Source organism: Deltaproteobacteria bacterium, assembly GCA_016208165.1.
GTDB lineage: Bacteria > Desulfobacterota > Desulfarculia > JACQYL01 > JACQYL01 > JACQYL01.
In genome coordinates this window covers 14,207-71,877 of the sequence record JACQYL010000071.1, presented here as the reverse complement: position 1 = coordinate 71,877, position 57,671 = coordinate 14,207, and the positions used below count along the sequence as shown (strand labels likewise).

The 57,671-nt window shown below is 56.1% G+C and carries 43 protein-coding genes (1 of these 43 cut by a window edge); 29 read left to right on the top strand and 14 right to left on the bottom strand.

Annotated elements, in window-relative coordinates:
* From HY788_15030 to HY788_15005, 6 genes are all read right to left on the bottom strand, one after another.
* Positions 1-1,947, bottom strand: the 5' portion of a protein-coding gene (locus tag HY788_15030) for an enoyl-CoA hydratase/isomerase family protein (GenBank protein ID MBI4775461.1). 174 nt of this gene lie to the left of the window's left edge; the window shows 1,947 of its 2,121 coding nt (coding positions 1-1,947); its start codon is at positions 1,945-1,947; the stop codon falls past the left edge of the window.
* A 34-nt stretch (positions 1,948-1,981) separates the two neighbouring features.
* A complete protein-coding gene (locus HY788_15025) occupies positions 1,982-3,268 on the bottom strand; it encodes an acetyl-CoA C-acyltransferase (protein MBI4775460.1) in 1,287 nt (428 codons plus the stop codon).
* Between the two features lie 211 nt (positions 3,269-3,479).
* Entirely contained in the window at positions 3,480-4,547 is a 1,068-nt protein-coding gene (locus HY788_15020) for a phosphotransferase family protein (GenBank protein MBI4775459.1), read from the bottom strand.
* Positions 4,489-5,265 carry a TetR/AcrR family transcriptional regulator gene (locus tag HY788_15015; GenBank protein ID MBI4775458.1) on the bottom strand — a complete coding sequence of 259 codons (777 nt, stop codon included), beginning with the start codon at positions 5,263-5,265 and terminating at the stop codon, positions 4,489-4,491. The genes HY788_15020 and HY788_15015 overlap by 59 nt, the downstream gene beginning before the upstream one ends.
* Before the next feature lie 109 nt (positions 5,266-5,374).
* Positions 5,375-6,580, bottom strand: a complete 1,206-nt coding sequence (locus tag HY788_15010; GenBank protein MBI4775457.1) for an acyl-CoA dehydrogenase family protein — start codon at positions 6,578-6,580, stop codon at positions 5,375-5,377.
* A gap of 27 nt (positions 6,581-6,607) precedes the next feature.
* Positions 6,608-7,315 (bottom strand): histidine phosphatase family protein, encoded by a 708-nt coding sequence (locus HY788_15005; GenBank protein MBI4775456.1) that lies wholly within the window; start codon positions 7,313-7,315, stop codon positions 6,608-6,610.
* A gap of 379 nt (positions 7,316-7,694) precedes the next feature.
* On the opposite strand from HY788_15005, the gene HY788_15000 reads away from it, so the two are divergent.
* The 3 genes from HY788_15000 (at position 7,695) to HY788_14990 (ending at position 10,595) form a co-directional block, all read left to right on the top strand.
* Positions 7,695-8,471 (top strand): electron transfer flavoprotein subunit beta/FixA family protein, encoded by a 777-nt coding sequence (locus HY788_15000; protein MBI4775455.1) that lies wholly within the window; start codon positions 7,695-7,697, stop codon positions 8,469-8,471.
* A 13-nt stretch (positions 8,472-8,484) separates the two neighbouring features.
* A complete protein-coding gene (locus tag HY788_14995) occupies positions 8,485-9,489 on the top strand; it encodes an electron transfer flavoprotein subunit alpha/FixB family protein (protein MBI4775454.1) in 1,005 nt (334 codons plus the stop codon).
* Positions 9,490-9,617: 128 nt separating this feature from the next.
* Entirely contained in the window at positions 9,618-10,595 is a 978-nt protein-coding gene (locus HY788_14990) for an MBL fold metallo-hydrolase (GenBank protein MBI4775453.1), read from the top strand.
* 621 nt (positions 10,596-11,216) lie between these two features.
* Here HY788_14990 and HY788_14985 read toward each other — a convergent pair.
* Positions 11,217-11,528, bottom strand: a complete 312-nt coding sequence (locus HY788_14985) for a hypothetical protein (protein ID MBI4775452.1) — start codon at positions 11,526-11,528, stop codon at positions 11,217-11,219.
* A gap of 32 nt (positions 11,529-11,560) precedes the next feature.
* Positions 11,561-13,120 (bottom strand): sigma 54-interacting transcriptional regulator, encoded by a 1,560-nt coding sequence (locus tag HY788_14980; protein ID MBI4775451.1) that lies wholly within the window; start codon positions 13,118-13,120, stop codon positions 11,561-11,563.
* A gap of 482 nt (positions 13,121-13,602) precedes the next feature.
* On the opposite strand from HY788_14980, the gene HY788_14975 reads away from it, so the two are divergent.
* From HY788_14975 to HY788_14935, 9 genes are all read left to right on the top strand, one after another.
* Entirely contained in the window at positions 13,603-14,745 is a 1,143-nt protein-coding gene (locus HY788_14975) for a glutamate synthase (GenBank protein MBI4775450.1), read from the top strand.
* Positions 14,712-16,343 (top strand): 4Fe-4S binding protein, encoded by a 1,632-nt coding sequence (locus tag HY788_14970; GenBank protein ID MBI4775449.1) that lies wholly within the window; start codon positions 14,712-14,714, stop codon positions 16,341-16,343. Before HY788_14975 ends, HY788_14970 begins: the two co-directional genes overlap by 34 nt.
* A gap of 21 nt (positions 16,344-16,364) precedes the next feature.
* Positions 16,365-18,686, top strand: coding sequence for an FAD-dependent oxidoreductase (locus HY788_14965; GenBank protein ID MBI4775448.1), 2,322 nt, complete (start codon positions 16,365-16,367; stop codon positions 18,684-18,686).
* Between the two features lie 27 nt (positions 18,687-18,713).
* The gene (locus HY788_14960; protein MBI4775447.1) at positions 18,714-20,342 is read left to right on the top strand and encodes an NAD+ synthase; all 1,629 of its coding nucleotides are present in this window, start codon (positions 18,714-18,716) and stop codon (positions 20,340-20,342) included.
* Positions 20,343-20,554: 212 nt separating this feature from the next.
* On the top strand, positions 20,555-21,982 hold the full coding sequence (gene glnA, locus HY788_14955; protein ID MBI4775446.1) for a type I glutamate--ammonia ligase: 1,428 nt from the start codon (positions 20,555-20,557) through the stop codon (positions 21,980-21,982).
* Positions 21,983-22,222: 240 nt separating this feature from the next.
* Complete coding sequence (locus tag HY788_14950; protein ID MBI4775445.1) at positions 22,223-26,032, top strand: glutamate-ammonia-ligase adenylyltransferase; 3,810 nt, start codon at positions 22,223-22,225, stop codon at positions 26,030-26,032.
* A 331-nt stretch (positions 26,033-26,363) separates the two neighbouring features.
* Positions 26,364-27,326, top strand: a complete 963-nt coding sequence (locus HY788_14945; GenBank protein MBI4775444.1) for a thiamine pyrophosphate-dependent dehydrogenase E1 component subunit alpha — start codon at positions 26,364-26,366, stop codon at positions 27,324-27,326.
* Positions 27,327-27,393: 67 nt separating this feature from the next.
* Positions 27,394-28,371: an alpha-ketoacid dehydrogenase subunit beta gene (locus HY788_14940; protein MBI4775443.1), complete on the top strand. Its 978-nt coding sequence runs from the start codon at positions 27,394-27,396 to the stop codon at positions 28,369-28,371.
* 298 nt (positions 28,372-28,669) lie between these two features.
* Positions 28,670-29,650, top strand: a complete 981-nt coding sequence (locus HY788_14935; GenBank protein ID MBI4775442.1) for an NAD(+)/NADH kinase — start codon at positions 28,670-28,672, stop codon at positions 29,648-29,650.
* A 48-nt stretch (positions 29,651-29,698) separates the two neighbouring features.
* On the opposite strand, the gene HY788_14930 is transcribed toward HY788_14935, so the two are convergent.
* Positions 29,699-30,553 (bottom strand): VTT domain-containing protein, encoded by an 855-nt coding sequence (locus tag HY788_14930; GenBank protein MBI4775441.1) that lies wholly within the window; start codon positions 30,551-30,553, stop codon positions 29,699-29,701.
* Between the two features lie 541 nt (positions 30,554-31,094).
* On the opposite strand from HY788_14930, the gene HY788_14925 reads away from it, so the two are divergent.
* The 8 genes from HY788_14925 to HY788_14890 all read left to right on the top strand — a co-directional run bounded on the left by HY788_14925 (position 31,095) and on the right by HY788_14890 (position 44,026).
* Positions 31,095-32,315 (top strand): hypothetical protein, encoded by a 1,221-nt coding sequence (locus tag HY788_14925; GenBank protein MBI4775440.1) that lies wholly within the window; start codon positions 31,095-31,097, stop codon positions 32,313-32,315.
* Positions 32,316-32,410: 95 nt separating this feature from the next.
* The gene (locus tag HY788_14920; GenBank protein ID MBI4775439.1) at positions 32,411-34,291 is read left to right on the top strand and encodes an alpha/beta hydrolase; all 1,881 of its coding nucleotides are present in this window, start codon (positions 32,411-32,413) and stop codon (positions 34,289-34,291) included.
* 133 nt (positions 34,292-34,424) lie between these two features.
* Entirely contained in the window at positions 34,425-37,373 is a 2,949-nt protein-coding gene (locus HY788_14915; GenBank protein MBI4775438.1) for a PAS domain S-box protein, read from the top strand.
* Positions 37,374-37,754: 381 nt separating this feature from the next.
* Entirely contained in the window at positions 37,755-39,077 is a 1,323-nt protein-coding gene (locus HY788_14910; GenBank protein MBI4775437.1) for an HDOD domain-containing protein, read from the top strand.
* A 142-nt stretch (positions 39,078-39,219) separates the two neighbouring features.
* The gene (locus HY788_14905) at positions 39,220-39,882 is read left to right on the top strand and encodes a hypothetical protein (protein MBI4775436.1); all 663 of its coding nucleotides are present in this window, start codon (positions 39,220-39,222) and stop codon (positions 39,880-39,882) included.
* Positions 39,883-40,248: 366 nt separating this feature from the next.
* Entirely contained in the window at positions 40,249-41,502 is a 1,254-nt protein-coding gene (locus tag HY788_14900) for a beta-ketoacyl-[acyl-carrier-protein] synthase family protein (GenBank protein MBI4775435.1), read from the top strand.
* Complete coding sequence (locus HY788_14895; GenBank protein MBI4775434.1) at positions 41,495-42,715, top strand: beta-ketoacyl-[acyl-carrier-protein] synthase family protein; 1,221 nt, start codon at positions 41,495-41,497, stop codon at positions 42,713-42,715. The genes HY788_14900 and HY788_14895 overlap by 8 nt, the downstream gene beginning before the upstream one ends.
* 168 nt (positions 42,716-42,883) lie before the next feature.
* Positions 42,884-44,026 carry a cysteine desulfurase gene (locus HY788_14890; GenBank protein MBI4775433.1) on the top strand — a complete coding sequence of 381 codons (1,143 nt, stop codon included), beginning with the start codon at positions 42,884-42,886 and terminating at the stop codon, positions 44,024-44,026.
* A gap of 103 nt (positions 44,027-44,129) precedes the next feature.
* On the opposite strand, the gene gmhB is transcribed toward HY788_14890, so the two are convergent.
* Positions 44,130-44,708 carry a D-glycero-beta-D-manno-heptose 1,7-bisphosphate 7-phosphatase gene (gmhB, locus tag HY788_14885; GenBank protein MBI4775432.1) on the bottom strand — a complete coding sequence of 193 codons (579 nt, stop codon included), beginning with the start codon at positions 44,706-44,708 and terminating at the stop codon, positions 44,130-44,132.
* A gap of 144 nt (positions 44,709-44,852) precedes the next feature.
* On the opposite strand from gmhB, the gene HY788_14880 reads away from it, so the two are divergent.
* A complete protein-coding gene (locus tag HY788_14880) occupies positions 44,853-45,275 on the top strand; it encodes a 50S ribosomal protein L11 methyltransferase (GenBank protein MBI4775431.1) in 423 nt (140 codons plus the stop codon).
* Positions 45,276-45,389: 114 nt separating this feature from the next.
* A complete protein-coding gene (locus tag HY788_14875) occupies positions 45,390-45,593 on the top strand; it encodes a hypothetical protein (GenBank protein ID MBI4775430.1) in 204 nt (67 codons plus the stop codon).
* Between the two features lie 30 nt (positions 45,594-45,623).
* On the opposite strand, the gene HY788_14870 is transcribed toward HY788_14875, so the two are convergent.
* Entirely contained in the window at positions 45,624-46,613 is a 990-nt protein-coding gene (locus tag HY788_14870; protein ID MBI4775429.1) for an HD domain-containing protein, read from the bottom strand.
* A 181-nt stretch (positions 46,614-46,794) separates the two neighbouring features.
* Between HY788_14870 and HY788_14865 the strand changes: the two genes are divergently transcribed.
* Positions 46,795-47,217 (top strand): TlpA family protein disulfide reductase, encoded by a 423-nt coding sequence (locus HY788_14865; GenBank protein ID MBI4775428.1) that lies wholly within the window; start codon positions 46,795-46,797, stop codon positions 47,215-47,217.
* Here HY788_14865 and HY788_14860 read toward each other — a convergent pair.
* Together HY788_14860 and HY788_14855 are read right to left on the bottom strand one after the other, a co-directional pair.
* Positions 47,206-48,114: a LysR family transcriptional regulator gene (locus tag HY788_14860; protein MBI4775427.1), complete on the bottom strand. Its 909-nt coding sequence runs from the start codon at positions 48,112-48,114 to the stop codon at positions 47,206-47,208. The two genes, HY788_14865 and HY788_14860, sit on opposite strands and share 12 nt — an antisense overlap.
* A gap of 325 nt (positions 48,115-48,439) precedes the next feature.
* On the bottom strand, positions 48,440-48,670 hold the full coding sequence (locus tag HY788_14855; protein MBI4775426.1) for a hypothetical protein: 231 nt from the start codon (positions 48,668-48,670) through the stop codon (positions 48,440-48,442).
* A gap of 670 nt (positions 48,671-49,340) precedes the next feature.
* Between HY788_14855 and HY788_14850 the strand changes: the two genes are divergently transcribed.
* From HY788_14850 to HY788_14840, 3 genes are all read left to right on the top strand, one after another.
* Positions 49,341-49,526 (top strand): hypothetical protein, encoded by a 186-nt coding sequence (locus HY788_14850; protein ID MBI4775425.1) that lies wholly within the window; start codon positions 49,341-49,343, stop codon positions 49,524-49,526.
* A gap of 401 nt (positions 49,527-49,927) precedes the next feature.
* Positions 49,928-50,545, top strand: coding sequence for a hypothetical protein (locus HY788_14845; GenBank protein ID MBI4775424.1), 618 nt, complete (start codon positions 49,928-49,930; stop codon positions 50,543-50,545).
* Positions 50,542-51,993, top strand: coding sequence for a hypothetical protein (locus tag HY788_14840; protein ID MBI4775423.1), 1,452 nt, complete (start codon positions 50,542-50,544; stop codon positions 51,991-51,993). Before HY788_14845 ends, HY788_14840 begins: the two co-directional genes overlap by 4 nt.
* 37 nt (positions 51,994-52,030) lie before the next feature.
* Here the strand turns inward: HY788_14840 and HY788_14835 are convergent, their stop codons facing one another.
* Complete coding sequence (locus tag HY788_14835) at positions 52,031-52,801, bottom strand: TatD family hydrolase (protein ID MBI4775422.1); 771 nt, start codon at positions 52,799-52,801, stop codon at positions 52,031-52,033.
* Positions 52,802-53,406: 605 nt separating this feature from the next.
* Here HY788_14835 and HY788_14830 point away from each other — a divergent pair.
* The 3 genes from HY788_14830 to HY788_14820 form a co-directional block, all read left to right on the top strand.
* The gene (locus HY788_14830) at positions 53,407-54,138 is read left to right on the top strand and encodes a hypothetical protein (GenBank protein MBI4775421.1); all 732 of its coding nucleotides are present in this window, start codon (positions 53,407-53,409) and stop codon (positions 54,136-54,138) included.
* 21 nt (positions 54,139-54,159) lie between these two features.
* A complete protein-coding gene (gene glgB / locus HY788_14825) occupies positions 54,160-56,370 on the top strand; it encodes a 1,4-alpha-glucan branching protein GlgB (GenBank protein MBI4775420.1) in 2,211 nt (736 codons plus the stop codon).
* Positions 56,371-56,504: 134 nt separating this feature from the next.
* Positions 56,505-57,671, top strand: a 1,167-nt coding sequence (locus tag HY788_14820; protein MBI4775419.1) for a phosphoglycerate dehydrogenase, incomplete at its 3' end; no start/stop codon positions are given.

Below are 57,671 nucleotides of genomic sequence, written 5' to 3'. Positions count from 1 at the left end.
TCCCATGACGCCTCCCACATCACCGTCTCGCGGATTGCGGAGGACGTTTTCCTCGAGGCAGAGAGTGGACTCGAGGCAGAAGGCCAGCAAGAGCCGGTCGGCAATCTCTTTGGGAGTCACGGCAGTCCGGCTTCGTCCGGCCTCCGTGAAGTCGTAGACCGTCGCATCGGGGCCGATCTTCTTGCCAGCCTTGTATTCGTAGAATCCCTTCTCGTTTTTCCGCCCGTATCTTCCATCCCCCACCACCTTGCTCAAGATGGCCGAGGGGGTGAAGCGGTTCGAAAACACTTCCTCAAGTACTTTCCCCACCTTTACAGCGGTGTCCAATCCCACTTCGTCGCTGACAATAACGGGACCGACGGGAAAGCCCGTTTTGACCGCCGTCTGATCGATGTCCTCGATTTTAGCCCCTTCGTCCAGCATGAACATGGCTTCCTGGAGGTAGCGGGAAATGACCCGGGAAGTGTAGAAGCCGACCCCGTCGTTCACAATGATCGGGGTCTTCTTGCACTTCACGCATAGATCGTACGCCGTCGCCAGAGCTTGTTTGGACGTGTGCTTGGTCGCGATGATCTCGATCAAGGGCATGAGGTGAACCGGCGAGAAATAGTGCATTCCGAGGAAGTTCTCCTTGCGTACGGAAGCCTCGGCCAGGCGGGTAATGGGAATGGCCGAGGTGTTCGAGGCAAATATCGCTCTCTCGGGCATTACAGCTTCCACATCTTTGATGATCCGGTGCTTCAAACCAACGTCCTCGAAGACGGCCTCGATGCACATATCGATGGCCTTGAATCCGCTGTAATCGTCCGTCACGCTGATCAGGTCGAAACGACGCCTGTACTCGAATTCGCCCCGGGGCCGGTTCATCCATTTGCCTTGGAGCACTTTGGAAGCCGCCTTGAGTCCTAGTCCCGCGGCTTGCAGGTCGCGGTCTTTCATTCGGACCATATAGTCGGCGTCCGCCTTGACGGCTGCTATGCCGTGCCCCATAATGCCGGCTCCCAGGACTCCGATCTTCTTGACCGGCGCCGGTTTGACCCCTTTTGCGGCGCCCATGTCCTTTTTTGCCGCCGTGTCCGCAAAGAACAGATGGATCAGGGAAGAGGCCTCCTTGGATACCGCCAGCTTTCCAAACCGCTTCGCTTCCTCTTCATAGCCCGCTTCCAGGCCTTGCGTAATGCCCATGTACACGCTCTCTAGAATCTCCAGAGGCGCGGGCAGCACGCCTTTGGTCTTCTTGAGGATCGTGCCTTTGGCTTGCTCGTACAGGGCCGGCATCATCTTTGCCGGGGGCAAAGCCAGCCGTTTCCGCTGGATGGAAAACACGCCCTTCGCGATCTGCCGGGCCCGTTCCATGGCCTTTTCCTTGAGTTGATAAGGCAAGACGATTTCGTCCGCCAGCCCAAGGCTTACCGCCTCGTCGGCGGCGATGTTCTTTCCGGTTAGAATGGCGTCCATTGCTTCCTGGAGCGGCACCAACCTGGGCAACCTCTGGGTGCCTCCTCCTCCGGGCAGGAGCCCCAGTTTCACCTCGGGCAGCCCCAGGATGGTCTTGGGAGACTTGGTCACTATACGGTAGTGGCACGCCATGGCGAGTTCGAGTCCGCCTCCCAGGGCCGGGCCGTGGATGGCCGCGATGATCGGTTTTCCCAACTTCTCGATCTTCTCGAAGGCGGCCTGGGTCCGCCGTGACATCTGGTAGGCCTGTTCTTCTTCCGTAACACCACGGATCATGGTGATATCCGCGCCGGCCAGAAAATTAGTCGGTTTTCCGAAAAGAACGGCTACCTTTATTTCAGGATCCGAGGATATTTTCTCGACGCAATCCAGCAATTCCTTCTCGGCCTGACCGTTCAGCGTATTCATAGGTGCGCCCGGCACGTCGTAATTCAGCACCGCAACACCTTGCCCGTCTTTTTCCATTGTGATGATTCTCTGATCGCTCATACGGTTTCTCCTCCGTCTATTCCTATGCCCTTGTTCAACTCGCTCGTTCCAACATCATGGCCCCGCCCGTACCGTTTGCAGCGCAGGCGGTCAGCAAACCGTATGTTCCGCCCACCCGGGGCAGTTGATTCGCGCACGTCGTGATCATGCGCGCCCCCGTTGCGCCGAAAGGATGACCCAGAGAAATGGATCCACCCATCATGTTGAATCGATCCATATTCACCTCTCCGATGGGTTCACTCAGACCTACGTTTTTCTCGAGCCAATCTTTGGCCGTGAACGCCTTGAGATTGCACAATACCTGGCCCGCGAACGCCTCGTGCATCTCGACCAAATCAATATCGGACAGCTTGAGTCCCGCGTTTTTCAGGGCCCTGGGCGTACTGTAGGCCGGTCCGAACAACATGCCCACATCCAGGTCGACTCCCGAGAATCCGAAGGACTTGATGAACGCTATAGGCGTATACCCCAGGGCCTTCGCCTTTTCTTCCGCCATCAGCAAGACGACTGCCGCACCGTCCGTGAGTGGGCTGGAGTTGGCGGCCGTAATGGTTCCCACCACCTTGTCGAACGCAGGGGGAAGCATGGCCATTTTGGCGCGATCCGGATTGGGCCGTACAAGATTGTCTTTGGTCACCGGTACGAAATTGGGAGGAGCGATCACCGGAGCCACCTCAAGGGGAATCCGGCCGTCCGCTATGGCTTCTCCCGCCAGCTTGTGTGTCCGGAAAGCATAATCGTCCTGCTCTTCCCGAGTAACGCCCCATTCCTGAACCATCAATTCGGTATGCTCGCCCATGGTGAGACCCGTATAAGCCTCCTGAAGCGGTGGCGGCTGGGGAATGAAATGCATGAGCGGCACCGAACCGATGGTCATGAATTGTTCCTCTACGGTTTTCTTGGCTTGGGCGGCCATGACGGCCTTACGAACCGGTTCTCCGACCATGATCGGCATGTCGCTCAGGCTTTCGGCGCCCCCGGCGATGCCCACGTCGGCTTGACCCGTGGCGATACTCATGGCCACGGTGGCCGAAGTGAGGATGCTCGAGGCACAAGCGAGCTGCATGTGATAGCAGTGAACGTTCTTCGGAATGCCGATACCCAATGCGGCAATGCGGGCCAGGTTGCCGGTGCTCGGTTTCGGGACCGAGATTCCCATGGCGACCTCGTCAATCTCTTTAAGAGGTATCTCCGTCCGGTTCACCAGTTCGGCCATCGCATTCTTGGCTAGGTCTATCGCCGTCATCTCCACAAAGTCGGTACCCACGCGGACAAAAGGGGTGCGATACCCTGCAATAACGGCTACACGTCTTAAGGACATTATCTACTCCTCCTATAAATGGTTTAGCCTGTCTCCGATCCAGTCGCCCGACAGGCGAAGTTGCCGGAATCACCTACGTCACAGCATGGTCGACCATACCGGGCGGCCGTACGGACCGTAAGAACGTAGGGTCCGATTTGAAGGAACCCCGGACTATATGCCGCCGAACACCGCGTTCGGGAAACCGGACGCGCCCGACCGTGCTTATCTCCTAAAGCTCCGACCGCTCGACAACCCTGCGGGTGGCCCACTCCAGAGCCTTCACTCCCCCGATGAGACTCTTGAATCGCTCGTCTTGCGTCTCTCCGTGGTAGTAGCGGTAGTAGATCTGCTGGAAGATGGCGCCCAGACGGAACAGTCCGAAGCAGGAATAGAAATCGCAATTGGCGATGCTACGTCCGGAATTCTGCTCGTAGAACCGAACCACTTCTTCCCGCGTGGGCACACCTTTCATGTTCGTCGGCACCAGACGCGCTACATGCAACTCCTCCGGATCGTCGTGCCGGATCCAGTAGCAGAGCGAATTGCCGAAATCCAGGAGCGGATCCCCGATCGTAGCCATCTCCCAGTCCAGGACACCGACAATTTTCGTGGGATCTTGTTCGTCCAGTACAACATTATCCAGCCGGTAGTCATTATGGACGATTCCAGGTCGGTCCGAGTCGGGAGGCATTTTTTCCAATAACCACTCCATGATGTCTTCCTGCTCCGGAGCATCCGGAGTTCGGGCGGCCCGGTATCGCTTGACCCACCCTTCCACTTGCCTTTTTACGTACCCTTGGGGTTTACCGAAGCTTTCCAGCCCAACGCTTTTATAATCGATGGAGTGAAGCTCCACCAACACCCTGAGGAAGTTCTCGGACAGCTCCCGCGCCTGTTCGGGGGAAAACGCGAGGCCCGGTGGGAGATCCTTCCGAAGGACGATGCCGCGCAATCGTTCCATTACGTAGAAAGGCGATCCCATGACGGACGGGTCATCGGTGTAGGCAAGGGGAGTCGGGCAATATGGAAACGTCGAATGCAACGCGTTCAGAATCCGATACTCCCGCCCCATGTCGTGAGCCGTGGCCGCCTTGGTGCCGAAGGGCGGCCGTCGAAGCACCAGTTCCCTGTTTCCCACGGCGAGGAGATAGGTAAGGTTGGAGTGTCCGCTGGGAAACTGCCGCACTGTAATGGATCCATCGAGGCCGGGTATGCAATCCTTCAAGAATGCCTCGATCTTAGAGGCATCCAGTTCTTCTCCCGTTCTCATGAGTGTCGCTGTGTCGGTGAAGCTCATGCTCCTGTTCCTCTTCCATGTTCGGATCGACCTGGTCTCTTTTCAGACAGATCGCTTCTACGGCGTCAATGACAAAATCTGCGAACCGATCCACGGAGACGTCTCTGCGAGCGTACTTCCATCTCTTGAGATACCAATCCTGCACCATCGCTTTGATCATGCCGGCCGCCAGTCGGCTGTCGCGCCGGACGAACACGCCTTCTTCCTGTCCCAGACTGATGATGTCCGAGAACACTTTCTCCGTGTCCAACTCGCTTGAAATAGCCTTTTTCCTTTCCTCTTTGCTCAGGTTCCTGGCCTCCATGTACGAAAAATAAAACCACGGACGCATGACTTCGCTCAAATACACGTGTGTGCGTATGGCTGCACGCAACTTCGCTCTTGGCGTGCTTTCCTCTTCGGAAAGTTCTCTTAGAAGCCTCAGAGTGATGGCTCTGCCGGTGCTCTGCAGAATTTCAGCCAACTCTTCCTTGCTGGAAAAGTAGGCATAGAGCGAACCCGTACTCATTCCGGTTTCCCGGCTGAGGTCCCTCATGCTCATGGCCTGGAACCCTTTCAGATTGCTGATCCTGAGAGCGGCGTCCAGGATATGCGCCAGGTTCTTGACAATGGTCTTTTCTTTTTTTATCCGGATCGTTTCCCTGTTCTCGGCATACGTCTCCTGGTAGATCTCTTGCCTGGAAAGGTTCACGAGTTCCTGAAAATCCGAAAAAGTCATGTCGTACTAACGCTCCTCCTCCGCCGGAATCCGTGCATTCCCCGGCCCCGGCAGCGCTTTTCCCCGGTCTTGGAGTTCCCGACCGGGTCAAATGCATATCCCTGCGACGTCAACTTAGCCGCTTGCCCGCGTATTCGCGAAGGATCCGTCTGGCCACCGACATCTGATGGACTTCATCCGCCCCGTCCAGGATACGGGCGGCGCGCTCGTGCCGGAAAAAATAGGCCAGTATCGTGTCGTCGGTCATGCCGAGGCCGCCGTGCACCTGAAGAGCCCGATCAACGACTTGTTGCAGCACGTTGGCCACGAAGAATTTGATCAACGAGATTTCCTCGCGGGCCTCTTTAACTCCCTTGTTTTGCATCTTCCAGGCTGCATGGAGGACCAGCAGCCTGGCCGCCTTAATACCGGCCGCACTGTCGGCGATCCAGGATTGGACGATCTGTTTGTTGCTCAGGGTTTCATCCGGGCCGATAGGTCTCGTCAGAGCCCGAGAGCACATCAGGTCGAAGGCGCGATTGCAGATGGCGATCCAGCGCATACAGTGGTGAATTCTGCCCGGGCCGAGTCGTTGCTGAGCAATGACAAATCCGTGCCCTTCCTGACCCAGAAGGTTGGTTTGCGGTACTCTGCACGACTGGTAGAGTATCTCCGCGTGACTGGCCCAATCGGAACCGGCATGGCCCATGACCGGAATATTTCGTACCAGATTGAAACCCGGCGTATCGGTGGGGACGATGATCATGCTTGCACGGTAGTGAGGGGGCGCATCCGGGTTGGTGACGGCCATGACAATGGCGAAGGCGGCGCCGTCCGCCGCCGTGGTATACCATTTCTGTCCGTTGATCACGTAGTCCGCGCCGTCCTTGACCGCCGTGGTTTTCAGCATGACCGGGTTTGAACCCGGCGTATCCACTTCCGTCATGGAAAAGCAGCCTCTGATTTTTCCTTCAACCACCGGCCGGAGATAGAGTTCTTTCTGTTCTTGAGTGCCGTAGGTGTGCAGAATCTCGTTGTTGCCGGCGTCCGGAAACTGGCACCCAAAGACATAATGCGCCAGCGGACACCTTCCCAGGACCTCGGAAGCCAGACCGAATTCCACGACATCGAGTCCCATGCCTCCATATTCACGAGGGTGGGGAGGGGCCCATAACTCCATCTTGCGGACCATTCGACGCTTTTCCTCGAGTTCGGGCAGCAGTTCGGAGAACGGTCGGGTCAGGAACGCCGGCTCCATAGGTATGAGTTCCTTTTCCACGAACTCGTTCATCATATCGATGATGACCTGCATTTTTTCCGATATGGCAAAGTCCATGATGTGTTCCTTTTGGTGTGTCGGCTTCTATCCGTACGTGAGCAGTTCCGGTTGATTGTGCAGTTCGAGATGGGCTGACGAATTGAAAAAGGAAAGACCTAGACGTTGGTCGTTGTATTGAACGAGAGACACCGACGTGTTGCGGATACTCCTGGCGAGTGTGATGGTGATTTCATTCGAGAGTCCCAGGACCATGCGCATGACGGCGCAGATGGCGCCTCCCGAAGTGAAAATCGCAATGGATTTACGTCGCCCGTTCTCCGCCATCACTTGGGTGATTCCTGATTGAACCCGTCGGGTAAAGGACTCCCACGTCTCCACCCCCGGTATATCGGACATTCCGGACATCCAGCGAAGCATGGCCGTTTCCTGAATTTTCTGAAAGGAACGAGGGTCCGTGAACACCGATTCGAACGCCGGAGACAGGGAAGCGTCTTCCCGAATCATGGCGGGAGCCTGGGCCCGGATGATGGAAAAGGTATCGTGTTCGTTGAATTCGGGACGGATGTGAAAAGGCGGTTTTCCGTTGCCGGTAGAGATCCTGGCCATGACGTTCCGTGCGGTCGCCTGTTGCCGTTGGAGGGATCCGGCGTACACGGCGTCGAAGACCACCCCTGACCGGGCGAAATAATCGCCGAGGATTTGGGATTGCTTACGGCCCAGTTCGGAGAGACGATCGTAGTTCTCGTGTCCGAAGGATGCCTGGCCGTGTCGAATCAGATAAATCAGGCTCATGAGTGCCCACTGTGGAAAGTGTCGGCTGCCGCGTTTTCTCTGAAGTGTTTACATTAGAATGTATATACGTTTTTATGCCACATTCTTGCGTTTCGCAAGGTGTTTCTCATCGAGAAGCCAGTCATGCCGGAGGATCGATGCCCCGGCGAATATCCGGTCGTGTTTGAGCGTTCAGAAGGAAACGGGGTTGGACATCCGTTCGAATGTTCGATACGTTGGATCACTATATAATAAGATGTGTTGATCGACGTCAAGAAATTTCTACCGAACGTTCGCTTTTTTTCTTGATCGGGATCCGACACGGGGATACAATTTAACACATCTGCCGGCCCGATGAATTCCATCTTCCTTCATCGCTCCCCAGGTCTCTTGGCGAACCATGAAACTACTCGCGTGTGTCAAACAGATTCTTGACTTTGAAGCCGCCGTCCCTAGGGATACGCGTGCGCACGCGATCACGCCCGGAGGGACGACTCCCACCAAGGTGAACCCATTCGACCTGTTTGCCGTTGAGGAATGTCTCCGTCTCAAAGATACCATCCCGGCAACCACCGTCGACGTTGTTTCCGTGGGTCCGAACCGGGCCGCTGATGCCCTGAGGAAAGCACTGGGCATGGGAGCGGACCGGGGTATCCACATCTCCACGACCGGGGAAGCGGAACCGAGCCCTTTCACCGTCGCCTGCCGGATCGCCTCGTATGCACGGAAGGCGTCCTACGACCTCATTGTCACCGGCATGATGACGGAGGACGGCATGCATGCCCAGGTGGGACCGATCATTGCGGAAATGCTCTCCCGTCCCTGCGCCATAGCAGCCGTCGTTCTGGACCCATCCATCGAGAAGAAACGGGTCTACGTGGAAAAGGAAGTGGAGGGCGGGATGCGAATCGAGGCGGAACTCGAGTTACCGGCCGTGGTGGCGGTACAGATCGGCGTCGGCAAGCCGCGGTATCCCTCGCTGTCGAACATTCTGCGCGCAAAGAACCAGGAACTGGAGATCGTGGATGCGGGATCGTTCGAGCAGCCTGCACCCCGTGACGTTGTCTTGCGCCTGCACCCTCCCCGAAAATCGCGCTCCGGAACGATCCTGCAGGGGACAGGAGAACAAAAAGCCGTCGAACTCCTGAATTTCCTGCGCGGAAAAGCGCTTCTTTGAAGGTCTTGAAATCATGAGCCGGAACGTCGTGGTGGTTGTCGAGCATCATGAAGGTAAACTCAGGCCCGTCACAAGGGATTTGATGGCCTGCGCCTCGATACTCCGGCGTCTCCTGTCCGGCCGAATAACGGCGGTGATCCTCGGGCGCGACATCGCCGGCCTGGCGCATGAAACGGCCGGGATGTACGGCGTTTCCGTCCTTGGAATCGAAAATCCGGCGCTCCGCGACTACAATGGCGAACATTGGAAAAGCGCTCTGAAAGGAGTTCTTGCCGATCTTGCTCCGTCCTACGTGTGTGTCGGTCATACCCTCGAAGGCATGGAATTCGCTCCCGGCCTCTCAGTGACGCTCGGGGCGGCATGTGTTACGGGAATAGAACACGTCGGCGGCGATCCGAGTCGGGTCCTTCTCACCCGATCGATCCATGGCGGAAAGCTCCTCGCCGAGGTCACCCCATGTGTTGAAACCACTGTACTTACGGTGCAGCCGGGATCCTTCTCCGGATTTCCATTTGGGGCGAACGCGCCCGGCGCCGTCGAACTCCGATCCGTATCGATCCCCCCTTCGTCCTCGCGCACAGTGGGTATTAAAAGGTCCAAAGATCGGAATACCGCATTGGCGGATGCCGATGTCATTGTGGCGGCCGGGAAGGGGATCGGCAAGAGGGAAAATATTGAACTGGTGAAACGATTGGCGGCCCTGTTCCCCAAATCCGCTGTCGCCGGCTCCAGGTGGGTAGTAGACGCAGGATGGATGGAGCACAAACAGCAGGTGGGTCTCACCGGGGCCACCGTAAAGCCAAAGCTCTACATTGCTTGCGGCATATCCGGAGCATCGCAACACATTGTGGGGATGAGAGAATCGGAATTCGTTGTTGCCATAAACAAAGATCCGTACGCGGCGATTTTCAAGTTCGCCGATGTCTGTATTGTCGAAGATCTGACATCCTTCATCCCGGTCCTGATCGATCGGTATGAAAAACAAGTCAGGAATGAATGCATTCCCACAGCGTCTTGACAGCCCGTTGAAACGGCCGGGTTGTTACAGGCCGTTGAAAAACGCGATTTACGGTGTTGCTCTTCATCCCTCGTCACTGCGACGTACTCTATGTACGTCGACCCAACCGACCTGAAAGGAGCGTTTTCATGATCGAGCCGATACGTGAGAACCTGTTTCGCATGGAAATCCCTCTCCCGGAAAGCCCACTCAAGTTCACGAATTCGTATGTCATACTGGATCCGGAAAGGAATCTGGTGATCGATACGGGCTTCAATCGGCCGGAATGTTTGGACGCCATGACGCGAGGCCTCAAGGAGCTCGACGTGGATCTTCAGAGGACCGATCTTCTCATCACGCACCTTCATGCGGATCATTTCGGACTTGCCGCGAAACTGGCGTCCGATACCTCCAGGATCTACTTCAATCGGCCCGACGCGGAAGCCATGCAGAATCTGGGAGACTGGGAGCCTATCATAACCTACGCGGCCATGAACGGGTTTCCTGAAGACGGGCTTCGGTCTCTCATCAGCAATCATCCCGGCATCAAATACGGCCCTGAATTCATCCCCGAGCTGACGTTCCTGGACGACGGCGACACGATCCGTGCCGGAGGCTACCTGCTCCTGTGCATACAGACGCCCGGCCACACCAGGGGTCATATTTGTCTGTATGAGCAGGATAAGAGGATCCTGTTTTCAGGGGACCATATCCTTCACGACATCACTCCCAACATCCAGTGCTGGTGGGACCACGAGAACCCCTTGAAAAACTACCTGTCGAGCCTCGAGAGAGTCCAAGAGATGGAAGTAGATCTGGTATTGCCCGGCCACAGGAGGCGTTTCACGGACTGCAGGGGGCGCATCCTGGAGTTGAAAGAACATCATCGGAATCGCGTCGAGGAGGTCATGGAGATCCTTGCCCGGGGACCGAAAAACGCCTATGGAGCAGCTTCCTACATGACGTGGGATATTGCCTGCGACTCGTGGGAGCAGTTCCCCGTAGCGCAGAAATGGTTCGCCACCGGCGAGGCCATTTCCCACCTGAGATTCCTCGAGGAGGAAGGGCGGGTCGTCAGAGAAACGGGAACCCCAACCATCACCTACAAACTCGGTTCTTCCTTGTAGAGAACCTTCGCACGCTGCCTCGGAATCCCATGCCGGCCGTTTCGCCGGAGTTCTTCCGGAGCCCCGACCGTTCATGCGAAAACAGAGCTTGTAAGTGTTCACGGGAGGAAAACTTTTGAAAAAGTTTTCCTCCCGTACCCTCCTTTAAAAACTTCTCAGCTCGGCGCCACCCCTGCGGGAGGCGCCCACAGGGTAATTGCCGCGTGGGGGAAGTCTTTGAGCCTGCACCCCCAAATGCCCTCTGAACAGATACCAGAGCTTTTCCTTTTTAGACCACCTCTACGGCGTGATCCTGCCCCAACAGAAGAGACCGGGATATCTGAGACCTGTCGGAAGGGCGGTTTCATTGGAGAGCCGGCCGGAACAGGGAACTGCGGTCCTGGTTGTATTGCCCATCGCTTCGGAGACGTGACGGATCCGGAACGTCGCTGTGTCAAGATGTAACAGATCAGAATGTGCAGGCGCAAAGCTCCTGAATGGGGCTCGATCACCCTGGAGCGGCCGCAACAGAAAGAACGCAGATCCTGCATCCTTACCTAGCGGAACTCTTTCCCGCTCCGCCTCCTCCTAAACACGGTAAGCGGCCCGGAGGAGGCTCCCGGATCGGGACCCCGCCATCCGCTACCCTTCGGACAGCTTCTGCACGCGGATGGGGCGTTTCTCCAATTGTTGACCCGCCTTGCTCATAATCAGGCTTTTCAGGCTGTCTTTCGCCTTTTTGGCGTCGTCTCTGGACAAATAATAAGACCGGATGCCCTGGATCTCTGAATACACCTCGTCAACAGGCTTCCAGTGATTCTTATCGATCTTGACTTCAACCGCGTACATGGCTTCAGCCCGCCGCACGGCGAGTAAACACACATCCCCCAGTTCCTTCTCCAAAGCGCGTATCTTTTCCAACTGTTCTGCCGTGAGTTCGGGAAACTGACTCATTGTCGTGCTCCGATCATACTCCGTATCGATGTTCAGGCTACCGCACGTTCGGATGGCTCCGCATAACGGAACCGGGAATAGGGGATATTGTATTTGGAGATTTTGTACTGAATGATCCGCTTGGTGGTGCCCAGCGACTCGGCCGCTTTGGTCTGATTACCATTGCATGCTTTCAATGCGTCCGTAATCAGTTCCATCTCGTAAGCGGCCACCAATTGTTTCAATTCGCCTCTGGGGACATCATGCTCGGAACCCGACTTAACCTGCAGCGTAGGGGGAAGGTGCTGCGCCTCGATGACGTCTCCTCTAGCCAGAAGCACCGCCCGTTCCATGCAGTTCTCCAACTCCCGCACATTGCCCGGCCAGCGGTAGGTGGTAAGGAGATCGATGGCCGAGGTTGAAATCCGGTGTATGTTCTTGCCCATGTTGCCGGCGTACTTTTCCGCGAAATAGTCGGCCAGCAAAAGGATGTCGGCGCCGCGTTCCCTCAGGGCAGGGGCCATGATGGGAAACACGTTAAGACGATAATAGAGATCCGATCGGAACCGGCCCTGCTCCATAAGCACCATCAGATCCTGATTGGTGGCGGCGATAACGCGGACGTCCACCTTGATCGTCTTCGACGAGCCCACCCGTTGGATTTCTCCTTCCTGAAGCACTCGAAGCACTTTGGCTTGAGCCAGAGGGGAGAGTTCTCCCACTTCGTCGAGAAAGATCGTGCCCCCTTCGGCGAGTTCGAAACGTCCGGGATTGGACGAGACCGCACCGGTAAATGCTCCCTTGGTATGCCCGAAAAGCTCGCTTTCGATCAGGCTGTCCGGCAGAGCGGCGCAGTTTACCTTTACGAACGGGCCGTCCCTTCTCGAACTGAGATTGTGGATGGTTTCGGCGACGAGTTCCTTGCCGGTTCCGGTCTCTCCGCTGATCAGAACCGTGGCGCGACTGTCGGCCACCTGGCTGATAAGAACGTTGATTTCCTTCATGCGCTTGGAATTGCCGATCATATTGCCGTCCAGAGGCCGCGTTTGAGAAAACAATTCTTTGAGTCGAGCGTTTTCTTCCACCACGGACCGTGTGAACACTTTTCGGGCAATGAGTTCAGCCACGGCCGAGAGGAAGCGGACTTCGGCCCCCAGATCGGCTACCAATCTCGATAGTTTGTCGGTGGAAAGCACTCCGACCACATTGTCTTCGTATACAATGGGTACGCAGATGAAGGCCAGTTCGGTACGATCGACGGTCCGGCGCGCTCCGGTCCGGTCCAGGAAAAGCGGTTCCTTGTCCAGGTCATAGAAAGCCATGGGGCGGCCGGTTTTTGCCACGCGGCCGGTGACCCCCTCGCCCAACAAATAGCGACCGCGGAACTGCGCGTCCGGACTCAATCCGTGCCCCACCACCAGATGGACTTCGTCGAGATCCCTCCGGAGCACGGAGATCATGCCCCGCTCGAGGCCCATTCCTTGTTTGAGCAGATCCAACACGTGTCGGAAGCAAGACTCGAGGTCTTCCGAGGTATTGATGGCTCGGGCCACGCGATACAGGGTTTCCAGTTCTTCTTTGCGAAACGATTCTTGGTTCAATTCATATTCCATAAGGACGAACTCTACTACAAAAATGTATCGAAGTAAAGAAGCGATACAAAAATGTTTCTTCACTGTTTGGCGGTCCGGAGCCTTTAATGGGCTAATTGGTTGAAATGGTTTGCTTACTCCCCATCAACCGCAATGGCATATTAATTGCTCATATGTAGCGCATACTCGGAACAGAGAGGCATCAGGGTCCGTGGAAACGAATCTGTTTCAATGAAAACGGCTCCCGCGTACGCCCCTCATCCGGCTTTCCTCTTGCCCCAGAGCGATACAGGAGCGCCTTCGTTTTGCCTGTGAGTTTGTAATTATGGCCGAGATGAGTTAGGAATTCAAACATATGGGTAGAAGGGGAGCCTGTATCACCGGCTCTCCATTTTTTTTGAACGTTTTCGTATGATCCTGGCTATGATGGAAAGACGGAAGCCGTTGCCGCCGCGCAGTGAATGCCGGTCCCGGCTGCCGCGAGAAATATAACGGAGTGTAAAATGTGTCGCTTGTTTGCTGTTACGTCCGATGCGCCGTTATCTCCCATGAGAGCCGTCGACGCTCTAAACGTCATGAAAGAAGGTCACGACGGTTCGGGCGTCGGGTTGTTCATGACCGGTCTGGGAGGCGAACTCGAGAGATACAAGAACTTGCCGATCCTGTCCGGAATCGTCACGTCACGGGGTCTCGAGAAGGTGGACCAGTGCATGTCCGAAAAGGGTTTCACGCCTTTGCACCAGGTTTCGTTCGAAAGGGGCGCTTCATTGTCCCCCTTTACGCCCAAACGGGAAATGTACCTGGTTCGCGTGTACGATACGCCCAAAAACCTGGAATGGGATGTGCTGACGGAACAGGAGCGTCAGGACCGATACATCGAGATCCGCCTGGCCCTCCGGGAAATGGGCTTAGCGGACGAATCCATCATCGCGTACTCTTTTTGGCCGGACGCGGTCATGATCAAAGAAATTGGCGATCCGGTGGAGGTGGCGCGGTACCTCGGGTTGGATCGGGAGGGCCTGTCCGCCAGGATCATTCTGGCGCAGGGCCGCCAGAATACCAACTACGCCATTACCTTATACGCCTGCCATCCGTTTTTTGTCCAAGGTTACGCCACGATGACCAACGGGGAGAACACGGCGTTTGGTCCGATCCGGGAATTCCTCTCATCCAGAAGAGTTCCCGGATATGTGGGATACGAATCCGACTCAGAGGTGTTTACTCATATTCTCCATTACGTGCACAGGCGGTTGGGGCTGAATCTGGAAACGTACAAGCACGTCATAACGCCTTTGAAGGACGAATCGTTGAGCGCTCATCCGGATGGGGAGGAACTGCGCAAACTGAAACACGTGATGCGCCCCCTGATCATTGACGGGCCCAATTGCGTCATCGGATGTCTGCCGGATCATACGCTGCTCATGGTGCAGGACAGCAAAAAGCTGCGTCCGGGCGTATGCGGAGGGCGGCCGGGCCGGTTCGTGTTCTCCTCGGAGATGTGCGGTCTGGAGTATATGGTTCCGAATCGCGATAAGACCAGGGACATACAGCCCATGGGCGCGGACATGGTCACGGTTGGCGAGGATGGAAAGGAGATGCGGCTTTGGAGCCAATGGGATCGATATACATTAACCCGAGCAGCCTGAGCGTTAAGGATCTGCCTTGGCAGATCTACTGGGATAAGGAGAAGTGCACCCTCTGCGGACGGTGTACTTCGGTATGCCCCGTACGGGCCATCGAGATGGGCGTCTTCCGAAAAAGAATCGTAAACGTGGACGTCAACGACAGAAGCGCGGCCTCCAATGTGTATACCATCTATTACGGGATCAAACAGCAGACCGAGGTGGCTCGGGCATGCATCGGATGCGCCATGTGCGATCTGGTTTGTCCCAATCGCGCGATCTATCCTCTTCGGTCCGATGAAATGGACAAGTTGCGGTTTCACATCGATCAGGGCGGTGAGCCCAGGAAGCGGGGCGGCCGGCGTAACTCGCCCGGCACACTGCTGGACCAGATCAAGTTCACCCGCATATCGATGCTGACGGACCCGGCTCTGGATGCGGGGCGTCACGAATTTGAACTGAGGACCCTCCTGGGCCGTATCCTGCCGCCGGAAGACATGCTTTCTCATGTGGAAGAGCACGGATGGAGCCTTCCTGTCCGGGAGATCTATCCGCTGATCATCGGCAGCATGTCGTTCGGAGCCCTGTCCCCCACGATGTGGGAAGGCCTGCAGATGGGCATCGCGTATCTCAACGAAGAGCTCGGTATGCCGGTGCGTATGGCCAGCGGCGAAGGCGGGGTTCCGCCCCGTTTCCTGAGATCGCGATTCCTGAAGTACATGATTCTGCAGATTGCGAGCGGGTATTTCGGTTGGGACGAGATTCTGCACGCCATTCCTGAAATGAAAGAGGATCCGTGCGCGGTGGAGATCAAATACGGGCAGGGCGCCAAACCCGGCGATGGCGGATTGCTGATGTGGTACAAAGTGAACAAGCTCATTTCAGCCATAAGAGGCGTACCCGTGGGGGTCAGCCTCCCCAGCCCGCCTACGCATCAGACCAAATACTCGATCGAGGAATCCGTGGCCAAGATGATCCAATCCATGTATATGGCCTGGGGATTCCGAGTACCGGTCTATCCGAAGATATCGGCTACGAAGACCACCCTGGCCGTGCTGAACAACCTGGCCAGGAACACGTTCGCCGCCGGTCTGGCCGTGGACGGAGAAGACGGCGGTACGGGCGCGGCGTATAATGTGTCTCTCAACGCCACGGGACATCCCATCGCCAGTAACATCCGGGACGCTTATTTGACGCTGGCCCACATCGGAAAGCAGAACGAACTGCCGTTGTTTGCGGCGGGTGGGGTCGGAAAAAGCGGCAATCCGGCGTCCAATGCGGCTGCCTTGATCATGCTCGGCGCCAGTGCGGTTCAAGTGGGCAAGGTCGTCATGCAGGCTTCGGCCGGTTGTCTGGGTTCAGAGGGGGATCGTTGCAACATCTGCAATGTCGGGCTTTGTCCCAAGGGAATCACCTCTCAGGATCCTCGAATTTACCGGAGGCTGAATCCCGAACATGTGGCGGAACGGCTGGTCGATATGTTTGTCTCTTTTGATACGGAGCTTAAGAAAATCGTGGCTCCGCTCGGTCGTTCGACCTCTCTGCCCATCGGTATGTCGGACGCTTTGGGTATCGCGGATGCAAACGCGGCCGAACGATTAAAGATCTCTTATGTTTGCTAGCACCGAGGAAGTAAATAGATCGTGAAGCAAGAGCTTTATGTGATAAAGGGATTCATTGAAGGCGAGCGGATATCTACCCGCGCCCTGGAGGAGGAAATTCAGGAAGCGCTGAACAACGGCGAGCGCCGGCTCCAAGTGGCCGCCCACGGCCAACATGGCATCGGGGGGCGACTCTGGCGGGCCGGAGATCAGGAGGTCTATCTTCAGGTTACCGGCTATCCCGGGCAGCGTCTTGGCTCCATGGGTTTTCCGAATACGCGCATTGAATGCATGGGCCCGGCGTCGGACGATACCGGCTGGCTGAATGTGGGCGCGGAAATCACCGTCCACGGGAACGCCACCAATGGGACGGCCAATGCCATGGCCCAGGGTCGTGTCTACGTGGGTGGAAAGATCGGCGCCCGCGGAATGACCATGACCAAACACAATCCGCGCTTCGACTCGCCCGAGTTATGGGTATTGGGATCCGCCGGCGACTCTTTTGCGGAATTCATGGCGGGCGGAATCGCGGTTATATGCGGCGTGGAACCGCACGATCCCGAGCATGTGCTGGGATATCGGCCTTGCGTGGGCATGGTGGGCGGGAAGATCTTTTTCCGGGGGCGGCAGGCATCGTTCAGCGAACACGACGCTAAACTCGTTGACGTGGATGAAGACCACTGGACATGGCTGGAAACGCGCTTGCCCGTGTTCTTGCAGAAGATTCACCGTGCGGACCTGTCGGAAACCTTGCTGAATCGAAGGGAATGGCGGCTACTGGTTGCGAGGACGCCTTTCGAAAAGAAGGAGAAAGCGCGCCGCCCCATGGCTAATTTCCGGCGGCAGGTCTGGGAAGCGGAGCTCGGGAAGGGGGGAATGATCGGCGATCTCGTTGAAGAGGCCGGACAGATCCCCCTGATCGTAACCGGTGATCTTCGACGATACAGACCTACATGGGACCATGCCAAGGCGATGCCGCCCTGCCAGTTCAGTTGTCCGAGCGGGATTCCGGTGCATCGTCGCTGGGCCCTGATTCGAGAGGGCAAGGTTCAGGAAGCTTTAGACCTGTCCCTCAACTATACCCCCCTGCCGGCCACGGTTTGCGGCTACCTGTGCCCGAACCTGTGCATGCAAAGCTGCACTCGGGGTGAAAACCTCATGGAGCCGGTAAATGTAACGACGCTCGGGCAGGCCAGTGTAAACGCCGTTCCTCCCGCAACCGAGCCGCCTACCGGCCATGAGATTGCGGTTATAGGAAGCGGGCCCGGAGGGTTGTCCGTGGCCTGGCAGTTGGCGCTTAAAGGACACAGGGTCACTGTGGTGGACAGGGAGCAGAGCATCGGAGGGAAGATTCACCTGGTCATCCCCGAAGAAAGGATACCGCAGGACGTCCTGGACGCGGAGTTGCATCGTATGCATGGCGTCATCGCCGAGTTCAGGATGGGTGTCGAGGTCACGGCCGAGTCCTTCGACCGCATGAAACAGCAGTATGAATACATCGTAATTGCTACGGGAGCCCATGCGCCAAGAACTCTTCCCATCCCCGGTGGAGAGCGGATCGTGAATTCTCTTGAATTCCTTCGAAAAGCCAGGTCCGGGGGCCTCCTCGATGTCGGAAAGAGCGTCGTGGTCATCGGCGCCGGAAACGTGGGCTGCGACGCGGCCGCTCAAGCCGGACGATACGGGGCCGAGAGCATCGCATTGGCGGACATCCAGGAGCCCGCTTCGTTTGGCAAGGAACGCAGGGCCGCGGAAGCGGCGGGCGCCCGCTTCATCTGGCCGAAATTTGTGGAAAAAGTCGACAAGGAAGCAGTATGGTTTACGGATGGGGATCGCCTGCCCGCGGACACGGTAATCATGGCCATCGGTGACGTTCCGGTCTTGGAATTCATTCCGGAAAAGATTAAAACGGAACGTGGTTTCATCCTGGTGGACGACACGTTTCAAACCACGGATCCTCAGGTGTTTGCCATCGGCGACGTGGTAAAACCCGGCCTGATAACGGATGCCATCGGCATGGGGAGAGTGGCCGCCGAAAAAATCGACGCTTTGACCAAAGGCCGGGAGTACGTGGCGCCGAAAAAGGAAAAGGTCGATACCTCGTTTGTGAAACCGTTTTATTTCGAAGCCAAAGCGGTCGAAGGAGATCTCACGTCTCAGGCCCGCTCTTGCGCATCGTGTGGCGCTTGCCGCGACTGTGGAATTTGTCAGACCATTTGTCCCATGACCGCCATCGACCGGAAAGAGGAGAAGGGGGAACCCATTCTTTCCGTGATTGCGGAGAGGTGTATAGGCTGCGGTTTCTGCGTGGCTGCATGCCCCTGCGGAATTTGGCATTTGAGGGAAAACGAGCTGTCCGGCTGATTGAAAGGGCATGTCTTGCGTATCGCGATGGTTCAGACCGACCCGGTGGTAGGGGATCTGGATAAGAATTCGGAATTGATCCGGGAGGGCATCCGTGACGCCCGCGAACTGGGTTGCCGGCTGGTCCTGTTTCCGGAGTTGAGTCTGGTGGGATATCCGTTGCGGGATTTGCTGGAACGGACCGCATTCGTCGAGGCCAACCTTCGGGCCCTGGAAGCCCTGATCCCCGAAACCAGGGGGATCGCCGCTCTCATCGGATACGTGGCGCGGAATCCCAGGAGTTCCGGAAAGCCGAACATCAATGCGCTGGCCCTGGTTGATGACGGTAGGTTTGTGGCTCAAGGCGGCAAGAACCTGCTTCCTTCCTACGATGTGTTCGATGAAACGCGTTACTTCGAGCCGTTCGGATCCCCGCTGATCTACAAGCTCGACGGCTTGCGTATCGGGTTCACCGTATGCGAGGACGTATGGAACGACAAAGACTTTTGGAAGCGGCCCATTTACAGGGAAGATCCCGTCCAGGATCTCTGCCAAAGGGGAATTGACCTCCTTGTGAACGTCTCGGCCTCTCCTTATTACAAAGGCAAGATCTCCTTCCGGGAGCGTATGCTGGCCGCTCTGGCCCGAAAATACAAAGTGCCCTTCCTCTACCTGAATCAGGTGGGTGGGATGGACGAACTGCTGTTTGACGGCGTCAGCATGGCGTTCGACAGAGAGGGAACTCTTACGGCCAGGGCCGCGGAGTTCGAGTCCGACCTCGTTGTCTGGGACAGTGATACCGACGGAGGGGAGATTCGGGAACGGTCCGATAATGAAGAGGCGTCCGTCCTTAAGGCCTTGGAAATGGGGCTCAGGGATTATGTTCAGAAGTGCGGTTTTCGCAGGGCCCTTGTCGGGCTGAGCGGCGGCGTCGATTCGTCCCTGGTGGCGTGCATTGCGGCTCGGGCGCTGGGAGCGGGAAACGTGCTTGGGGTCGGCATGCCCTCACCGTACACGTCGGAGATGAGTAAAGAGGACGCCCGGACTCTGGCCCGGAACTTGGGCATTCGATTCGAAGAGATACCCATCGGCCCGTTGATGGAATGCTTTGAGAGCACGCTGGCTCCCTATTTCAAAGGGCTGATCGCGGATGTAACCGAAGAGAACGTTCAAGCCCGTATTCGCGGCAACATTCTGATGGCGTTCAGCAACAAATTCGGCTCGTTGCTGCTGTCCACCGGTAACAAGTCGGAAATGTCGGTGGGCTATTGCACGCTCTATGGGGATATGTGCGGAGCTTTGGCGGTCATTGCCGACGTGCCTAAAACCCTGTGCTACGATTTGTGCAGGCGAATCAACGAAGAAAGGGACGTGATCCCCCAACGCGTGCTGACGAGGCCGCCCAGCGCGGAACTCAGGCCGAATCAGCAAGACCAGGACAGTCTGCCTCCATACGAGGTGTTGGACGGCATTCTGTACTCGGCCGTGGAGCTGAACCTGGGTTTAGCGGAAATCGTCGCAAGGGGACACGATGAGAAAACCGTGCGGGAGATGCTGAGAGCCATGGATTTGAGTGAGTATAAACGATGGCAGGCGCCGCCCGTACTGAAGGTGACCACGAGGGCGTTTGGATACGGCCGCCGATATCCCTTGGCCCGTTTGCCGGCCGTGTACTGAGATACGACGGCTTGTTTTTGGGACGGTAAAGGCGAAAACATGTTCGAGGACCTCAAACAATCAAGTGCAACAACCGTGGGCGCCCTATAGTCCCGGGATTCGGACATAGGGTCTTTTCCGAGAGCTGAAACTTAAAAGCTGCGACGATGGACATTCCGGGAACATCCATCGGAATGCAGCGCTTAAGAACACGACACCAAGGAGGGAACAATATGAGTGACAACGCATTAACTCCCAAAGACGTAACACGTATGATAGAGAAAGAAGACGTTAAGATGGTGGATCTCAGATTCATGGACTTTCCGGGCCTTTGGCAGCACTTCTCCGTGCCGCCCAGAGAGATCTCGTTAGAGACGTTCGAAGCGGGTCTGGGGTTCGATGGATCGAGCATCCGCGGCTGGCAAGCCATAAACGAATCGGACATGCTGGTGAAGCCGGTTCCGGAATCGGCGTTTATCGATCCGTTTTTCGAGGCCAAGACGCTGGTCATGATCTGCAACATCTGCGACCCCATTACGGGCGAAGACTATACGCGGGATCCTAGAAATATCGCACGCAAGGCTGAAGCCTATCTGAAAACCACGGGCATCGCGGAGACCGCTTACATTGGTCCGGAAGCCGAATTTTTCATCTTCGACGACGTCCGGTTCGACCAGAACGAACATGAAGGGTACTATCACCTGGATTCCATCGAAGGCCGATGGAATGCCGGGCGAATAGAGAGTCCGAACTTGGGCTACAAGCCCCGCTACAAAGAAGGCTACTTCCCGGTTCCGCCAACGGACAGCCAGCAGGATATCCGAAGTGAGATGGTGTTGCTGTTGGAACAGATCGGGGTCGCCATTGAAGCGCAGCATCATGAAGTGGCCAGCGGCGGCCAGGCCGAGATCGACATGAGGTTCTCGTCCCTGGTAGCTATGGGCGACAAGCTGCTTAAATACAAGTACGTGATCAAGAACGTTGCGAGAAAGCACGGAAAGACCGTGACCTTTATGCCTAAACCGCTGTTCAACGATAACGGAAGCGGAATGCACGTGCACGTGTCTCTCTGGAAGGATGATGTGAATCTGTTCGCAGGAGACAGATACGCCGGTATGTCCGAGATGGCCCTTTACGCCATAGGCGGCGTGTTGAAGCATACCCCTTCTCTGCTGGCGTTTTGCAGCCCTACGACGAACAGCTATAAACGACTGGTGCCGGGTTTCGAGGCTCCCGTTAACCTGGCGTATTCAAGCCGCAACCGAAGCGCAGCGGTGCGTATTCCGATGTACTCGCCAAGCCCTAGCGCCAAACGCTTCGAGTTTCGCTGTCCGGATCCGAGTTGCAACGGTTACCTAGCGTTTTCGGCCATTCTGATGGCTGTGTTGGACGGCATTCAGAACAAGATCGATCCGGGCGAACCGCTGGATAAGGATATTTACGACCTGCCGCCGGAAGAGCTGGCAACGGTTCCGCACACGCCGGGAAGCTTGAGGGAGTCCCTGAACGCTCTCGAGAACGATTACGAATACCTCTTGAAGGGCGACGTGTTTACGCCGGATGTGATTGAAACCTGGATTTCCTACAAGATGAAAAACGAGGTCCAGGCTGTGGATTTGAGACCACATCCGTGGGAATTCGCTCTGTATTACGATATCTGATACACGGGGATTTTCAGGTCCGTGTCAACTTCCCCGGTGAAGAGGAACCGTGCGGGAAATCCGGTGGCCTAGTTTTCCGGACGATATCTGATTCAACACGAGTTCAGGGGACTCCTTGGAACATCAAGGGGTCCCCTTTTCCTTTGGTGCTTCCGGGTGCATCGGGTATAATCACCATTGGAGAACGGGCTATGCCGACCAACGGTTGTTCTATCGCTGAACTGAAGAAACCCGGAAATCATGAAACCCGACGCGAATGAGATAAAGAGCGCCTGTCCCGAAGTCGATGAAGCCTTGGTGGCCGAGCATGTCTCCCGCCTGGACGACCGGTATTTCGAGATCTTCGACGTGAACGAGATCTGCAACCATCTGACGGGGCTCTCCGGCCTTTCGCCGGAACATCCCGTAGAGGTCTTGCTGGAAGACCTGGGTGAATCGCACGTGGATTGCACGGTGCTAGGTTTCGACTACCCTAACCTGTTCTCCCTGCTGGCCGGCGTACTGGCGGGAATGGGATTCAACATTCTATACGGCAACGTGTTCACATATGGATCCGCCTCTCTCGAGGAGCTTCCTAAACGAAAGGGCCGGCAGTTTGGAAGTCCGCGGTCGATTCGGAAGCCGCCGAAACGAAAAATTATCGATCATTTTTTTGGAAGGATCGATACTACGCTTCCTTTTCGGAGTTGGGCTCAGGAGTTCAGATATACGGTCGAGGCGGTTCTGCTCGAGCTCGAGAATGGGAGCGGGGAGGCCGTAGTTCGGGCGAAGCAACTCGTCAACGAGATGGTGGTGAAGAAACTGGCCAGTCGCCGATTTGCCGCCAATCCGGTTCTCTATCCCGTTGAAATCGACATTGACAACGTCAGCGGCCCCTACACCCGTATGAAAGTGGTGTCCGAGGATACGATCGCGTTCTTGTACACCCTGACCGCCGCTCTCTCCTTTAACAAAATCTCCATTGAACAGGTTAAAATACGAACCACGGACGGACGGATAGAAGACGAAATTGATTTTGTGGACGTCCGGAATCGTAAAATCGAAGATCCGAATATTCTCGATCAGATCCGGTTGTCCGTCTTGCTCACCAAGCAATTCACCTATTTCCTGGAAAAGGCCCCTGACGCGCATACCGCTTTGAGCCGTTTCGGACACCTGGTCGAGGACGTATTGCGTCTGCCCAAAGAAGGGAAGTGGCTCGAACTGCTTTCGAACCCGGAAACCTTGAAAGATCTGGCGAGGCTTCTGGGAGCCAGCACCTATCTGTGGGAGGACTTCATCCGGCTTCAATACGAGACGTTGCTTCCCATGCTGAAGCCCCAGATGAAAGGTCACAGCCTAAGCCATCCCTCGAAGACGCTGCCCCATCGGCTTTCCGAAGCACTGAAAGGGATTTCCGATGTCGGGCGGCAACGCAAGCAGTTGAATGCCTTCAAGGATCGAGAACTCTTTCTTATCGATCTGGACTACATTCTGGAAACAGGTATGGATTTTCGGGCGTTCTCCGAAAAGCTGACCCGTCTTGCCGAGAGCGTGGTGAATGCAGCCGCCAGGCTCACGTATGGCCACCTGGTCCGGCGCTTCGGGGTTCCCCGGACCGTGGGCGGCATCGAAACCGAATATGCTATCATGGGACTTGGCAAGGTGGGGGGGACGGCTCTGGGATACGCATCCGACATTGAATTGCTGTTTGTCTACAGCGATAACGGTCGGACGGACGGAGACGAGCCCCTGGAAAACTCTGAATTCTTTGACCGATTTGTCAAAGGGATCAGGGAGTTTATTCAGGCAAAACGTGAAGGCATTTTCCGGCTCGATCTGAGACTTCGCCCCTATGGGAACGATGGGCCGTTGGCCTGCAGCTTGGAGAGCTTTTCCCGCTATTATGCCAAAGGAGGACCCGCTCACGCTTATGAGCGGCTGGCGCTGGTACGCCTCCGGACCATCGGTGGAAACGGAGCCCTGGGGTCCCGGCTGGAACGAATCCGGGACCAGATTGTATACGTATCGGACAGCGTGGACGTGCAAGAAGTATTGAAATTGAGGAAAAAACAGTGCGACGTGAAGGTGCGCGGTGACTATTTGAACGCGAAATTCAGTCCAGGCGGTCTAGTGGACCTGGAATACGCCGTGCAGATCCTACAGGTGATGTACGGGGAGGAGCTGCCTTCCCTCAGGACGGCCAGTATCCACGAGGCCCTGTGCGCCTTGTCCGACGAAGCGCTCCTGACTCCCCAGGACGCCGTCCGTCTCTTGGAAGCCTACGGTTTCTTCCGCAAGCTCATCAACGGCCTGCGCATGCTTCGTGGCTCGGCGGAGGATCTGGTTGTTCCGTCTCCGGGTTCGGAGGAATTCGCCCATCTGGCCCGGCGAATGGGATACGAGAGAGGAGGAGCCCTGGGCCCGGCTCACCAGCTCCGCATACACTTCGAAACGCATACCGCTGCGGTGCGCGCCTTCGTTGAACGGCATTTCGGCCGTGAATCGCTTCCGGATGTTCGCGTCGGGGGAGTGGCCGACCTGGTGCTCTCGGAAGACCCCTCTGCGGACCTCCGCAATCGCATTCTCGAGGATTCAGGCTTTAAGGACGTGGAACGGGCCTACGTGAATATTCGAAATCTGTCCGGTACCGGAAGCCGCCAGGACGCCTTTGCCCGTCTGGCCATACTAGCCTTCGACATGCTTCGCAATACGCCTGACCCCGATATGGCGTTGAACAACCTGGAGCGATATATGCGCATGGTGGCGAGCCCGGAGTCCAGATACCGTCAGCTGCTATCTCAGCCTATGCGGCTCGATGTGTTGTTGAGGATACTCGCAGGAAGCCAGTTCCTGGCGGATACGGTGATTCGCGATCCCGGCCTCATGGACTGGTTGACCGTGCCGAAGAACTTGTACGAAACCCGAAAAAAGGCGGATCTGGAAGAGGAGCTTAGAATCTTCCGGTCGGCCGGTCCGAATCAAAAGGAATGGCTCAAGGAGCTTAGGAGACTGAGAACGAGGGAACTGCTACGCATCGGAACCCGGGATATGGTGTTCAATGTTTCCACGAAGGTTATCACCCATGAGCTATCCATCCTGGCCGAAGCGCTGGTTCGGGTCGCCCTCGAAAACGTATGGGAGACGTTGCAGGAACAGGGCCGAATTCCGGACGATACCCTGCCTCCACGGGAACGGCTCTGCGTGTTGGCGCTGGGCAAATTGGGTGGAGACGAACTGAATTACAGTTCGGACATCGACCTGCTCTCCGTGTTTGACGACTCATCTCCGGGCGGGAAAGACCCGGCCCCGCCGTGGGCAGTGAAAAAGGATCTCTTCGCCCTGGCGGTGGATCGGCTTCGATCGGACCTTTCGTCACACACGGACGCGGGCTATGCGTATCGTGTCGATCTGAGGCTGAGACCTTACGGTCGATCCGGCGAACTGGTGCCGTCCTTATCCAGCCTGGTCAACTACTACCGGCACAAAGCGTCTCCCTGGGAAATACAGGCGCTTTTGAAACTAAGGCCAATTGCCGGGGATATGCGGCTTGGGGATCGAATCATGGAACAGGTCCGGCCCATCTTGATGGAGCGGCGCGACCGGGATGCGGTGGTGGCCTCGATCGAGAAGCTGCGAAAAACAGCCGTGAAGAAGCTCTGGGGAGGCCTCGTGTCGGGCACGGATGTTAAGACCGGCCTGGGCGGACTCCGAGACATCGAGTTTCTCGTTCAGGGTCTCCAACTCATATATGCCTCGGACCATCCCGAACTATTGGGTGGAAACAGTCTGACCGCTCTTGACGCCCTCTGTGAAAGGGGGTTGCTGCCGCAGGACGTCGCGTCCCAACTGAGGGAGGATTACCTATTTCTGAGGCGAGTCGAACACTGCTTACAAATCATGGAGGACCGGCAGATTCACGCAGTGCCCCAGCGCCCGGAAGAACTTACAGCCCTGGCCAAACGAATGCTGGGGGTAAACTCGGATGCGGAAGCGTTCACGGCGCAACTGGACGGATGCCTGCAGCGCGTTCAGAAGGCGTATCGGGAGTTTCTGGCCGGCGAATCGTAAACGGCGGATCGCGAAAGGATCGAGATGGTCCGCGGCCGGTTTTTTTTACCGAACGCCGTGTGTCTGTGGTACACTCGTCCATAGTCGATGAGAGCCCCGTTTGTTGGAGCTGATTCGAGAGTTTGTTGCTGACAAACACATCCTATTCCCGCATAATCAAAAAGGAATACATTCAGGGATCAGCCGTTTGATAGTGTTTTTTAGTCTGAAGGTGAAACGTACCCACACCTATTCAGCACGGAAAGGAGGGATAACGCCTGACAAGGCAACATCATACCCGTAGGACCGACCTATTTGGTTTTCTTACCCGAAACACAGGAGGTTTGGGAAAATGAGTCTTACCGACGAAAAAATGATCGAATTGTATTCGACCATGATGAAAATCCGCATGTTCGAGGAGCAGGTCGCGGAGTATTTCGCCGAAGGGAAGATTCCGGGATTTGTCCACCTCTACGTGGGAGAGGAGGCCGTTGCCACAGGGGTCTGTGCGACACTGACCGACAAAGACTACATTACGAGCACGCATCGAGGCCATGGACATCTCATTTCCAAAGGGGGAGATGTCAAGTTGATGATGGCCGAGCTTTTCGGCAGGCGCACGGGATACTGTAAAGGCAAGGGCGGCTCGATGCACATTGCCGATGTGGACTTGGGCATACTGGGGGCCAACGGTATTGTAGGAGGAGGCCCTCCGCTGGCTTCAGGGGCCGCATTGGCGTGCCAGTATCTGGGAACGGACGCAGTGGCCGTCTGTTTTTTCGGTGACGGCGCAGCCAACCAGGGGACCACGCACGAAGCCATGAACCTGGCGTCCTGCTGGAAACTGCCGGTCGTATTCGTCAATGAGAACAACCTTTACGGCATATCGTCCTGCACCATCAATTCCATGTGCGTGGCGGACATTGCCGACAGGGCCGCAGCCTATGATATGCCCGGTGTGGTGGTGGATGGAAACGATGTGACAGCCGTCCACGAGGCGGCTGTCGAGGCTGTTAAGAGGGCCCGGGCCGGAGAAGGGCCGTCGCTGATCGAGTGCAAGACGTACCGCCACAGGGGCCATTTCGAGGGAGACCCTTGCGCATACAGAAATGATGAAGAACTCCAAGAGTGGAAACAAAAGGATCCTATACCCCGTTTCGAAAAGAAGCTGACGGAAATGGGCGTGTTGAATCCGAAAAAAATCGACGAGATCAAAAGCTCCATCCGCAAGGAACTGGACGAGGCGAGTCGTTTTGCAAAAGAAAGCCCGCTGCCGGATCCGAGCGACGTCCTGACGGACGTATACACAATCTGATGGGTCAAGCGCCTGCGGTTTTCCACAACCCAGGCCGCGCACGTTACAAAGAAGGGAGGATGTTTCTATGCCGACCATGAATATTGCTCAAGCTTTGAACGATGCCCATGTCATCGAGATGGAGCGGGATCCGAACATATACGTCGCTGGAGAAGATGTGGGCGTGTATGGAGGTATTTTCGGCGTCACCGGCGGGCTGCTGAATCGATTTGGCTCCAAGCGCGTCCGGGATACGCCGATTACGGAAAGCGCCATCATCGGAACCGCCGTGGGCGCCGCCTCGGCGGGCCTTCGACCGGTGATCGAGTTGATGTTCGTCGATTTCATCGGAGTCGCGCTGGACCAACTCTACAATCAAGCGGCCAAAATGAAGTACATGTTTGGCGGCAAGGCGAAAATTCCTCTGGTGCTCCGGGCCACGTGCGGCGCGGGAATGGGCGCCGCGGCTCAGCATTCCCAGTGTCTGGAGGCGTGGTTCATGCATGTGCCGGGGCTGAAAGTCGTTTTTCCCAGCACACCCTACGATGCCAAGGGGCTGCTCATTTCGTCCATCAGAGACGACAATCCCGTCGTGTTCCTGGAGCATAAGATGCTTTACGGCATGGAAGGTGAAGTGCCGGCGGGAGCATACACCATTCCGCTGGGAAAAGCGGATATCAAGCGGGAAGGCTCCGACGTAACCGTCGTGGCCACAGGTCAGATGACGCATAGGTCTCTGAAGGCCGCTGAGAAGCTTGCCGGCGAGGGGATTAGTGTCGAGGTCCTGGACCCTCGAACCCTTTCGCCGCTGGACGAAGAGGCCATCCTGGATTCCGTTCGTAAGACCCACCGTCTGGTCATTGTACATGAAGAGGTCAAGTTTGCGGGGTCTGGAGCTGAAATCGCGGCCCTTGTCGCTGAAAAGGCTTTCGACTACCTGGATGCGCCCATACTTCGCGTGGCCGGACCCTTTACGCCCGTTCCCTTCTCCCCGCCGCTCGAAATGGAGTTCATCCCGAGTGAGGAGAAGATCACGAAGGCGATAAGAACGGTGATGGGTCAATAACAGCCGTGTGTCTTGCCGGGCCGGATTCCTCGATGCCTTTGGAGGCGGGCCCGGGTTTCCCACCGTCCTCGCTAAACGACGTTCCCAAACGTCCGAACCCCTCGTGCGGGATCGAGTATCTCCGTCCCGCACGGCGAACCCTATCTTGAAACCGGCAACGAGACAAAGATCGACCCCGGCGACGCTTAAAAGAAAATGAGGAGCCTGAGGTTCGGCTTCCGATCGATTGCAGCGCAGCGGGATTTGGATACGGAATCGAGGTTGGGATCAGAGGAAATCTGAAGAAAGGAAAAGCATATTGTCGATCGTTGGTATCATAGCGAACCCGGCTTCCGGTAAGGACATACGAAGGCTGGTAGCCCACGGAAGCGTGTTTGACAATCAGGAAAAGGTGCGTATCGTCCGGCGGGTCCTCCTGGGCCTCGAAGCCGTAGGGGTTGAAGAAGTGTGCTACATGCCGGACTATTTCGGCATCGTGGAGCGTGCTTGCAGCCGACTCAACATGACCGCCCGTGTCTATCCGGCGAACTTCAAACCCATGGGAAATCAGCAGGACACGGTTCAAGCCGCCGCGATCATGGAGAAGCGAGGCGCAACCTGTATCCTGACCGTCGGAGGGGACGGCACCAACCGAGCAGCCGCCAAAGGGAGCGTCAACGTGCCGATTGTACCCATTTCCACGGGAACGAACAATGTTTTCCCATCCATGATCGAAGGGACCATTGCCGGGTTGGCGGCCGGTATCGTGGCAAGAAAACTGGTTCCTTTGAGCGAGTGTTCTTATCGGTGCAAGAAGCTGGCAGTGATATTGGATGGAGAGGAAACGGATTTGGCGCTTGTGGACGCCGTGGTGTACGACGATCGCTTCGTGGCTTCCAGGGCCGTCTGGGACATGGAAAAGGTGAAACAGCTTTTCCTCACGCGAGCCAGACCGGACAGCATAGGCCTCTCGTCCATCGGCGGATTGCTTGAACCCATAACGCCGGACGAACCCAGGGGGTTGTACCTGGAACTTGGGGCCGGCGGCAGACCCGTAACGGCTCCCGTGGCTCCGGGAATGATAAAGAAGGTGTTCGTAACAACCCAAAAGGTCATGCACATGGGTGATGAAATGGAGATCCGCTTCGTTCCCTGTGTCCTGGCGTTGGACGGAGAACGGGAATTGGAGGTTTCCCCCGGTCGTCGAGCCGTCATCCGCCTCACCAATGAAGGTCCCATCGTGGTCGACGTGCACAAAGCCATGACCGCGGCCATGAAGAGGAACGTTCTGACATCATAAGCATGTGGAAAAGCCGTAAACCGGAGGTGTTGGTCCGCCTGCGTCCGCTCACCCTTTTTGATCGCAGTACTTCCGGTAAAGCGCAAAACCGGCGCACATGGAAATAACGAACAACAGAACGGCCACACTGATTCGAAGGGTGGGATCGACGCGTATCCCGCTGCCCAACAAGGAAAAAATGAGCACTTGAGGCGTATACCCTACCATCGAGCCGAAAAAAAACGGTGAAAAGGGAACGGAACTCATTCCCGCGACCGAGCTGGTGAGCAAGTTGCTGCCCACCGGCATAAAGCGAATGACGACGGTCATGAAAAACGGATTCCGGCACAACAGCGAGTCCAGATCCCTGGCTCTCTTACCCAAACGGTTGGCCAGAAAACCCCGACACAAAAAGCGGGCGTAGCCGAAAATAATCGCGCAACCGAAACCACAGGCGATCAGCGCCAGGAGGGCTCCCCCCGCCGCTCCAAAAGCGTACCCCCCGAAGAAGGAGGGAACCTGGCGCGGCAATCCCACAGCGATCAGCAGTCCGGATACGCCCACAAACATAGCCCATCCGGTGACACCTTTCTCTCGTATTTGCCCATCGACCCATTGAGCGTCCAGGATTCGCTTCAAGCCGGTCGCCTCGATCAGGAACCCGACAAGAACTAAGACCAAGATGAACACCAGGCCTCTGAGGATGGTGCGCTTCTGGAGGGACAAGAGTCGGGGCGAAGGACCCGGATGGTCGTTCCGCTCCTGAAACAGGCTTCTGCGACCGTCGGCGCCGGCTGGAGATGTTGGATTGTCGCTTTCCGCCTTCATGGGTACCCAGGCTGGGCTGAAGGGTTCACGGGATGTCCGTTCGCGCTGCGCGGACGGGTTCAAAGGTTTGGGGTATTGGACCCGTGCTTCAAGCATTCTTTCCACCGCACGAATGCTCGCTGTATCGTATAGCAAAAAGGGGAAAAGCTGTCTTTACAATTCTGTGCCTGGTCCGGATCGTTACTCCCCTTGGCGCCTGTAAATTGGTCTCAGGTTTCCCTACGTTGTGCCGATATTCCTTTATGGGTTTTCGGATTAAAGGGGACAAAGGCCCCTTCGGCGCCGGTTGAAGTCGGTGACATCGAGTATCGGGAACCCGGAACGTATGTGGCGCCGGTGATCGTCCATTCTCTGCCGGATGAATGAGGGGGCGCCCGGCGAGCAGCAGGCGGACAGGATCTCATTCGGGAAAGAAGATATTCCGGCGATTCCAGGGGGCAGGAAAGTCGCGGCCGGCGATGTCGACTGTTGGCCGGCCGAAAAATCGGGGTTGAAAAAACGTAATGGAGCGTTCAAGAAATAGGCAGGTAATTGTCAAAGACGGCAATCTCCAATCCATCAAGAATAGCTAGGGGCGGCCGCACCAACCTGAAATCCGTTTTATCAACCCGTTTAAGCTCTTTGGAGGTGAGCACCTATGGCAAAACGTCGTTCGAGTTCGATGTGTGTCGCGTTCCTCGCCCTCCTGTTCGTGGGCTCTTTGTGGTCCGACGCAGGTCAGGCTGCGGCGTCCGAGTCCCAGTCGCCGAGGGCCCCAAAAGACGCGTCCGTCGTCGTTTTCTACCGCCCTCCGTCCATCGGGGTTACTCGAAAAACCATCGTGTACGATGGGGATAAACCGCTAATGACGTTTCACAAGAAACATAGGTACACCTACGTCACGTCGCCGGGAAAACATCTTTTCAAATTGTTCTCGGTAAACTCGGTGGATTTCATGGGCGCCGATCTGCTGCCCGGAAGAACCTACTTCGTGCTGCTCACTTCGAGCATGTTCGAAGTTCGTTTCAAACCGGAACACAGTGAAAACTTCGGTTTCGGCAAGCTGATGGAGGAAGTCAATGACTGCGAAGAGAGATCGATACCGAAAAGTCAGGTGAAGGAGTTTGTGGAGGATTATCGAACGCGGCTGGACCGGCTGAACAAGACTGGGTCGAGCAGTTTTTTGGCGGAACCTGAGTCCAACAGGAAGCGTTTGAAGGCGGAGTCCGGAATTGTCATTCCCGATACCCAGAAGCGGGCGGTAGCTAAGAGTTCAGCCGCCGGGGTCCCAAAAACACCCGCCGCTCCGGAATTATCCGCGTCTAAAGACAGCGTCGTCATCGTTTTCTACAGACCTTCCGGAATGGAATTCCCGTTTCGAACCGTGATCCTCGACGGCGTCACTCCTGTAGTGAGCTTGGCTCCTCGGACCATGTATGCCTACAATTGCAGTCCGGGAAAGCACTTGCTGAAGCTTTTTTCCCTCGAACAGCAGTCGGTCGACATACTGGAAGCCAATGTCGTTGCCGGGCGGACCTACTTCCTGGAAATACACCCGCAGTTGAACGAATCGGGAAAAGAGGACCGGTTCACCGCGGAAGGCGCGCCGAAGTCGGCCGGCGGCCGTCACTATTCGGTTCATTTTATCCCTCAGTTGTATCCTGCCAAATACTGGAGCGAGATTCTGGCTAAGCTGGACAGATGTGACGAAGCGTCGGATCCGAAGGATCTGTCGGAATGGGCGATCGACCATAGCGACGAAATCCGGCGCCTGGATCAAAAAGGCGTCTCCGAATTTTTGGGAGCCAAAGAAAACGAGGCAGCCCGTCTGCCTGAAGCGAGCGGTGTGGTCATTGGTAAAGACGGCAGACCTTCCTGAAGGAGGCTCGATCCGACGTGAAGTGAAGGTCGATTCCTGCAAGGGTGGAGGCCTTGGCGCAAACCGTACCCTTTATGTAATGGAAAGAAGTGAATATGCATGCTGAGAAGCGGCCATCGTTCCTGACCATGATTGCTTTCGTCGTTGCATTTACCGCCGTGGCGCCGGCTCCTTGGCCGGCCTTATGTGACGACTGCTCCGGTCTGGGAGTCGGATTCAAATGTGATTGGGATGTGGCGTACGGGGAGCCGTTCCCGGTAACCGAACTGCGAAGCGCTTGGGCGGATGATGCCGAGGAAGACCCTCCGGACTGCAGCAATGATGACGTGGATCTGTACGAGGAGATGGTTGCTTACAATACCAGGAGCCTCGATATCTATTATCCGGATGATGCGTCCGTTTCGAGGACCGTCGTCTTCTATGTGCACGGAGGAGGCTGGGAGGGCGGATATAAGGAATGGTACCGCTTTGTCCCCACCGTGTTCACCGGAGAGAAAGGGTGGGTCACGGTGGTAATCAACTATCGGCTCGTTGCGGACGAAACGTTTACGGCCGCTACCTGCCCCACCCGGGAGGCGTGCGAAGGTGCGGACGCCCCGGACCCATGGGAGAAGTCGGGAGTACCTCCCGAATACACCGATCGATCCAAAGCGGCCTGGTACCCGGACAACATGGATGATGTGGCCGAAGCTCTGGAATGGGTCGTGGACCACATCTCGGCGCCTCCCTACTATGGAGATACCCGGAATATCTTTGTTTTCGGACACTCGGCCGGAGGCCATCTCGTTTCGCTGTTGGCCACGCACCCAAAATTTGACGAAAAGCGTTACGGGCAGGGCTCGGAAACTTACAGCCTGAGAGATCGGATAAGAGGAGCGATCAGTATGAGTGGAGTGTATTCGCTGAAAAACCTGTCGGACGCGCTGTACCATGACCTCCTCGATCAGTTGTTCAAGGGATGCGGGCATAATCTGGAGCCGAAGTGCACGGATGCCGTGTTGGATGAGGCTTCGCCTCTCTATTATGTGGAGCAAGGCATAACGCTCCCACCGTTCCATATCCTTCACGCAGAGCAAGATCTTCCAGAGTTCACGGCCCAAACCTTGGCGTTCGAGCAGGCGCTGACGGATCTCAATTTAGATGTGACTCGATCGTACCTGGAGAAATTTACGCACGTGACGGAAATGATGGCCATTCAGTACACGGGAAGCACGGAGCCGTTGACCGCGGCGCTGGGCGATCCGGACGGGATGCCGCCCACTTCGTGCTTTCAGGATTTCGGACCCAATCCGAAACCGGGACCCTACAAAAATCCGACGGACATGATTGTCGATTGGATCGAGTCCCGATCGTTTCAGCCGCCCATCGTCCCGCTGAACGGGATCTGGAAGCTCCAGCAGGATGAGGCATCGATCCCATTTTACCTGCAGAAATACACGGGCGGCAGTTGTATCCTCGTTTTCACCACGGACGGGCGGTCCTTCGTTGCTTTTCAGGACCTCGATGTCAACGACGGCATCGGCGCGGAAGACGACCTGGGAGGTCGAGGGTTCAGCTTGTCGCTCGCGCTGACCAGCCAAACGGAAGGACAGATCGACGTAACATTGGCGAATGGACGATTTACCGGAGCGGTTCAGCGGGCTTTTGCGGACAGGGCCGGTACCGGCTCCTCTTCCGTTGAGCCGGCAAACGGCATTTGGAAGCCGGTAGACAGTCTGTCCGGGGGTCCCTCTTTTTACCTGCAGAAGTATGAAAGCGGTTCATGCGTCATGGTCTGCACCCGGGATGCTCAAACTTTTGTAGCTTACCAGGTTCCGGAGTGCGGCGGCGGAATCCATGCGAGCGACGACGTCGGTGGGCAGGGTTACACTGCGGAGCTGGAAACGACCGATGGCGTCCACGGGAGATTGGACGCCGCCTTGCCGGGCGAGGCTTATTCCGGGGAGGTGGCCCTCGTGTTCGAGGATACTCCTTGAATCGTGGCCTTGTCTCATGAATCGGTCCCGAGGTTGTGAGACGGTGATGGGCGCATGACCCATGTGGGAAGATAGAGGCAAAAAGATACCGCTATTTACGCTTGGCCCTGTTTTGGGCGAGAGACATTTCAGCATGAATCCTATTGGAAGCGAACATCCGGATAAGCAAAACGGTCGACCGAGCGGTTTACGAATCCTTGCGGTAGATGACGAGAAGTCGATTCTGGAGCTGTACGTGCAGCTCCTGGCGCCAATGAAAGAGGATGGCGGGTTGCTTTCCGAGGCCGTGGTCCTGTCCGGAACGGTCTTCGAAGGAGAGTGGTCCGAATCGGAGCAGGCGCCTTTCGAATTGATCGTGTGCTCTCAAGGGGATGAAGCCGTACAACTTGTTCGGGAGGCGGTGCAGGGAGGGAAGCCTTTTGCCGTTGTCTTTCTCGATGTACGGATGCCACCCGGACCGGACGGGATATGGGCGGCGGAACGCATCAGAGAGATCGATCCGGACGTCGAGATCGTGATCGTCACCGGATTTTCCGATGTTCACCCCAAAGAAATCGTACGCCGTGTTCCGCCGTCCCACAAACTGGTGTATGTGCAAAAGCCTTTTAATCTTGCGGAAATATATCAACTGGCCTCGGCTTTGAGCGCAAAGTTGAAGCAGGAGTGCGCCCTTCGCAAGGCCCATACGGTTCTCGAGAGGATGGTCGAGCAACGCACCATTGAGCTGTCCCGAGCGAACGAGAAGTTGCAGCAGGAAATCCGGGAGCGTAGATCCATCGAGTGCGCATTGAGAGAAAGTGAGGAGAAATTCCGGAGCATCAGTGGGGGGGCCCTGGACGGCATCATGATGATCGACGCTGAAGGCAAAATCTCCTTCTGGAATAAAGCAGCGGAAGCCATGTTCGGATACAGCCCGGAAGAGGCCTTGGGAAGAGAGCTGCATTTGCTCCTGGCGCCCGAGATCTATCATGAGTCATACTACACGGCGTTCAGCGCATTCAAAGAGACAGGTGAAGGGCCGGCCGTGGGCAAAACCCTCGAGCTCTCCGCATTGAAAAAGAACGGAGAGGAATTTCCCGTCGAGATCTCGATCTCCTCCCTGAAACTTCGTGGCAAATGGCATGCCGTCGGCGTGGTTCGGGATGTAACCGACCGGAAGCGAGGGGAAGAAGCGCTGAGGGAGAGCGAAGAGAAGTTTCGAAAATTTTCGGACGAGGCCTCGTTGGACGGCATCATAATACACGAGAGAGGGAGGATTCTTTACGTCAGCGAGCCCTTTGCCAAGATGTACGGATACACTCGAGAAGAGCTGATCGGTTTGGATCCGGTGGATACCATTGCTCCCGAATCTCGCCGTGTGTTGCTCAGACATGTTCGGCAAGGAGGCGAAGAATCCTATGACGTATTAGCAAAAAGAAAAGATGGGAGCACTTTTCCCATCGAGGTCCATCCGAGGAATCTTCTTCTGGGCGGCCGAAGGGTCAGAACCGTTGTGGTCCGGGACCTGACCGAACGCAGGCAAGCCGAGCAAGCCCTCCGAGAGAGCGAGGCCAGGTTCCGTTCCATCGTCGAACATTCCCACGACGGCATCATTATCGTCGATGATGCGTTTAAGCTGATATATGTCAATGAAGAACTCTGCAGGATCATCGACTACAAGCCGGCGGAAGTCATTGGGAAGGATTTCAGAACATTTGTGGACGAGGCCGACAGGCGGATGGCTGTCCGGTATTACGTGAAAGGACAGAGGGGAACTCAAGACGCCCCTTCGAGATTCGAAATAAAGCTGGTGCGGAGGGGCGGCGAGAAGAGAACCGTCGAGGTCAGCGCCTCGATTGTCAAGGATTCGGCGGGAAACGTTCAGACCGTGGCTCAGATTCTGGATGTTACCGAGCGGAAACAAGCTGAAGAGGAGAAGGCCGGGCTGGAAGCACAACTGCAACAGTCCCAAAAGATGGAAGCGGTGGGTACTCTGGCCAGCGGCATTGCCCACGATTTTAACAACATCCTGCAAGCCATCAGCGGATACGTCCAGATGGCGTCGGCTTCCAAGGCAGAGTTCGAGGGCTCCGGGGAATATCTCGAGCAGATCGACCGAGCCGTGGGTCGAGCTTCCGATCTGGTACGGCGGCTGTTGACCTTCGGGCGCAGGATCGAGCCGGTACTGAAACCCATGGACCTCAACCTATCCGTGATTCAGGCCGTTGAGATGCTGAAGAGAACGATTCCCAAGATGATTCGAATTGAGACAATGCTTGCCGAGGACCTGAGACCGATTAACGGAGACGTAACCCAACTGCAGCAGCTCTTACTGAACCTGGGCGCCAATGCCAGTGACGCCATGCCTAAAGGGGGAACGCTCGCTTTTTCGACCGAAAACATATCGCCGGAACGGGATTCTGATCGTACGGATACGCAGTCCGGAACAGGGTGGTACGTCCGGATCAAGGTTTCGGACACCGGCCAGGGTATGCGGCCGGAAACGCTGAAACATGCTTTCGAACCCTTTTATTCCACCAAGGAAGTCGGCAAAGGAACGGGCTTGGGGCTTTCCACGGTCTACGGCATCGTCAAGAACCATGGGGGAGAGATAACCTGTGAGTCCGAGCTATATCGGGGAACGACCTTCTTTATTCGACTTCCCGTTCTCAAGGATGCGGATGTGCAACACGCCGAAGAAGAGGAAGTCTTCGAAAAGCACGTGGTGGGCGGAGATGAAACCATTCTGGTCGCGGATGACGAGAAAGATCTGGTAGAAGTTGCACGACAATTTCTCGAACGCTACGGCTATTCCGTTATTGACGTATCCAGTGGAGAGGAAGCCCTTGAGTATTACAGGGAGAGGGGAAACAACATCGATCTGGTGGTCATGGATCTCGGTATGCCGGGGATGGGCGGTCTAAGAGCGCTGGATCGAATGATGGCGGTGGACCCGAAAGCCAAGGTGCTTGTCGCCAGCGGATACACGGCGGATGAGTGGAAGAGGAAATGCGCCGAAGCGGGGGCGCTGGAATTTATTGACAAGCCTTACCGCTTCAAAGACCTGCTCAAGAAGATCAGAACGGCTCTGGACAGGCGCTAGGTTTTGGAGGTGGTCAGGGAGACGCGAAAAACGTCTCCCTGAGGTGTTTTTCACACTGCGCGCACGGCCGCAGCGGTTTTGGCCGGGCCCCCGGCCGCTGGTTCTTTCCCCGGCCGAATCCCTTCCAGCCGGGAGCCCCACGGCCATGCTCGATGGATCTCCCAACCGATTGTCACTGACCGAGGACACCGGTCGTGAATGCATCGAGCCCGATACGATCCATCATTTTGCCCATGCGCTCGTTGGGCTTGGCGTTTTCCTTGTAGTAACCGATGATCCTTGTTGTTCAAGAAATGGGCGCTCCCCGATGATGGGATCGGGATGAATTGACCTGTCTGAGAGGGTAGTCCGGAATGAATCCACTTATTGATGAGGACTGCTATGCACAAGCGGATCGTCTCCAGCGGGGATTATGCGGTAAGCAAGCAAGATGAGGCCGTCTTGGAGGCTTACCTTGGGAGTTGTGTCGGCATAACCATGTGCGATCCGGAAGCCGGTGTGGGTGGTTTGCTTCATTTGATTCTCCCTGAACCCGTCGGTTTTGACAAAGAACGTCATCCCGAACGTTACGCGACCACGGGAATGCCCTTGTTTATTCAATCGCTCGAGAAGGCGGGTGCGAGACGGGAACATCTCCGTGCTTGTGTGGCCGGGGGCGCCTTGGTGGGCAAGTTGACCGAGGCGGATCTATTCCTGGATATCGGCGGACGCACCACGGAGATTGTGGAGAAGCGCCTCCGCGATGCCTCCATCAAAATAGAACAATCTGAGACCGGCGGCCACTTGGGGTGCTGTTTGAGCCTTGACTTGAGGAACTGGGAGACCCGGATCGAGCCCGTGGGGTTGCGGTTGAAACCGGAGATGAAAAACTTCAAGAAGTTTTCCCGGGAAGATATCCACTTCATTTTGAGTCGATTGCGGCCCATCCCCCAATTGGTCCTGAAAATCGTACGGATGATCAACGACGACGCCTACGATCTCGGCGACTTGTCCGCGGACGTGCGATCGGACCAGGTCATTGCCGGTCGGGTTCTGCATCTCTGCAATTCCGCGCTGATCGGCATTCGAGGAAAGATCGACTCCATTGACCGCGCCCTGACCATGCTTGGGCAGAAGGAACTGTTGCGGCTGGTCTGCTCCGCATCTCTCGAGGGGTTTTTCGAGCCGTACGAACTCGGGTATTCACTGATCAAAGGAGGCCTCTATCAGCACGCCGTGGGTACGGGGACGGTTGCAGCCCAGATGGCGAGGCTGCTGAAGGTCTCGTCTCCCGATGTGGCATACACCGCCGGCCTTCTGCATGACATCGGAAAGGTGGCCATGGACCAGTACATCGCCGACGCTTATCCGCTGTTTTACCGGAGAATGCAAGAAGGAAACGAGAGTCTCCTGTTGGTGGAATCGGATACGTTGGGCATCGATCACGCTGCCATGGGCGGGCTCATGGCGGACAAATGGGGTTTTCCCGGCCGTCTCCTCGACGTCATCGCGCATCACCACTCGCCGGAAGACTCCGAGGACGACCCGGAATTGGCTCACATCGTCTATTTTGCGGACTTGCTTATGGGCAGATTCCATGCAGGCCGGGAACTGGAGAACATGGAAACGGAACGTCTGGCGTCACGGTTGTCCAGAATCGGCTTGAAGCCGAATCAATTTCCCCTCCTGGTGGTGACGCTGGCTCGAAGCGTGCTCGAGAGGTGAAATGAAGATAACGGTAGGATCCAGGCCGTGTTCCCATCGGCCTTTTTCCTAACCTGCATGAAAAACGCTTAAATTCTGTCCAAAATATCCGATTTGATACACCGAAAGAAGAGGATAGTCTTAGAGACATCTCCTGCTCCGAATGCTGCGATCACGAAATGCTTCCTGCCGATCCGATTCCCTGTCCGAAGGCGCAAAACAGGTGGATTCCGCCTCGGATCAAGTCGCTTCCTCAAGCCATTCCATGGCCGAGGGGGCTTCCCAGCAAGCCGCTTCTCCGGAGGAGACGTCTTCTTGCATGGAAGAGATGGCGAGCATGACCCGGCAGAACGCCGAGAACGCCTCCCAGGCCGACAAACTGATGAAACGGACGGCTGAAGTGGTTTCCAAGGCCAACGAGTCCATGACCCTGTTGATTGCTTCCATGCACGACATTTCAACGGCCAGTGAAGCAACGTCGAAGATTATAAAAACCATTGACGAAATTGCTTTCCAGACCAATCTCCTCGCGCTGAATGCCGCTGTTGAGGCGGCCAGGGCTTCCGGGGAGATGAATGCCCAGGCACAGCAAATGATGGGTTCGGTTCGTGACCTGGTCGCTTTGATGGGAATAGAAGAACAGACCCATAAGGGGAAAATGGTTCGTCGGAATCCCAAGTCGAAAACAAAGGGCGCGTCCGGGCTTCCGGAACTTTCACGACCCCGTACCGCGGTAAGAGCGGACAAGATGGCTGCGGGCGGTGCGAAAAAGGCGCGTCCCGAGCAGGTCATACCATTGGACCACAAGGATTTCGAAGACTTCTAGTGTCACGTTCCAAGGATAGACGCGGTTCTTCCGGGGGGCGTCGAAAACGTCGCCCCCCGGCTTTGTTCGAGAAAAGCCCGGAGAGCGGCGTCCCCTTGGCATGGAAGGCCCTTGACCCCGGCCGCACCGCCTCCGGCGGAACGGCCGGATTTCTGCACGCAGGCGTGCGTTCTTAATCCACTCCCGCTTTAAGCTTCCAGCCCGTCCGCCCTCTGATCTCCAAGCCTTGAGTCCGATTCAACCCACGAGAATGGTTTCCACGGGCTGACCCGGCATGCACTGGAACTTTTCCGAGGTACGGGTCCGATTTGAAGATCAAGGCAAGAGTCCTTATCATTTGACTCGTAACTTGGTATAAGGACAACCATGGACGGATCATCGCAGCGAGCGGTCATCACGGGCATGGGAACCGTGAACTCGATCGGAAAGAACGTACCGGATTTCTCACAAGCGCTGAAGACGGGCGAATGTGGCATAGGTCCGGTGACCCTTTTCGATACTTCCGGCTACAGAACGCAGGTTGCAGGAGAAGTCAGAGAATTCGATCCGACAAGAGTCATACCGGTCGAGTTCTCTTTGAAGCGGATGTCCCGCTCGGACCGGATGGCCATGGCCGCGACAGTGGAGGCTTTGACACAGGCCGGGCTGTTTCCGCTTCCCGAACATCTGCGCGAAGATGCGGGGGTGGTCATCGGCGGCGGAGCGGGGGGCATGCCGGAGGCGGAGGATTTCTTCGACCGCTATCTTCGGACCCAAGGCCGCCGTGCACGGTTCTCGAAGCTGTCATCGCTGTATTGTTCATCCACCGCGGATCACATTGCCTCGAAACTCGGGTTGATGGGGCCGAAAACGTCCTTAATGACCGCATGCTCGTCCAGCGCCACGGCCATTGGTTTCGCCGGAGACCTTATCCGTATGGGTGCGGCAAGCCTGGTTCTGGCCGGCGGCACGGAGCCTTTGTCCAGAATCACCTTCGCTTCGTTCAATGCCTTGCGGGCCATGGACCCCGACTACTGCAAACCCTTCGACAGGGGCCGGCGCGGCTTGTCTCTCGGCGAGGGCGCCGGAATCATGGTGATCGAGGCGTTCGATCATGCGCGGGATCGGGGGGCTCGTATTCTTGGCGAAGTATTGGGCTATGGCGTGACGGGCGACGCGCATCACATGACGGCCCCGGATCCGACGGGCTCCGGAGCTGCCCGGTCCATGATTGCCGCTCTCGAAGACTCCGGAATCGCACCCGGACGAGTGGACTATATCAATGCTCACGGGACGGCCACCCCGGCCAACGATCTCATGGAAACCAGAGCCATCAAGGAAGTGTTTGGAGACCACGCCTATCGAATACCGGTGAGTTCGACCAAGTCCATGACGGGCCACGCATTGGGGGCCGCGGGCGCCATCGAGAGCATTGCCTGCGTATGCGTCCTCGAGCAGGGTTTCGTTCCGCCTACCATACACCTCGTGGAAGCCGACCCCGAATGCGATCTGGACTACGTGACCGGTCGGGCCCGATACGGGGATATCCGAATCGCGCTCTCCAATTCCTTTGCTTTCGGAGGCAACAACACTACGCTCGTCTTGGGGAGATTTACGGAAAAAGGGATCGTCCATGAGTAGGAGGGCAGTCATAACCGGACTGGGCTTGGTCACCCCTTTGGGTGTGGGAAAGGATGCCTTTTTCGAGCGTCTCGTTCGGGGAGACTGCGGGATTGGCGAGATCCGGTCCTTCGATACCGGCAGATTTCCGTCCCACCAAGGCGCTGAAGTGAACGAATACCAGGCCAAGGAGTTCATCTCGGCAAAGAACCTTCGGAAAATGGACCGGCTTTCCCGCATGGCGGTGGGTTCGGCCCGAATGGCTCTGGACGATGCGGGTCTCACCATTGACGCTTCGAATCGGGATCGGATCGGAATGATACTCGGAGTGGCTTTCGGATCCACAGAGGTCACGGCCGGGCTGGCGAGAACCCTGTTCGAGGAAGGACCGAACGCGGTCAATCCGTTTCACGTACCCAATACGGTGATGAACGCTCCCGCCGGACACGCCTCGATTGAACTCGGCTTCCGAGGAGTCAACACCACGGTGAACCACAAGGAAGTCTCCGCGGAAACAGCTATTGCCTACGCTGTGTCGGAGATTCGTAAAGGAACGGCGGACGTTATGCTGGCCGGAGGCGCGGATGTACTCGGAGAGACGCTTTTCGAATCCTTGACCCATTTTCGAGCTCTATCCCCTACGGCAGGCGGAGAGGAAAAAGCCCGGCCCTTGGATGTGTGCAGAAACGGATACACTGTTGGTGAGGGCGCGGGAGTCCTATGCCTGGAAGCTCTGGAACACGCCGAGAGCCGGGGTGCAGCCGCTTACGCCGAGGTCGCGGGGTGGGGAATGAGCGCGTCGCCTTCGCCTCTGACGGACTGGACGGGTGATGACAGGGGAGTCGTGCTTGCTGTGAAAAGGGCTTTTACCACCGGCGGCATAGAGGCGGAGGACGTGGACTGCGTGTACGCTGCAGCCAACGGCGGTATCAAACTGGACGCGCTCGAAGCCGGAGCTCTGTGCAAATTATTTGGCAAGGACCCGAAACCGTTCGTGACGTCCATCAAGGGAGCGTTGGGAGAAAGTTTCAGTTCCGGGGGCATCCGCGCGGCGGCCATGACTCTGTCACTGCAAACAGGCGTCCTCCCTCCCACCTTTGGCCTGCGTAATCCCATGCCGGAGTTGACGGGTGTTTCCGATCAAAAGCGAGAAAGGGAAATGGGATATGGGCTTCTGAACGCAATCGCCTCCGGGGGCGCCCAGGTGAGTTTGTTGTTCAGAAAAATGGATTGAATCTGTATAACGTATCAAGATGTTGTCCAATGCGGTGAGTGGAAACTCGAAAAGAGCCCGCTTGTACGCGGAGTACGGTTTTCGGAAGTGCATCGATAACGATCTGCCGCTCGTACAGCGGGTTCTGTGACCGGGCGAGATAGAGAGCATCCATGGGGGAGAAAGATCATGATATATCTGGATCATAACGGGACGACGCCCTTAATCGGGGAAGTTCGAAGGGCCATGCAGCCTTTCCTGTATGATGAGTTCGGCAATCCCTCGAGCAAAACGCCCCTGGGACGGAAGGCGCACGATGCCGTGGAAACGGCCCGCGCCCAGGTGGCCTCCGCCCTTGGCGCCCGGCCCGGCGAAATCGTGTTTACTTCCGGCGGGACGGAGTCCAATAACTCGGTGGTTCTCGGGCTGGGGGCTCGATTCAAGGGACGAAAGAAGCACATCGTAACTACGGCGGTAGAGCATCCCGCCATTATTGAACCCTGCATCGAGTGGATGAACAGAGGGGGGGAGGTTTCCTTTGTGCCGGTGGACGAAACGGGACGAGTCGATCCGGATGCCATAATGGCGGCCGTGGGTCCGGAGACGTTCCTGGTCACGGTCATGCATGCCAACAACGAGACGGGAACACTCATGCCTGTCGCCGAGATCGGTCGTCAATGTCGCGAGCGCGGGATTCTGTTTCACACGGATGCGGCTCAGAGCGTGGGAAAAGTGAGTGCTCGAGTGGATGAACTATGTGTGGATTTCCTCTCCGTGGCGGGACACAAACTATATGCACCCAAAGGGGTCGGCGCCCTGTATGTCCGGGAGGGTATCGAAATGCCGCGATTCATGTTCGGAGCCGCCCAGGAAACCGGGCGCCGTGCCGGTACGGAGAACGTTATTTTTGACGTGGCCCTGGGTGCGGCGTGCGAGGCGGCGGCCCGGGAATTGGACCGCCTGCCTCCGCGTCTGCGGGAATGGAGGGATCGATTACAGTCCTTGCTCGAGGAACAGGTGCCTGGCCTTCGGATCTTTGGACATCCGGAGTATCGTCTGCCCAACACCTTGTTTATGGGATTCCCGGAAGTCGCAGGCGAAGAGGTTCTGGCGGCTGCGCCCGAGATATTTGCTTCCACGGGAGCGGCATGCCACTCCGATCAGGTCAAACTGAGTCATGTTCTGGCCGCTATGGGCGTTTCTCGGGAGCAAGGCAAGGGAGCCGTGAGGTTGACGCTGGGGCGACTTACCACGGAGGGGCAAATCGGGGTTGCCGCGGAAATGCTCGTGTCGGCCTACCACAGCGCCCTAAGAAAAGCCGGCAAGCGCTGAAGAGATCGAGCAGGGGACAACTCTGCCGGAGGTCTATCCGCTGCAAGATAGCCGAATCGGATGGTCGAGCATGTTGGATAGGATGAGTACATGATGAAAACACCTAATCATGGAAAAGATGCGTCTGCAGCGCCTTTACGGCTGCCGGCAGATCTTCCGCCACCATGTCCGGCTGTTCGGTTTCTCCATTTTCAACGCGCTTCAGGGTATCCGCACCTTTTCCGGTAAGAACGAGCACGGTGCGGCATCCCGCTCGGCGGCCGGCTGAGATGTCGGTCTGCGCATCGCCGACAAAGAAGCATTCCCCGAGATCCAGGTCGAAGTCCCGAGATGCTTCCTCCAACATGCCCGGGAGCGGTTTTCTGCAGGAGCAGCCTTCCTCGGGTCTGCACGGGCATACGTAAATCTTTTCGATATATCCTCCGGCGTCCCGTATCCGGGCAAGCATGTTCGTGTGGATTTCTTCCAGATCGGCGCGTGAGATGATACCGCGGCCCACGCAACTCTGATTCGTGGCCACAAGAGTGCGAACGCCTTGTCTGTGCAGGATGGCCAGAGCTTCGAGTACTCCGGGCAGAAACTCGAATTCGTCCCAATTCTTTACGTAGTCGATACCCTCTTTATTGATGACGCCATCGCGATCGAGGATAACGGTCGGCTGTTTCTTCTTGCCACGACGCATCTTAACGACCCCATTCGAGAAAACGGAACCCCCATTGAGGCGGCAGCCGGATTATAGTGCGTTCAGGACAGGCCTTCAAGGACCGGATTGCGGTCTTGCAGACGCATATGTTACATTCGACGCTGGTAATTCGAGGACGCGCGTATGACGTCGGAGCCCCCATATAAAGATCTGTATATATACCACTTGAACGGTGTTCCACCCAAGGATCGCCTGCCGAAGACCCCATTTTCCCTGGTATGCTGGAAGGAGGACGACTGTTCGTTTCTGTTCTTCAGCAATCCTTCCGAGGGAACGGTGGACCGGTTGCTGACCGGGCTCGAAGGAGTGAACCTGGTGGAGAGCTATCGCATGTCCTACGAGGAATGGCAAGGAGGCCAGGCTCTCGCGCCTCTGGAGGCGGGACCGTTCCTGTTACACCCTTACTGGATCGATGTGGAGGCGAAACCGGGCGTGATCCGGGTGCCGCTGGATCCAGGTCTCGTGTTTGGAGCGGGGTTTCATCCCACCACGCGGGAGAGCCTCGAAGCTCTCTCCGTTCTGTGGAATCTGGCCCCGTCTGTTTGATGCGGCATGTTTGAACGCGATGAAACGGCCTGTGATGAAGGCTTTGGACGGCGTCCCGCCTGAACGCGTTTATGACTCCCGCTTTATTTTGAAATGGTGCGCCGAGAGAGCGACATGTCCATCAGACATCTGGCGTTAGAACTGTATGAGGCCATCACGAGAGTGGCGGCGTTGGAGAAAAGGTACGAAAACGCTCCCCTCGAGGAACGTTCCGGGATCGAGGCGGAACTTTGGAAAGCGCGCCGGGACCGCGATCATCTCAAGAAAATTCTGGAGGCCAAGAAGGAAAAGAGCGGTCTTTCGGGCCGTGCATCGTGAGCACGGTGGTTCCTTTATTGCGATGGTGATTCAATCCGCATCCGCCTCCGCCAAGGGCAGCAGAAACGACCGTTTGAGCACCCGGTGATATTCGGTGAACAGGCTGTCCTTTTTGTGTTTCTCCGAATGGTCCTGGATCATCTTTATTTTGGCGTTGAGGTCGTCCATGACGTGTACAATGAGGGCCTCCGGGCTTTTAGGGACCACGGGAGAGCCCAATTCGAGGGCGCCGTGGTGGCTCAGAATGACGTGTTCGATGTGCAACAGGTTTAGATCTTTCGGGTCGATTCCAACTTCGAGAGCCGTGTCCCGGACCAGATCGCGTCCCAGAATGAGATGACCGATGAGCCGACCTGCGGTGGAATGGGTGTAAGCTGTGGATCCTTCGATTTCAAAGATTTTTCCCACGTCGTGCAATATCGCCCCGGCGATAAGGACGTCGCTGTTCAACTCCTTTTCAACGTCGCTGATGGTCAGTACGTACCGGAGTACCTGCCGGGTGTGCTCTAATAGTCCGCCCCTGTAGGCATGGTGATATTGGAGAGCGGCCGGCGCGTTTTTGAACGCTTCCTCGTTCCGGGCCAACACTTCGAGGGTAAGATCTCTGAGGGGTTCCCCGTGAATCCGTTCATGACACACGGTTATGATTTCGGTCCACATCTCCTCGATATCGAACGGAGACCGGGGAAGCAGATTGTCAATGTCCAAATCGTTGAGGCTCCGCCCCTTTTCCTTGAGAAACTCGGCGCCCGCGATATAGCTCACATTGATCTGAAGTTCCTCTTGAAACTGTTCGACCCGGCCCTGGACGCCGGCGATAATGCCGGAAGCCACCCCTTGTTCTTCGGAAGGCAGACGTTCGGACCAGACCTTGGCGGCGATAATGCCGGAACGGTCGGAGAGGAGCAGGTTCAAGAATGGGGCTCCTTTGGCGGTGTTTCGCAGTTCCAGTTTTTGTATTACGAAGAACTGCTTGATCTCGACTCCCGATTTGAGATCCTTGATAAAGATGTGAGGCATGTACGAAATCCTTGTTCGGGTGGCGACTTAGGACCTCAGTAGGAAAGTAATTTTATTTTGCCCTTCCATTTCGAATGTGTTAACATCCCATTTTATGAAGCAGAGCCGTGTAAACACAATTTTGATAATAACGTTTTTTCTGGTCTCCGCCGGGTTTCCGCTTCAAGCTGGAGCCTCAAGTTTGCGCCGGGGTGACAAGCCGCCGGATCTTACCTTGCCCGACCTGGGCGGGAATGAAGTCTCTCTCTCCGACTTCAAAGGCAAGGTCGTTGCCGTGACCTTTTGGGCCGTATATTGTCCGTCATGTAAGGCCGAAATACCGCATCTCCGATCCTATCACAAGAAGTATGAAAACGAGGACGCCGTGTTGCTCGCCGTTTCTCTGGACTCCGGCCCGGACCAATATCTCAAGGATTTTGCTAAACAATGGGGAATTTCCTATCCCATTCTTAGAGGGGACAAGCGCTTGTGCAAACAGTGGAGGGTCCGAGCCATACCTGTTACGTATCTCATCGACCAAGAAGGGCTGATCGATACCGTCTATATCGGACCTGAGGCCACAGGATTACTCGACCGGGACACAAGCCGGTTGCTAGGCAGATAGACTCTCCTCCTTCAGCTTTTCGCAGAACGAAAGAAACGCCTTGCAGATGGGAGAGTGGGTTCTGTCTCTATGCATGGCCAGATAAAAATCCCGCCGGATGGGCAAGCCCTTGAGTGGGACCATCCTCAATGTATTGTTCTCAAGATCTTCTTTCACCGCAGTGTCTGAGATTATGGATAATCCGAGGCCTGCTTTTACCCCCTGACGAACCGACTCGGTGTTACCCAATTCAGCTACTATCCTCAGATCCTTCAAGTCCAAATTCATGGAATTGAGAATCCTCTGAATGCCCAAGAGAGTTCCCGATCCTGCCTCGCGGACGATGAAAGGCAATTGCGTCAACTCTTCGGGAGACAGCGTGCCGCCCGGCGGAGGCGGGCCTTCAGGATGCGAAATCAGAATGAGACGATCATACATAAAAGGAATGTATTCGATACGATCCTCTTCAATACGCGCTCCGACCATCCCTATCTCGACACGGGCTTCAAGGATCCGCTTAACGATCTCGCGGGTGTCCGAGACCTGAAGGAGCACCTTTACGTCCGGATAGCCGGCGTTGAACGCGCCCAGCAACCGGGGCAAGATATAGTCCCCGGGTATGGTGCTCCCTCCGATTACCAATTCGCCCTGAATCCTGCCGAGATACGTCCGAAGGGCCTGGATGGCCTCGTCGCGGAGCCGAATCATCTTTTCCGCGTACTGGTATAGAATATCTCCGGCTTTGGTCGGGATTACCTCGCGGCCGAGCCGGTCAAAAAGCTGTACATCGAGGATGTCTTCCAGATATTTGATGTGGCCGCTGACCGTGGGCTGTGATAAGTACGTTGTTTCACCTGCGCGGGAGAAACTTCTCAGCTCGTAAACCTTGCAGAACACGCTCAACTTGCGTAGGTCCATGGAAAACCTCTCTTGCGTTTGAATCGAACCCGCACCAGGCGACGTCGAGTCGATACACCGGGCGACGTGGAGGAAATGATCGATCGTATTATCGAACGTCGGCGCGGCAATGACAAGCGAAAATCGATTCAGGTGGGGGCTAAGGCGATAGCGAGGTATGATACATTAGGAGGGACAGGGGCCAAAGCATCAGGCTGAAGTTGAAACCAACCTTTCAAAGGACGCACTTCAGCGTTTGGGATCGGATCTCCTCTGTGACTCAGGACACCCTCCGATCCCCCACAACAGCAGAAACACGGATCCAGGCGATTCAGCGATTCACGCGCTAACCATCGAACTCCAGTTTGGTGGGTCTGCGGCGGCTCAGCGACGCGTTCCCTGACGGCCTGACTGTAAGCTCTCCTTGGTCCTCAATCAGAGGGCACGTCCTGGGGCACGCGAAATGTAACCACTTCTTATCCACCGCGAAGTCGAGGCAATCGTTATATAGTTTGCAGAATACGTTCCTGTATCCCAGTCTCTTGATCGGTCTAAGTACTTTTTGCACCGTTGCCATTTCGGTCTCCTAGAAAGTTCTGATCTTCATCCTTTTTGACGCAATCGGTACCAGGTGGTTTAATAAATATCTAGCCGATCCTGCGTGGCGCCCAATTTACCTGTCTCCCCGAGGAGGAGGCCTTGACCTCTCATTTGCTTTTCACATAATCTATGCGCCATACTTAATGCAGAATCCGCTTCTAGGGACTCGGATGACTTTCATACTCTCAAGAGGAGCATCAACTTCTCAGCCTGCCCATGCCTGATCAACAGACAGCTAGCCCCAAAGCGGGTATCCTGGGTAGGATGCCATACCACCCGCACATCTATTCTACCCTAAAACCACGACGGTGACACGCAAAAACCGGTCCAAGCAAGGAATGCTTGCGAAAATCGACCGAGTTGGTTTAAGATATAGGTCAGACCCTCAGATCCGGTATGGCTCCATGCCCTTTTGGGGGTGGCCGACGACCCGCGGTGATGATATCGAGACATCCACCGTGTTGTAGGCTTTCGAAGGCCGACCGGATCGAGGGTAGATGAAGAGGTCGGTTTTTAATCAATCCAACGTTTTTCCCTGACAAATCAAAGCAGAAGAAGACCAGCCCTCACCGTTTAACCGGAACAGACGGAAGAGGGTCCTTTTGATGTATCAGGCAAGGGCCGAGATGAGTTGGAGAAGAATGGGGATGCTCAGAGATTTTGTAATCGCCAAACCAAGAAATCCCATCGCTGCAAACGGCGAGGCGGACCGCAACTTCAAATGTCCGTATTATACGGATTGCCTGGACCACGCCATCCTCAAGAAATGGATGGGGTGGCGCTGCGATCAATGCGAGCATCGCGACCTCGCCGGACCCCAACAAGAAGTGTGAGCGCTACGACTTTGAAGATCTCGACAGCCCGGGCTCATCGGGGCCAAGGCTGAAAGCCTCCAATACGGCGGTCTACTGCGAACCTAGGATCGGGTCTTGGAGGTTTTCATGCCGGCGACTTCGCACTCGTAAAAAACCCGCGCAGGCACTCGGATTCCGGCCCCTCTTTTCTCCCTTAGGTATGGAGCCGGCCGTTCGGGTGAGCCTCGGCGAGAGAGGGTTTCGCCGGAGAGACGCTCACTTCCATGCCTTGAAGGATGTACTTCCAAAAAAGGGTACTCCTTTTGTTTAATAGTCCGATACACTTAACATTCGTTGCAGGCAACGAAAACCTTGATGAACATCCCGAAAGCGGAAAGTCCCCGGCGCACGCGTAGTGTGAGGGAACACAAAGGACGGACATGGTAATCAAAGAGATCCACCACTTCGATGAAACAGAGTTGATACAGAGACTGAGGGATGTTTGTATGCACGAGGACAGGGATACGTACGTATACCGAAATACGTTCATATCACTTGAAAAGATACAGACAAGACATCTGTCACCTCCCCAATACTACATTCTGCGTTCGGAACTGGATAAGGTCCGCAGCTTGAAATGGGCTCTTCAGGAGCGCGGATTTGATCTCTTTCGGTTGGACGGGTTCCTGCGTTTGACAATCGAGGGATTCGGAGAACCCATAGACCTATTGCCTCCTATCGTGGAAGAGTCCATCGAGGCGGACGGGTCGCTGCATTTGATCGTGAACGACGGAATGCACCGTATCTATCTGGCCTACCTCGAATGGCAGATCCCCCAGGTCGTATTTGTCCGTGGTGTACCCAAGGAACTTCCTTATTACGCTTTCCCCATTCCTTTGGGATGGGAGAAGCTGGAGGTGCGGGAAGACATTCCTTCGGGCTACGTCAAGAAATGGCATCGGATCGAACAGAACAAGATGCTCTATCGGGACTTCAATTCCGCATTTACTAATGTGGGAGGACCGCGGGGTCATTTCGAAAAGCCTCGAAGTACATGAAGTTTATACCGTTACATTACGGCAACAAGCTCATAGGCATCAATTCGTGCGGATTTGTGGGTGTGATCACCCTCTGGTCAAGGCCGAAAAAGATCCTTGACGTGTTTCGGGAGCAGGGTATTGACTTGAATCCCGCGACGTCGCCCATTGTCGCCTTTGGCACCCTTTATGGTAACGGCTTGCCCCACCTGATTCGCAACCTCCTGTACAATCCGCAGATCACCCACCTGGTGGTGTGCGGCCGAAATCGGTCGTCTTCTTTTCGGGAACTGACCAATTTCTTCTCCGAGGGCGTCGAGAAGGTCGAGTTTCTCGGCATCAGGGCCAACAAGATCAAGGGCACCGAGGGAATCCTCGACGATCTTCTGCGGCCTGAACTCTTTAAGTTTCCGCCTAGAATGGAAGCTGTGGGTCCTTTGACCACGCCCGAATCCCTTTCCGGTCTCAAACGGTATTTTCAATCGGTTCGCCGGGACCCCGCTCGCCGGTTCACTGAATCGGATCGAGTTAAAATCCCTCCCAAGACGCTGCCAATCGGCCATTTTCCGAGCTCGGTGCTTCAACACACCGTTCTTTCAGAGACTCCCCTGGAGGGGTGGAAGCAGCTGATGTTCAAGTTGGTTCGATTCGGCCGAAAGGTGGAGCTGAAAAAAGGGGTACGCAAAGAGCTGCAGAACTTGAAAGTCGTCATCGCGGACCCGACCTCAGATCCGGACGATGCGCTCGTTGAATACGGCTTTTCTCCCGAGGAATTCAGCCGGTATCGGGACGAGATCATGGACGGCGAGCTTCCTTCTCTGCTTGAGTATACATACGGAAATCGTCTGAGGAGCTACTTCGGAGTCGATACGTTGAGTCTGGCCGCCGAACGTCTGGCATCCGATCCGGAAAGCCGCCATCAATTCATCTCGCTTTGGGACACCGCAGCGGATTTCCGAGATCGTAAAGCGAATCCATGCCTGGTTTCCCTGTTTTTCCGGATCTCGGAAGGCCGCCTCGGCATGACCGCTTCCTACCGGACTCACAATGCCATCGACGCGTGGCTCCAGAACGTGCACGGCCTCATTCGGATCCTGGACTTTGTGTGTGAGCGATCCGGACTGGCCAAGGGAGCTCTCACGGTATTCAGTCACTCCATCAGTCTGGACCCCACCAATGAGATTAAATACCGTAAGGCCTTGAGTGTGGCCGAGCTTCGCGCACATCGTTTACGCGAGGACCCTCATGGATTCTTTCGGATCACATTGGAGGAAGGGCAGATTGTGGTGCGTCATCTCTACAACAATGTCCTGCTGAAGGAGTACCGTTCGAAGCACGCGGAGCGGATCCAGCACGACCTGGTGAGGGATGAGGCTATTTCGGATCTGAACCACGCTCTTTATGTGGGAAGAAACCTGGCGCTCGCCGAACGGGCGCTGAAGCTGGGGGAGCAATTCGAGGAGGCATGAAACGACCTGGAAATCCAACAGGAAGCCGCCCGAATGCTTATGTTTGCATCCCAAACACCTTGAGTGTGTTCTGCGTGGTAGCCCGCGCGAGTTCCTCGAAAGAGATCTTTCTCAAACCGGCCACTTCGATTGCCGTATATCTGACAAACGCCGGTTCGTTTCGATGGCCTTTCTTGGGTGCGGGCGTCAGGTGGGGAGCGTCGGTTTCCAGAAGGATGCGATCCAGAGGCGCCTTTTCAGCCACTTCCCGAAGATCTGAAGAATGCGGATAGGTAACGGGTCCGGGTATGGACACATAGAATCCCCAGTCCAGAAAGGTTCGCGCGAGCGACCAGTCACCCGAGAAACAGTGTATGACCACGCCCGTCAGCTTGTGTCTGAAGTTTGAGAGCAGATCCGATACGTCCTTATTTGCCTTCCGGTCGTGAATCACCACGGGGAGACCGATGGACGAAGCCAGATCGAGCATCGACACGAAAACACGCCTTTGGTCTTCTTTCGGAGAATGGAAATGGTGATAATCCAAACCGATTTCTCCAATGGCCACCACTTTGGGATCTCGGGCCAGACGCTCTATTTCTTGAAGATGTTCGGGAATGAACTTACTTGCCCAGTGGGGATGATATCCCGCGGTAGCGAAAACGGAATGCCGCTTTCGGGCGATGTCCAGACATCTTTGTGAACTGCCGGGCGTTACTCCAATGGTAATGACCCGTTCTACGCCGGATTGGTTGGCTCTATACAACACTGCGGCTAGCTTGTCCTGAAAATAGGGAGCGTCCAGGTGAGCGTGGGAATCGATGAGCATGAAAGTATGCTCCTTGAAAAAGAGTTGAGCGCTGTATGGATTTTGAATATGCTTACAAATAACTCGGAATGACAGCGATGCTTTCAAGTTCGGGAATGGTTTCCCGACCAGCCGTTAGCTTCGAATAATCCTCCGTAGAAGTCAATCCCGGATAACAGAAAGCGAAAGCAGACTGCTTTCAAGGAATGTGGCAACTTGCATAAGAGATCCAGGGGCCAAGCCATCGAGGATGAAATGGATGATAGAATGCACGGCGGGGATATGCGGGACTTGGAGGTTAAGCGGGTGCTCGATGATACCGTGCGAACTGAAGCCGGATCGACGATCTGTCCGGAGCCACGGATTGAACCGGAGGCCATACGTACCGGGGGACGTGACGCGGGCGCATCGGGCGGCTCCCAAGTCGCGAATGGAGCATAATAATGGCATCCTTCCTTCATGTTCCTTGCGTCCGTCGTCTTTTCTCAGGGTTTGCCTCATTCGCGTTGCTGTGCACGGTCGCCTGCTTACTGGATGTGGGAATAGTATCAGGCGGTCCGGTTTCGGCGGAGACATCGGACCGTCGGCCCGTTCCGGAGCAGCTCTGGGAAGGTTGGTTCCAACGAATGGACGAACGGGCCCGCACGGATTTCCTCGAAGCCAAGAAACAGAGGACCCAAGTTGTCGAGCTTCCCGGAAAGACCTCGTCTTTCGCCTATTGGTTTCCCCCCAATTTCGAGGAGATGCCCGAGAAGCGGGTCATGGTGCTTATTCACGGGCATACAGGAAATCCTTTTCGCCAAATACTCCGGATGCAGAACGCCGCAGGTGAGTATGGATTCGGCCTTCTGGCCTTGCCCTGGGAATGGCCCCTCGGAAATGGGAAGGAATACCGTCAGGTTCGCCCCGAGATGCTGTATGTCGCCATTACCAGGGCTTTGGACCACATGGAAGCGCGCCATCGAGTGGATAAACGGCGTTCGGCATGGCTCGGCTTCGGTAAGGCGGCGCAACTGTGTGCGCAGATTGCATATTTAGACCGAAACGTCGATCGTTCCTATTTTGAGCTGTTCATAGCCGTGTCAGGGAATCTGGGAAGGCGAGCGCCTTTTATGAAAAAACTTCTGGATGGTGCGTACGGATCGAAGCCCCTGGCTGGAAAACGGTTTTACCTATGGTGCGGAGAAACGGACGAAAGGGTCCTCTGTCCGGGAGTCGAGCAGAGCGAGGCCATGCTGAAAAGGGCAGGGGCGACCGTGGTGCGCACCCGCAAAGGTTCCGAAGGACACGCGGGCTTCTACACTAACCCCGTATACATAAAAGAAGCAGTGAGATACTGGAGACAGCCGAAGTCATAAACCCGACTTCGATGAACGGTCATGGCTCACACTCCTGAAGAAGATATCGACAAGATCATCGGGTCCGATCACTACGACCCTTTCGCCGTGCTGGGGGCTCACGAGGTTCCTTCAGGCGAAGGGGGAGGGGTGGTCTGGCGCGTCCACAATCCGGATGCGGTTCAGATACGTGTCCTGGACGACTCGGACCGTACCTCCTCGTGGACCATGAAGCACGTAAGGGACGGTTTTTTCGAACTCATCGTCCCGGATCGAGAGCGGGTATTCCCCTATGTACTCCAGACCCGCTATCGGAACGGGTCCATTCGAACACAGAAAGATCCCTACTCCTTTCTGCCCGTCCTCTCGGAATACGATTTGCATCTTTTCTCCGAGGGCAGGCACCACCACGCGTACACCTGGCTCGGCGCGCATCCGAAGACCGTCGAGGGCGTCGAGGGCGTTTCGTTTGCCGTATGGGCCCCAACCGCCAAACGTGTCAGCGTGGTGGGAGACTTTAACAATTGGGACGGTCGCAGGCATCTCATGCGCGTCCGGGGCGGCTCCGGGGTCTGGGAACTCTTCATGCCGGGGCTGAAAAATGGAGATCTGTACAAATTCGAGATCAAACCGTGTACCGGCGAAGCATTCGTGAAGGCTGATCCCTATGCGTTTTTCCGTGAGAAGCGGCCGGGAACCGCCTCCGCGGTGTACGATCTGGACCGGTACGAGTGGGGCGACCACGAGTGGCAGACACGGAAAAAGAAATGGAATCCTTACGACTCCGCGATTTCCATCTATGAAGTGCACCTCGGAAGTTGGAAACGCAAAAACGCTCCGGACGAACCCTTTTACAACTATCTGGAATTGGCCGACGCACTGGTGCGTTATGTGAAAGAGATGGGCTTTACGCACATCGAGTTGCTGCCTGTTTTGTCTCATCCCTATGACGCGTCCTGGGGATATCAGGTTACCGGATACTTCGCTCCAACGGCTCGATTCGGCCGGCCGGCCGATTTCATGTATTTCGTGGACACCTGTCACCAACATGGCGTCGGCGTCATTCTGGACTGGGTGCCCGCTCATTTTCCCAAAGATCCGCATGGATTGTCACGATTCGACGGCAGTCACCTCTATGAACACGGGGATCCCAGACAGGGAGAACATCCGGACTGGCAGACACTGATATTCAATTATGGTCGAAATGAAGTCCGCAATTTTCTCGTCTCCAATGCGGTGTTTTGGCATGACCGGTATCATGTGGACGGTTTGCGCGTGGATGCCGTGGCGTCCATGTTATACTTGGACTACTCCCGACGGACAGGCGAGTGGATCCCAAATAAGTACGGGGGAAATGAAAACCTCGATGCCGTGGCTTTTCTCAAAGAGATGAACCAGGTGGTGTTCAGCTATTACCCATCCTCGTTGATGATTGCGGAGGAATCCACCGCCTGGCCCGGCGTGACGCAGCCGGCGTATTTGGGCGGGTTGGGCTTCAACTTCAAATGGAACATGGGATGGATGCACGATACGCTTCGGTATATGTCCAAAGAGCCGGTTCATCGAAAATTTCATCACAACCTGCTTTCGTTCGGCATGCTGTACGCGTATCACGAGAACTTCATTTTGCCGTTGTCTCACGACGAAGTGGTCCACGGCAAGCGGGCGCTGATCGGCAAAATGCCCGGAGACCTCTGGCAGAAATTCGCCAACCTCCGGCTGCTGTATGGATACATGTTCGGATTCCCCGGCAAGCAGATGCTGTTTATGGGGGGAGAGTTTGGACAGTGGACCGAATGGAGCCATGATCGCAGCCTGGAGTGGGATTTACTTCAGGACGAAAATCACCTGGGCGTTCAGCGTCTCGTTCGTGAACTGAACCGATTGTATGTTTCCGAACCCGCACTGTACGAAATAGATTTCGATCCGGCGGGTTTCGAATGGATCGATGTAAACGACTCCGACCAGAGCACCCTGAGTTTTATCCGATATTCCAGAGATCGCTCCAAGTTTCTCGTGTTTGTCCTCAACTTCACTCCCGTCGTTCGATACGGATTTAGACTGGGTGTTCCGGAATCCGGTCGGTACGACGAAGTGGTGAACACGGATGCAGGGGTTTATGGGGGCGGCAACGTGGGAAATCGGGGGGCGGTCATCGCGCAACCGGAGCCGTGGCACGGGAGGCCTTGTTCCGTCGAGATCACGTTGCCGCCTCTGGCTGCGGTGGTGTTCAGGCCGGCGGCGACTCGATGAGCGCCGGGCGTACGCGGATCCTATTGCCAACGCTTTATCGGAACGAATGTGGATTCTACCGGATGGGATAACCCACCGGGTTCGTCTTTGGTGAATCGTCGAGCGAAAATCCCAGCAGTTATCGGAGAATGCCGGTGAACGAAAACTACAAGGTCCTCATTTGTGACGGATTGCAGAAAGAGGGACTGGAACTTCTGCGGGAGACATCCAGTATTGAAGTGGACGATCGCACGGGCGTTTCGCCCGAAGAGTTGGCCGAAATTATTCATGACTATCATGCGGTGATTGTGAGGAGCCGCACCAAATTGCCTGAACACGTGCTGGCCAAGGCCCCGAAACTCAAGGTGGCGGCGCGCGCGGGCAGCGGCGTGGACAATATCGACATCAAAGCCGCCACCCGGCGAGGTGTTCTCGTGATGAACACGCCCGGCGCGAATGCCGGCGCCACGGCGGAACATACGATCGCCATGATGCTGGCCATGTCTCGCCACATTCCGACGGCCACGGCTTCGGTGCGAAACGGTGAATGGAAACGAAAGGATTTCGTCGGCACCGAGGTGGGGAACCATGTCCTGGGAATCATCGGGCTGGGGAATGTGGGGCGTCTGGTGGCCGAACTGGCTCGGGGCCTGAAGATGGAAGTCCTGGCCTCTGATCCGTTCTTCGTGAAGGACAAGGCCGGGCTGGAAGGGATCGAGTTGGTGGATCTCGAAACGCTCTTTGCCCGTTCCGATTTCATTACCATACATACTCCCTTGACGCGGGACACCCAGAATCTGATCAATGAAGACACCATAGCCAAGATGAAAGAAGGCGTCCGGATCATCAACTGCGCGCGGGGCGGCATTGTCGATGAACAGGCGCTCTTGAGGGCTCTCAAGTCAGGCAAAGTGGCGGGAGCGGCGTTGGATGTGTATCAGGAGGAGCCTCCTTCCCCGGACAACGGGCTATTACTGCTTCCCAATGTGGTTCTGACTCCTCACCTGGGTGCGTCCAGCACCCAGTCTCAGGCCAACGTGGCCATCATGATTGCCCGGCAGGTACTGGATTTCCTGCTTTTCGGCAAGATACGAAACGCGGTGAATCTGCCTGGACAGGCGCTGAAGGACATCGAAAAGATCCAACCCTACCTCGTTCTGGCCGAGCAACTCGGGAAATTCATGGTTCAGTTGCATCGCGACGAGATTCAGACGGTGCGCATCGAGTATTTCGGGGAGTTGGCGGCGTATGACGTGACCTTGCTGTCCAACTCGGTTTTGAACGGGATCTTGAAACCGGGATTCATGGAAGACGAAGTGATT

What these genes read in the sequence shown, in the direction of transcription:
- HY788_15025 (MBI4775460.1), bottom strand. Translation starts at nt 3,268, where the DNA reads ATGTCCTTAAGACGTGTAGCCGTTATTGCAGGGTATCGCACCCCTTTT.
- HY788_15020 (MBI4775459.1), bottom strand. Translation starts at nt 4,547, where the DNA reads ATGAGCTTCACCGACACAGCGACACTCATGAGAACGGGAGAAGAACTG.
- HY788_15015 (MBI4775458.1), bottom strand. Translation starts at nt 5,265, where the DNA reads ATGACTTTTTCGGATTTTCAGGAACTCGTGAACCTTTCCAGGCAAGAG.
- HY788_15010 (MBI4775457.1), bottom strand. Translation starts at nt 6,580, where the DNA reads ATGGACTTTGCCATATCGGAAAAAATGCAGGTCATCATCGATATGATG.
- HY788_15005 (MBI4775456.1), bottom strand. Translation starts at nt 7,315, where the DNA reads ATGAGCCTGATTTATCTGATTCGACACGGCCAGGCATCCTTCGGACAC.
- HY788_15000 (MBI4775455.1), top strand. Translation starts at nt 7,695, where the DNA reads ATGAAACTACTCGCGTGTGTCAAACAGATTCTTGACTTTGAAGCCGCC.
- HY788_14995 (MBI4775454.1), top strand. Translation starts at nt 8,485, where the DNA reads ATGAGCCGGAACGTCGTGGTGGTTGTCGAGCATCATGAAGGTAAACTC.
- HY788_14990 (MBI4775453.1), top strand. Translation starts at nt 9,618, where the DNA reads ATGATCGAGCCGATACGTGAGAACCTGTTTCGCATGGAAATCCCTCTC.
- HY788_14985 (MBI4775452.1), bottom strand. Translation starts at nt 11,528, where the DNA reads ATGAGTCAGTTTCCCGAACTCACGGCAGAACAGTTGGAAAAGATACGC.
- HY788_14980 (MBI4775451.1), bottom strand. Translation starts at nt 13,120, where the DNA reads ATGGAATATGAATTGAACCAAGAATCGTTTCGCAAAGAAGAACTGGAA.
- HY788_14975 (MBI4775450.1), top strand. Translation starts at nt 13,603, where the DNA reads ATGTGTCGCTTGTTTGCTGTTACGTCCGATGCGCCGTTATCTCCCATG.
- HY788_14970 (MBI4775449.1), top strand. Translation starts at nt 14,712, where the DNA reads ATGGGATCGATATACATTAACCCGAGCAGCCTGAGCGTTAAGGATCTG.
- HY788_14960 (MBI4775447.1), top strand. Translation starts at nt 18,714, where the DNA reads ATGGTTCAGACCGACCCGGTGGTAGGGGATCTGGATAAGAATTCGGAA.
- glnA (MBI4775446.1), top strand. Translation starts at nt 20,555, where the DNA reads ATGAGTGACAACGCATTAACTCCCAAAGACGTAACACGTATGATAGAG.
- HY788_14950 (MBI4775445.1), top strand. Translation starts at nt 22,223, where the DNA reads ATGAAACCCGACGCGAATGAGATAAAGAGCGCCTGTCCCGAAGTCGAT.
- HY788_14945 (MBI4775444.1), top strand. Translation starts at nt 26,364, where the DNA reads ATGAGTCTTACCGACGAAAAAATGATCGAATTGTATTCGACCATGATG.
- HY788_14940 (MBI4775443.1), top strand. Translation starts at nt 27,394, where the DNA reads ATGCCGACCATGAATATTGCTCAAGCTTTGAACGATGCCCATGTCATC.
- HY788_14930 (MBI4775441.1), bottom strand. Translation starts at nt 30,553, where the DNA reads ATGCTTGAAGCACGGGTCCAATACCCCAAACCTTTGAACCCGTCCGCG.
- HY788_14925 (MBI4775440.1), top strand. Translation starts at nt 31,095, where the DNA reads ATGGCAAAACGTCGTTCGAGTTCGATGTGTGTCGCGTTCCTCGCCCTC.
- HY788_14920 (MBI4775439.1), top strand. Translation starts at nt 32,411, where the DNA reads ATGCATGCTGAGAAGCGGCCATCGTTCCTGACCATGATTGCTTTCGTC.
- HY788_14915 (MBI4775438.1), top strand. Translation starts at nt 34,425, where the DNA reads ATGAATCCTATTGGAAGCGAACATCCGGATAAGCAAAACGGTCGACCG.
- HY788_14910 (MBI4775437.1), top strand. Translation starts at nt 37,755, where the DNA reads ATGCACAAGCGGATCGTCTCCAGCGGGGATTATGCGGTAAGCAAGCAA.
- HY788_14905 (MBI4775436.1), top strand. Translation starts at nt 39,220, where the DNA reads ATGCTGCGATCACGAAATGCTTCCTGCCGATCCGATTCCCTGTCCGAA.
- HY788_14900 (MBI4775435.1), top strand. Translation starts at nt 40,249, where the DNA reads ATGGACGGATCATCGCAGCGAGCGGTCATCACGGGCATGGGAACCGTG.
- HY788_14895 (MBI4775434.1), top strand. Translation starts at nt 41,495, where the DNA reads ATGAGTAGGAGGGCAGTCATAACCGGACTGGGCTTGGTCACCCCTTTG.
- HY788_14890 (MBI4775433.1), top strand. Translation starts at nt 42,884, where the DNA reads ATGATATATCTGGATCATAACGGGACGACGCCCTTAATCGGGGAAGTT.
- gmhB (MBI4775432.1), bottom strand. Translation starts at nt 44,708, where the DNA reads ATGCGTCGTGGCAAGAAGAAACAGCCGACCGTTATCCTCGATCGCGAT.
- HY788_14880 (MBI4775431.1), top strand. Translation starts at nt 44,853, where the DNA reads ATGACGTCGGAGCCCCCATATAAAGATCTGTATATATACCACTTGAAC.
- HY788_14875 (MBI4775430.1), top strand. Translation starts at nt 45,390, where the DNA reads ATGTCCATCAGACATCTGGCGTTAGAACTGTATGAGGCCATCACGAGA.
- HY788_14870 (MBI4775429.1), bottom strand. Translation starts at nt 46,613, where the DNA reads ATGCCTCACATCTTTATCAAGGATCTCAAATCGGGAGTCGAGATCAAG.
- HY788_14860 (MBI4775427.1), bottom strand. Translation starts at nt 48,114, where the DNA reads ATGGACCTACGCAAGTTGAGCGTGTTCTGCAAGGTTTACGAGCTGAGA.
- HY788_14855 (MBI4775426.1), bottom strand. Translation starts at nt 48,670, where the DNA reads ATGGCAACGGTGCAAAAAGTACTTAGACCGATCAAGAGACTGGGATAC.
- HY788_14850 (MBI4775425.1), top strand. Translation starts at nt 49,341, where the DNA reads ATGCTCAGAGATTTTGTAATCGCCAAACCAAGAAATCCCATCGCTGCA.
- HY788_14845 (MBI4775424.1), top strand. Translation starts at nt 49,928, where the DNA reads ATGGTAATCAAAGAGATCCACCACTTCGATGAAACAGAGTTGATACAG.
- HY788_14840 (MBI4775423.1), top strand. Translation starts at nt 50,542, where the DNA reads ATGAAGTTTATACCGTTACATTACGGCAACAAGCTCATAGGCATCAAT.
- HY788_14835 (MBI4775422.1), bottom strand. Translation starts at nt 52,801, where the DNA reads ATGCTCATCGATTCCCACGCTCACCTGGACGCTCCCTATTTTCAGGAC.
- HY788_14830 (MBI4775421.1), top strand. Translation starts at nt 53,407, where the DNA reads ATGGACGAACGGGCCCGCACGGATTTCCTCGAAGCCAAGAAACAGAGG.
- glgB (MBI4775420.1), top strand. Translation starts at nt 54,160, where the DNA reads ATGGCTCACACTCCTGAAGAAGATATCGACAAGATCATCGGGTCCGAT.